General features: G+C 47.5%; 45 protein-coding genes (1 of these 45 running past the window's edge). 20 read left to right on the top strand and 25 right to left on the bottom strand.

The window, feature by feature from the left end; translation table 11 throughout:
* Positions 1–1,586: the 5' portion of a carboxy terminal-processing peptidase gene (locus SFV55_RS19735; protein WP_320031265.1), read on the bottom strand. It extends 535 nt beyond the left edge of the window; only the first 1,586 of its 2,121 coding nucleotides appear in the window; the start codon lies at positions 1,584–1,586; the stop codon falls past the left edge of the window.
* Between the two features lie 333 nt (positions 1,587–1,919).
* Here SFV55_RS19735 and SFV55_RS19730 point away from each other — a divergent pair, with 333 nt between their 5' ends.
* Positions 1,920–4,511 (top strand): beta-mannosidase, encoded by a 2,592-nt coding sequence (locus tag SFV55_RS19730; RefSeq protein ID WP_320031264.1) that lies wholly within the window; start codon positions 1,920–1,922, stop codon positions 4,509–4,511.
* A 125-nt stretch (positions 4,512–4,636) separates the two neighbouring features.
* On the opposite strand, the gene SFV55_RS19725 is transcribed toward SFV55_RS19730, so the two are convergent.
* From SFV55_RS19725 to SFV55_RS19715, 3 genes are all read right to left on the bottom strand, one after another.
* On the bottom strand, positions 4,637–11,365 hold the full coding sequence (locus tag SFV55_RS19725) for a gliding motility-associated C-terminal domain-containing protein (protein ID WP_320031263.1): 6,729 nt from the start codon (positions 11,363–11,365) through the stop codon (positions 4,637–4,639).
* A gap of 437 nt (positions 11,366–11,802) precedes the next feature.
* Entirely contained in the window at positions 11,803–14,625 is a 2,823-nt protein-coding gene (locus SFV55_RS19720) for a PAS domain S-box protein (protein WP_320031262.1), read from the bottom strand.
* A 79-nt stretch (positions 14,626–14,704) separates the two neighbouring features.
* Positions 14,705–16,759 (bottom strand): gliding motility-associated C-terminal domain-containing protein, encoded by a 2,055-nt coding sequence (locus SFV55_RS19715; RefSeq protein ID WP_320031261.1) that lies wholly within the window; start codon positions 16,757–16,759, stop codon positions 14,705–14,707.
* 246 nt (positions 16,760–17,005) lie between these two features.
* Here SFV55_RS19715 and SFV55_RS19710 point away from each other — a divergent pair, with 246 nt between their 5' ends.
* The 6 genes from SFV55_RS19710 to SFV55_RS19685 all read left to right on the top strand — a co-directional run bounded on the left by SFV55_RS19710 (position 17,006) and on the right by SFV55_RS19685 (position 22,446).
* A complete protein-coding gene (locus SFV55_RS19710; RefSeq protein WP_320031260.1) occupies positions 17,006–18,949 on the top strand; it encodes a TlpA disulfide reductase family protein in 1,944 nt (647 codons plus the stop codon).
* 448 nt (positions 18,950–19,397) lie between these two features.
* Entirely contained in the window at positions 19,398–20,453 is a 1,056-nt protein-coding gene (locus SFV55_RS19705; protein ID WP_320031259.1) for a PorP/SprF family type IX secretion system membrane protein, read from the top strand.
* A gap of 322 nt (positions 20,454–20,775) precedes the next feature.
* Positions 20,776–21,234, top strand: a complete 459-nt coding sequence (locus SFV55_RS19700; protein WP_320031258.1) for a polymer-forming cytoskeletal protein — start codon at positions 20,776–20,778, stop codon at positions 21,232–21,234.
* Positions 21,203–21,487 (top strand): AtpZ/AtpI family protein, encoded by a 285-nt coding sequence (locus SFV55_RS19695; RefSeq protein WP_320031257.1) that lies wholly within the window; start codon positions 21,203–21,205, stop codon positions 21,485–21,487. The genes SFV55_RS19700 and SFV55_RS19695 overlap by 32 nt, the downstream gene beginning before the upstream one ends.
* 90 nt (positions 21,488–21,577) lie before the next feature.
* Entirely contained in the window at positions 21,578–21,958 is a 381-nt protein-coding gene (locus SFV55_RS19690; protein ID WP_320031256.1) for a hypothetical protein, read from the top strand.
* A 5-nt stretch (positions 21,959–21,963) separates the two neighbouring features.
* Entirely contained in the window at positions 21,964–22,446 is a 483-nt protein-coding gene (locus tag SFV55_RS19685; protein ID WP_320031255.1) for an acetyl-CoA carboxylase biotin carboxyl carrier protein subunit, read from the top strand.
* Positions 22,447–22,524: 78 nt separating this feature from the next.
* Here the strand turns inward: SFV55_RS19685 and SFV55_RS19680 are convergent, their stop codons facing one another.
* The 5 genes from SFV55_RS19680 to SFV55_RS19660 all read right to left on the bottom strand — a co-directional run bounded on the left by SFV55_RS19680 (position 22,525) and on the right by SFV55_RS19660 (position 28,956).
* On the bottom strand, positions 22,525–25,089 hold the full coding sequence (locus tag SFV55_RS19680) for a protein-disulfide reductase DsbD family protein (RefSeq protein WP_320031254.1): 2,565 nt from the start codon (positions 25,087–25,089) through the stop codon (positions 22,525–22,527).
* Between the two features lie 109 nt (positions 25,090–25,198).
* On the bottom strand, positions 25,199–25,912 hold the full coding sequence (gene purQ / locus SFV55_RS19675) for a phosphoribosylformylglycinamidine synthase subunit PurQ (RefSeq protein WP_320031253.1): 714 nt from the start codon (positions 25,910–25,912) through the stop codon (positions 25,199–25,201).
* 201 nt (positions 25,913–26,113) lie between these two features.
* The gene (locus SFV55_RS19670; RefSeq protein WP_320031252.1) at positions 26,114–27,103 is read right to left on the bottom strand and encodes a hypothetical protein; all 990 of its coding nucleotides are present in this window, start codon (positions 27,101–27,103) and stop codon (positions 26,114–26,116) included.
* A gap of 156 nt (positions 27,104–27,259) precedes the next feature.
* Entirely contained in the window at positions 27,260–28,405 is a 1,146-nt protein-coding gene (locus tag SFV55_RS19665) for a cystathionine gamma-synthase (RefSeq protein WP_320031251.1), read from the bottom strand.
* 35 nt (positions 28,406–28,440) lie between these two features.
* Entirely contained in the window at positions 28,441–28,956 is a 516-nt protein-coding gene (locus SFV55_RS19660) for an exonuclease (protein ID WP_320031250.1), read from the bottom strand.
* 166 nt (positions 28,957–29,122) lie between these two features.
* On the opposite strand from SFV55_RS19660, the gene SFV55_RS19655 reads away from it, so the two are divergent.
* Positions 29,123–29,626: a hypothetical protein gene (locus tag SFV55_RS19655; protein WP_320031249.1), complete on the top strand. Its 504-nt coding sequence runs from the start codon at positions 29,123–29,125 to the stop codon at positions 29,624–29,626.
* A 28-nt stretch (positions 29,627–29,654) separates the two neighbouring features.
* Here SFV55_RS19655 and SFV55_RS19650 read toward each other — a convergent pair whose 3' ends face one another.
* Together SFV55_RS19650 and SFV55_RS19645 are read right to left on the bottom strand one after the other, a co-directional pair.
* Positions 29,655–31,409: a DUF5597 domain-containing protein gene (locus SFV55_RS19650; protein WP_320031248.1), complete on the bottom strand. Its 1,755-nt coding sequence runs from the start codon at positions 31,407–31,409 to the stop codon at positions 29,655–29,657.
* A gap of 98 nt (positions 31,410–31,507) precedes the next feature.
* On the bottom strand, positions 31,508–32,128 hold the full coding sequence (locus SFV55_RS19645; RefSeq protein ID WP_320031247.1) for a hypothetical protein: 621 nt from the start codon (positions 32,126–32,128) through the stop codon (positions 31,508–31,510).
* 258 nt (positions 32,129–32,386) lie between these two features.
* Between SFV55_RS19645 and SFV55_RS19640 the strand changes: the two genes are divergently transcribed.
* Positions 32,387–33,568, top strand: a complete 1,182-nt coding sequence (locus SFV55_RS19640) for a glycoside hydrolase family 172 protein (protein ID WP_320031246.1) — start codon at positions 32,387–32,389, stop codon at positions 33,566–33,568.
* 90 nt (positions 33,569–33,658) lie between these two features.
* Here the strand turns inward: SFV55_RS19640 and SFV55_RS19635 are convergent, their stop codons facing one another.
* The 6 genes from SFV55_RS19635 to SFV55_RS19610 all read right to left on the bottom strand — a co-directional run bounded on the left by SFV55_RS19635 (position 33,659) and on the right by SFV55_RS19610 (position 40,082).
* Positions 33,659–33,892 carry a hypothetical protein gene (locus tag SFV55_RS19635; RefSeq protein ID WP_320031245.1) on the bottom strand — a complete coding sequence of 78 codons (234 nt, stop codon included), beginning with the start codon at positions 33,890–33,892 and terminating at the stop codon, positions 33,659–33,661.
* Positions 33,893–34,066: 174 nt separating this feature from the next.
* Positions 34,067–34,570: a hypothetical protein gene (locus SFV55_RS19630; RefSeq protein WP_320031244.1), complete on the bottom strand. Its 504-nt coding sequence runs from the start codon at positions 34,568–34,570 to the stop codon at positions 34,067–34,069.
* Between the two features lie 71 nt (positions 34,571–34,641).
* On the bottom strand, positions 34,642–35,760 hold the full coding sequence (locus tag SFV55_RS19625; RefSeq protein WP_320031243.1) for a Gfo/Idh/MocA family oxidoreductase: 1,119 nt from the start codon (positions 35,758–35,760) through the stop codon (positions 34,642–34,644).
* Positions 35,761–35,912: 152 nt separating this feature from the next.
* The gene (locus SFV55_RS19620) at positions 35,913–37,100 is read right to left on the bottom strand and encodes a serine hydrolase domain-containing protein (RefSeq protein WP_320031242.1); all 1,188 of its coding nucleotides are present in this window, start codon (positions 37,098–37,100) and stop codon (positions 35,913–35,915) included.
* A 21-nt stretch (positions 37,101–37,121) separates the two neighbouring features.
* Complete coding sequence (gene arr / locus SFV55_RS19615; protein ID WP_320031241.1) at positions 37,122–37,574, bottom strand: NAD(+)--rifampin ADP-ribosyltransferase; 453 nt, start codon at positions 37,572–37,574, stop codon at positions 37,122–37,124.
* 96 nt (positions 37,575–37,670) lie between these two features.
* A complete protein-coding gene (locus SFV55_RS19610; RefSeq protein ID WP_320031240.1) occupies positions 37,671–40,082 on the bottom strand; it encodes an outer membrane beta-barrel protein in 2,412 nt (803 codons plus the stop codon).
* Between the two features lie 167 nt (positions 40,083–40,249).
* On the opposite strand from SFV55_RS19610, the gene SFV55_RS19605 reads away from it, so the two are divergent.
* Positions 40,250–40,822, top strand: a complete 573-nt coding sequence (locus SFV55_RS19605; RefSeq protein ID WP_320031239.1) for a YdcF family protein — start codon at positions 40,250–40,252, stop codon at positions 40,820–40,822.
* Positions 40,823–40,845: 23 nt separating this feature from the next.
* Here SFV55_RS19605 and SFV55_RS19600 read toward each other — a convergent pair whose 3' ends face one another.
* Complete coding sequence (locus SFV55_RS19600; RefSeq protein WP_320031238.1) at positions 40,846–41,196, bottom strand: DUF86 domain-containing protein; 351 nt, start codon at positions 41,194–41,196, stop codon at positions 40,846–40,848.
* Positions 41,186–41,479: a nucleotidyltransferase family protein gene (locus tag SFV55_RS19595; RefSeq protein ID WP_320031237.1), complete on the bottom strand. Its 294-nt coding sequence runs from the start codon at positions 41,477–41,479 to the stop codon at positions 41,186–41,188. The genes SFV55_RS19600 and SFV55_RS19595 overlap by 11 nt, the downstream gene beginning before the upstream one ends.
* Positions 41,480–41,566: 87 nt before the next feature.
* Between SFV55_RS19595 and SFV55_RS19590 the strand changes: the two genes are divergently transcribed.
* The 4 genes from SFV55_RS19590 to SFV55_RS19575 all read left to right on the top strand — a co-directional run bounded on the left by SFV55_RS19590 (position 41,567) and on the right by SFV55_RS19575 (position 45,734).
* Positions 41,567–42,697 carry a P1 family peptidase gene (locus SFV55_RS19590; protein WP_320031236.1) on the top strand — a complete coding sequence of 377 codons (1,131 nt, stop codon included), beginning with the start codon at positions 41,567–41,569 and terminating at the stop codon, positions 42,695–42,697.
* A 123-nt stretch (positions 42,698–42,820) separates the two neighbouring features.
* Positions 42,821–43,126, top strand: a complete 306-nt coding sequence (locus tag SFV55_RS19585) for a DUF1330 domain-containing protein (protein ID WP_320031235.1) — start codon at positions 42,821–42,823, stop codon at positions 43,124–43,126.
* Positions 43,127–43,175: 49 nt separating this feature from the next.
* Positions 43,176–45,233, top strand: coding sequence for a TonB-dependent receptor (locus SFV55_RS19580; RefSeq protein ID WP_320031234.1), 2,058 nt, complete (start codon positions 43,176–43,178; stop codon positions 45,231–45,233).
* Between the two features lie 66 nt (positions 45,234–45,299).
* Positions 45,300–45,734: a hypothetical protein gene (locus SFV55_RS19575; RefSeq protein WP_320031233.1), complete on the top strand. Its 435-nt coding sequence runs from the start codon at positions 45,300–45,302 to the stop codon at positions 45,732–45,734.
* 57 nt (positions 45,735–45,791) lie between these two features.
* Here SFV55_RS19575 and SFV55_RS19570 read toward each other — a convergent pair whose 3' ends face one another.
* The gene (locus tag SFV55_RS19570) at positions 45,792–46,367 is read right to left on the bottom strand and encodes a DUF3109 family protein (protein ID WP_320031232.1); all 576 of its coding nucleotides are present in this window, start codon (positions 46,365–46,367) and stop codon (positions 45,792–45,794) included.
* 389 nt (positions 46,368–46,756) lie between these two features.
* On the opposite strand from SFV55_RS19570, the gene SFV55_RS19565 reads away from it, so the two are divergent.
* The gene (locus tag SFV55_RS19565; RefSeq protein ID WP_320031231.1) at positions 46,757–48,076 is read left to right on the top strand and encodes a citrate (Si)-synthase; all 1,320 of its coding nucleotides are present in this window, start codon (positions 46,757–46,759) and stop codon (positions 48,074–48,076) included.
* A gap of 87 nt (positions 48,077–48,163) precedes the next feature.
* The gene (gcvH, locus tag SFV55_RS19560; protein ID WP_320031230.1) at positions 48,164–48,547 is read left to right on the top strand and encodes a glycine cleavage system protein GcvH; all 384 of its coding nucleotides are present in this window, start codon (positions 48,164–48,166) and stop codon (positions 48,545–48,547) included.
* A gap of 106 nt (positions 48,548–48,653) precedes the next feature.
* On the opposite strand, the gene SFV55_RS19555 is transcribed toward gcvH, so the two are convergent.
* The 5 genes from SFV55_RS19555 to lpxK form a co-directional block, all read right to left on the bottom strand.
* The gene (locus SFV55_RS19555) at positions 48,654–49,511 is read right to left on the bottom strand and encodes a DUF4349 domain-containing protein (RefSeq protein ID WP_320031229.1); all 858 of its coding nucleotides are present in this window, start codon (positions 49,509–49,511) and stop codon (positions 48,654–48,656) included.
* A gap of 227 nt (positions 49,512–49,738) precedes the next feature.
* On the bottom strand, positions 49,739–50,356 hold the full coding sequence (locus SFV55_RS19550; RefSeq protein ID WP_320031228.1) for an RNA polymerase sigma factor: 618 nt from the start codon (positions 50,354–50,356) through the stop codon (positions 49,739–49,741).
* Positions 50,344–51,426 carry a glycosyltransferase gene (locus SFV55_RS19545; RefSeq protein WP_320031227.1) on the bottom strand — a complete coding sequence of 361 codons (1,083 nt, stop codon included), beginning with the start codon at positions 51,424–51,426 and terminating at the stop codon, positions 50,344–50,346. The genes SFV55_RS19550 and SFV55_RS19545 overlap by 13 nt, the downstream gene beginning before the upstream one ends.
* A 45-nt stretch (positions 51,427–51,471) precedes the next feature.
* Positions 51,472–52,791, bottom strand: a complete 1,320-nt coding sequence (locus SFV55_RS19540) for a 1-acyl-sn-glycerol-3-phosphate acyltransferase (RefSeq protein ID WP_320031226.1) — start codon at positions 52,789–52,791, stop codon at positions 51,472–51,474.
* Between the two features lie 29 nt (positions 52,792–52,820).
* Entirely contained in the window at positions 52,821–53,888 is a 1,068-nt protein-coding gene (gene lpxK / locus SFV55_RS19535) for a tetraacyldisaccharide 4'-kinase (RefSeq protein ID WP_320031225.1), read from the bottom strand.
* A gap of 169 nt (positions 53,889–54,057) precedes the next feature.
* Between lpxK and SFV55_RS19530 the strand changes: the two genes are divergently transcribed.
* From SFV55_RS19530 to SFV55_RS19515, 4 genes are read left to right on the top strand one after another with little or no spacing between them, the layout of a single operon-like run.
* Entirely contained in the window at positions 54,058–54,459 is a 402-nt protein-coding gene (locus SFV55_RS19530) for a hypothetical protein (protein WP_320031224.1), read from the top strand.
* Entirely contained in the window at positions 54,452–54,889 is a 438-nt protein-coding gene (locus tag SFV55_RS19525; RefSeq protein WP_320031223.1) for an HNH endonuclease signature motif containing protein, read from the top strand. The genes SFV55_RS19530 and SFV55_RS19525 overlap by 8 nt, the downstream gene beginning before the upstream one ends.
* Positions 54,886–56,547, top strand: a complete 1,662-nt coding sequence (locus SFV55_RS19520) for a M1 family metallopeptidase (RefSeq protein ID WP_320031222.1) — start codon at positions 54,886–54,888, stop codon at positions 56,545–56,547. The genes SFV55_RS19525 and SFV55_RS19520 overlap by 4 nt, the downstream gene beginning before the upstream one ends.
* A 12-nt stretch (positions 56,548–56,559) precedes the next feature.
* Positions 56,560–57,612, top strand: coding sequence for a sugar phosphate isomerase/epimerase (locus SFV55_RS19515; RefSeq protein ID WP_320031221.1), 1,053 nt, complete (start codon positions 56,560–56,562; stop codon positions 57,610–57,612).
* The last annotated feature ends 59 nt before the right edge of the window (positions 57,613–57,671 follow it).

The following is a 57,671-nucleotide window of genomic DNA, read 5'->3' as shown; positions in this document are numbered from 1 at the left end:
ATGCGGTAGTATTTCTGGATGGTCAGGTGGACTGTGCCCAAATCGGTGTTTTCATCTCTGGTCAAACGGCTCAGTGGGATGGGGCGTTGTACCGTTCCTTTGCCGTAGGTGGAAGTGCTACCTACGATGATTCCTCGCTGGTAATCCTGGATGGCTGCAGCAAAAATTTCAGAAGCCGAAGCGCTGAATTCGTTGACCATCACCACGAGTGGGCCACTGTACAACACTTTTCCATTGTCTTCATCCGGCAAGAAAGAAGAGCGACCATCGCCATTTTTCACCTGAACTACAGGGCCGTCAGGGATAAACAAACCCACCATTTGTACTACTTCGTAGAGGCTACCGCCGCCGTTGTCGCGCAGGTCGATGACGATGCCATCCACGTTTTCAGCCTGGAGTTTCAACACTTCTTTGGCCACATCAGCGGCGCAGCTGCGGCCACCTTCGTCACCCATGGGGGTGTAAAACTTGGGCAGGTAGATGTACCCAGTTTTTTGATTGCCGTCTTTGATGGTACAGGACTTGGCAAAGGTTTCTTCCAGTTTGAGTTCTTCCCGCACGATGGGCACCACTTTGATGGTTCCATCTACTTTTTTGAGGGTGAGTTTTACGGTAGTGCCTTTGTCGCCACGGATGAGCTTGACTCCATCCGGAATGTCATACCCGGCTACGTCCACTGGCGCTTTGTCGCCTTCCCCAATCTTGAGGATGAGGTCGCCGTCGTTGACTTCGGTGGTTTTCCAGGCGGGCCCACCCTGAGTAACAGTGGCAATTTGGAGATAGCCATTTTCTTCTCCAATGATGGCTCCAATGCCATAAAATTTACCAGAAAGACGCTCGTCCCAACTTCTTTTTTCCACAGGCATAAAAAAGTCGGTATGCGGATCCATCGTGTTGGTGATGGTGGTGACAAACATACTGAATCGATCGTCGTCGCTGATTTTGTTGATCAGGCGATCGAGGGATTTGTCCAGGGTGGTTTTGGCAAACTCACGAGCCTGGACTTCCAGGGCTGCATCGGTTTCTTTGGGGGTTTCAGCCGTGGCTTTTTCCCTTTGGTCTTGCAGGTCAATGAATTTTTCCAAAGCCATGAACTTCAGCTTTTTCTGCCATTGCTCCTGTTGTGTTTTGGCATTGTTGGCAAAAGTCCTTTTGTCGTAGTCGGTTACGATGCTGTCGACTTCGGTAAAATCAAAGGCTTTTTTGGCCAGATTGGGCAAATTGGTTTTGATTTCGTTGAGCCGCTGCTTGTACCGTTCGTTGACTTTGTAAAAAAACTCAACCGGGGTTTGGCGGATTTCGTCATCAATCAAGGTATTGTACTTGCTGAATTCTTTCAAGTCCGCTTGCTGGAAAATGACTTTTTCAGGGTCCAGTTCCTTCAGGTATTCGTTGTAAATTTTGGCAGAAAATTGGTCATTGAGTGCCTGGGGGCTATAATGCCCTTGTTCCAACAACTGACCAACGGTATGCAAAATCCGATCATAACGATCATCGATGGGTGCCTTGTTTACATCGTTGCTGCACAACAAAAGCACGATCGGGAGAAATAGAGCAGTAAAAAATACACTTTTTGTGGTGTTCATTTGTCGCTTTTTTGGATAGATCCTTGATGAAGGTAAAACTAACGCAACTAAGATAAATAAGAAATCCCCCACTTGGAGGGATTTTAGGGAATTTGCTCGCTTTTGACGATTTTTAAATAAACGTATTTTTTGGGGGAGTGGTTTAGGCGATAGAAAGGTTAAGGTTTTTTAAAAGATTAGGAACTGTTTAACCAACTAACCAAACCTACATCCAAGAGACCTTTGACTGCTAATGCCTCTGGCTGATTCAGCATGGCGAATCCATGCTTGCCATCTATTTCTCCCCAGCTTCCCCACTTTTCTTATATTCGCAGTTCACACAACTAGATTTGGATGCGCTTTTTTTCATTCTTCATCCTGATGGCCTTGCTGAGTGCCCTATTGGGATGCCAAACGCAACCCAACAGCGCTATGATCGAACTCAAGGATAACTGGACTTTTCGACAAGCCAACAAAGGCAACTGGATGCCTGCTACCGTACCCGGCACAGTGCACACCGATTTGATGCAAAATGGTAAAATTCCCGACCCCTATTTCCGCATGCAGGAAGAGGAAGTACAATGGGTGGACAAGGCCGATTGGGAGTACAGCTGTCGCTTTACAATTGAGGAAGATTTTCTGAAATTTGAAGCCATTACCCTGGAATGCCTGGGGCTGGACACTTACGCGGATGTGTACCTCAATGGGCAATTGTTGATTTTGGCGGATAATTTTTTTGTGGCTTATGAAAAAGAGGTCAAACCCTGGCTCAAAGTTGGCGAAAACCAATTGCGCATCTTTTTCCACTCCCCCATCACCGTTGGCTTACAAGCCTTGAGCAAACACAAATATGGCCTACCCGCCACCAATGATCAATCCGAACGGGGGGGGCTGGGCGATAAAAAAGTCAGCGTTTTTTTGCGCAAACCCGGCTACCATTTTGGCTGGGATTGGGGGCCACGCCTGGTCAGTAGCGGAATTTACCGCCCCGTCCGGCTGATGGGCTGGAACAAGGCCCGGCTGATCGATGTGTATTTTCAGCAAGATAGTTTGAGTGACGAAAAAGCGGAACTTACCGCACGCTGTGAGGTAGAATCGCTGGTGGAGCACGAGGGTTTGATCGAAATTTTTCAGGGCGACACCCTCCTGGGCATGCAGGAAGTAGCGCTGCTGAAGGGGAAAAATGAGTTTCACATCCCCCTGGAAATTTACGATCCCATCCGTTGGTGGACACATGATTTGGGCAAACCCCATTTGTACAAGCTTACCGCACGGTTGTCCTATCAACGCAAACCCATCAATGAACTATCCCGAAAAATCGGGCTACGCACCATCAAAATTGTACAGGAACCCGATAAAAAAGGCAGCTCCTTTTATTTCGAACTCAATGGCCGGCCCGTTTTTGCCAAAGGAGCCAACTACATCCCCAACGACCTATTCATCCCCCGGGTGAGCGACGAACGGTACCAAAACCTGATCCAGTCCACCGTGGATGCCAACATGAACATGCTGCGGGTTTGGGGTGGTGGTTTTTATGAAAACGACATTTTTTATGACCTTTGCAACGAGCAGGGGGTGCTGGTTTGGCAAGACTTCATGTTTGCCTGCAGCATGTACCCCGGCGATCCCGAGTTCCTGCGCAACGTAGAGGAGGAGGCGGTATACAACGTGAAACGCCTGCGCAATCACCCTTGTCTGGCCATCTGGTGTGGCAACAATGAAATCGATGTGGCATGGGCACAATACAACGAATTTATGGGTTGGGGTTGGAAACAACTCTACACCATGGCGCAGCGCCGGGAGATTTGGCAGGCCTACGATACCATTTTTCACAAATTACTGCCCACCATTGTCGGTGCCCACCACCCGGGTATGTTTTACTGGCCTTCCTCTCCGTACAACGTACCAGGCAGGCACGCCAACAGCCATACCCCCAACGGCGACATCCACTACTGGGGCGTTTGGCATTCGGAGCATCCCTTCAGTGCGTATTACGACAACATTGGGCGCTTCATGAGTGAATACGGCTTTCAGTCTTTCCCGGAGTTCAAAACGGTCAAAACCTACGCCTTGCCCGAAGACTGGAACATCGAATCTCCGGTCATGGCGGCCCACCAGCGCAGCGGCATCGGCAATTTGCGCATCCGCAGCTACATGCAGCAAAACTACCGGGTGCCCGCCAATTTTGAACACTTTCTGTACGTGGGGCAATTGCTCCAGGCGGAAGGCATCAAGATGGCGATCGAGGCGCATCGGGCCAGTATGCCTTATTGTATGGGCTCCTTGTATTGGCAAATCAACGATGTGTGGCCAGTGGCGTCCTGGTCGGGTATGGATTATTACCAGCGCTGGAAGGCCATGCACTATTTCATCAAAAAAGCTTTTGAACCGACCATCACGGCTGCTTTGGTCAGGGATGGGAAATTCAGGCTCAGTGTAATTTCCGATGAGCTGGGTGAGCGAGCGGGGGAATTGCGGCTGCGCCTGATTGATTTTAATGGAGAAACTTTGTGGAAAAAAGATACCAGCATACAGATGCCCCAAAATACGGCGCTACACGCCCTGGAATTGCCGCTGACGGAAATTTGTGATTCCAATACGGCCAAAAAAGCGGTTCTTTTGGTGGATTTGTACAGCCAGGACCATCACATTTCCCACAGCCCGGTTTACCTCGCCAGTGCCAAAGTGCTGGAATTGCCCGCTGCGCCAGCCATTGAGAAGCAGGTATCGCCCAGTAAGGAGGGCTTTTTGATCCGCTTGCGGGCCAGCCAATTGGCCAAAAATGTTTTCCTGGATTTTGGCGATGAGGTCGATGGTTTTTTTACCGACAATTATTTTGATCTCTTGCCGGGAGAGCTGGTGGAGGTGGTGTATAGGCCGAAGCAGAAGGGCGTGAGTTTGACGGCGGAGGGCTTGAAGGTCTTGAGTTTGGGGGAGGTGCATTAGACCATGGTAACCCACTAAGGTGATTCTTAAGTGCCTTGAGTTTCTTAGGTGGTGAAAAAGAAAAAATATTTTACCACCTAAGAAACTCAAGGCACCGAAGAATCACCTTAGTAGTGACAATCTCATCACCTTACCAAATTCACCTCTCCAGCCTTCGAATAAGTGCTCCCATTTTTCAGCCGCACCACACTCGAAAACACGTACAAGCCAATCGGCGAAGGCTGCCCACGCGAAGTCCCATCCCAGCCCTTGGTCGGATCATTCACCGGGATATTGGTCCCTTCAAATATCAGGTTACCCCAACGGTCAAAAATCCGCAAATATTCCAGGGCTTCGATGTCATCGCCCCCGTAACCGTTGAAATAATCGTTGACCTCATCCCCGTTGGGGCTGAAAGCGTTGGGGAAATAAGCTTCCACCTGGCCGGCCACCAAAATCTGAATTTTATCACTCACTTTACAACCCGCACTGTCACTCAACATCAAGGTGTAAGTGGTTGTAAAGGCAGGTTCAGCCTGGGCATTCAGGCTTTGAGCCGAAGTTAGCCCGCTTAGTGGTGACCAGGAGATTTGGCTCGGGGTAAAATTGAGCTGGGGTTTGAAGGTAACCTTGGCACCACGCCGGAGGGTGGTATCCGGGCCGAGTTCCAGATTCAAACTGCGGGGAGATTGAATCGTGATGGTGGTATCAAAACTACAACCCGAAGCATTGGTGATGTTCAGTGCAAAAGTCCCTGGGTTTAGGCTTCGGACGGTAAGCGGTGGATTGTTGAAACGCTGGACGGTATTGTTCAACGTCAGGGTAAAGGGGCCTTGTCCACCCATTACGTTGCGCAAGTTAAAGACGCCCAAATCGCCCGGGCAAAGTGGATTGATCAGCCCCAGGCTAACACTCAATGCCGAGGGGTCAACAGCCAGTACCAGGCTATCCTTTGCGGTACAACCAATGGCATCAGTCACCGTGACGGTGTAATTACCCGGAATGGCATTGCGCGGGTTGGCCTGGCCATTGAAGCGGATGGCATTCCAGGCATATTGGAATGGCCCCGTTCCGCCTGCAACGGTGGTATTGAGGTGGCTACTGCCACAATCAGCACGGGCGGAAGTTATGCTTACGGCAATATTGCAAGGCGGAGCATTAAGTTCAATCTGTGCAGTATCCCGACAATTGTTCCGATCATTGATGACCACAATATAGTTGCCCTCTTGAAGATTTGGAATGGTAGCGAATCCGGGTCCCCCGCCTGGTATAGGCATTCTTCCTGCAACTGTAATTTGTTGATAATAATAAGCAAGTGTATATCGAGGTGTCCCTCCAGAATAATCTGCACGAATACTCCCGCCTTGTCGATTCGCAGGGGTAGGTTGCGTCAATACACTCAAACTCAGGTTAAGGGCAGGAGGTTCTGAAATTGAAATTTCCACTGAATCTGTACAACCCGCTGCATCCGTTACGGTAACTTGATAAGTTCCGGCAGGCAATGCATTAAGGTTGGTGGCAGGTAGAGGATTGTTCCAAGCATAATTCAGGTTGCCAGTGTTCCCACTTACGGTCAATTGAATGCTGCCATTCGCCTCAGCATTACAACGAGGACTTGTACTTTGTGCATTCACCTGTAGTTTACACATAAAGGGCTCAATGGTAAATCCACAAGTATCCGTGCAACCATTTGCATCGGTAATGATCACTGTATGTCTACCTATAGCAGGGTTATTAAAGTAAAAGGTATCTACTCCACTTGGTTGTATTTGCCCTGGATTGGGGCCATTTACCCGGATGCTGCGTTGGCCGGTACCTCCTCTAATAACTACCCTGGCTCGCCCACCTGTGCCACCAAGGGTGTTGGGCTGGTTGAGGACTGAGCAAATCGTTTCGAGCGGGGCTGGTTCTGTGATACTCACACTTGCGGTATCGCGACAGAATTGTGCATCCGTCACAATCAATTGGAAGTTGCCACTCGGCAAACCAGTCGCCTGAGGGTTGCCATCAAAACGATTGTCGCTCCAATCATAAGTGAATGGCCCAAGGCCACCAGTAATATTGTTTTGGATGCTACCCTGGCTGGCCCCTGCACACAAATTATTGGTTGGGGTTAAAGTCAAAGCTAGGTTACAGATGGGGTCATTGATCTGAAAATCACAGCCTTGCACTGTACAACCATTGGCATCGAACAAGGTCAGACGGTAATCGCCTTTGCTCAAGTTGTTGACCGTAAAGCTATCCACACTCAAATTGAGGAAACTATCGCGTTTTGTGCCACTCAGAAGCAGTTTGTAAGGCCCGGTTCCCCCACTAAACCGAACGGTAATTCGGCCGTTTTGCCCACCCACAGTTGTAGTTGGCACTGGTGTTCCACAAGTTAAACTCAAGGCGCTGGGCTCCGCAAGTACCAGGGTGTCGATCCCTGCACAACCTATCGAATCGATGACCACCACCGAATAGGTACCCGCAGGCAGGTTGCGAGCAATTGCCTGGCCATCGTTTGTATTCTCACTCCAATCGTATTGGAAGGGTGCTTTGCCTCCATTGACTGTAACACTGATTTGGCCATTTGCCGCTCCATTACATAGCGGGTTTACACTTTGCATTTGCAATGTTAAATTACAATTGGGTTCGCTGATGCTAAAGGAGCAGTTCTGTTGACAGCCATTGACATCACTGATGGTCACCGTATAATCTCCCGCAGACCACCCGGTGAAATCCACACTTCCACTGTTGGCTTCGGTACGGATACTGCTTACAGGGCCTTGCACACGTATAAAGTAAGGTGCAACTCCCCCACCAAAGTTCACCCGGGCAATCCCTTCGTTGCCCTTGACGGTGATGACATTGCGGATGATCTGGCAAGAAAAAGTCAAAGCAGCAGGGTCTTGCAAAACGGTATCCAGTGACAGCCGACAATTGATGGCGTCGGTGATGGTGACTTGATAGGTTCCGGCGGCAAGGTTGGAAAGGGTGTCATTGTTCGCTCCCCCATTGCTCCATTGGAAGTTATACGGTGCGACACCCCCAGTAGGTGTCGCAATCACTTGCCCATTGGCTTCACCCTGGCAAGCTGGGGCCTTAGTGAACAAACTGGCTTGCAGGTTACACACTGGCTCTTTGATGGTAAAGCTGCAGGAAGTTCGACAACCATTCACATCGATGAAGTTGGGAGAATAAGTCCCTGGAGGCAAACTCCCCAGGGATATGCTATCCCCACCGCTGGCGGTCACACTGCCGGGCTGTGAGCCACCCCAATCCAGGGCAATCGTTCCGGTGCCGCCCGAGTATTTCAGTTTGGCGCGCCCGTCACTGCCACCCACGGTGCTTACGTCTGAAATAACCTGGCAATCGGCCACCACTGGCAGGGGCTGGCTCAGGTTGATTTGGGTTGTATCGGCACAGCCCAGGTTATCGGTTAGGATCAAGGTATACATTCCTGGTCCTAAATTTTTCAAGGTGTCGCGGGAAATGCTTCCGGCCCCGTTGCTCCACAAGTAGCTGTAGGGTGCCCGCCCGTTGCGTACACTTGCGGTTAACACCCCATTGTTGTCACCATTGCACAAAATCGAATTAACGGTGATGATGTTGGCACTCATGCTACAAACAGGTTCGGTGATGTTCAGCAGACAGGAGTCAACACAATCATTTTGATCCTGCAACACGATGCGGTATTGACCAGCGCTTAGTCCGGTGATGGTGGTGTCCCCGCTGCGGTTCAGGCGCAAACTACCCGAACTCTTTCCCGACCAGGAGATGTGGTAAGGACGAGTACCTCCAGTACTGGTGATTAGGGCGACGCCGTCGTTGCCGCCAACCCGGGTTGCCGCGCTTTGTTGGGCACAGCTCAGCGCAAGGGCGGCAGGTTGCGTAAGATCGATGGTATCACTTACCCGGCAGCCTACATTATCGGTGGCAATAAAAATGTACCTGCCGGGGCCTAAATTCCGAGGATTGAACTGCCCATCCAAGGCGTTTTGATCCCAATCGATGCTCAGGGGCGATTCACCACCAGTGGTACCCACGTCTATTTGCCCATTGTCAGCCCCATTACAAGTCGGGTTGGCGAAATTGGCTCTGGCACTAAGGTTACAGTTGGGTTGGGTGATGGTAAACTGGCAGGAATCCTGGCAACCTAAACTGTCGGTGACCAATACCTGATAAATTCCGGCACTCAATCCCGTCAAGATCACAGTATCCGCACTCAGGCTGTCGCGAAGCTGAACAACCGGACCATTCAAACTCAGTTTGTAGCGAGGGGTTCCACCACTGATGCTGATATTTACTTCTCCATTCACGCCACCTATTTGTGTTACTGCTTTACTTACCGCACAAGTCAAGGCAATTTTAGGGGGTTCAATCAAGGTAGCTGAGGCGATAACATCACAAGCTGCACCATCAGTTACGATGACGGTATAAGTTCCTGGCCCCAGATTTGCTGGGTCTTCCACCCCATTTAAACTGGCCTGATTCCAACGAATAAGGACAGGAGGCAGACTATTGTTTATCCTCAAATCCAACTCTCCATCGTTGCTGCCATTGCAGGAAATGGGTTGTTTAATACCTAGCTCGATCTGCGGCCCCGGGGCGATACTGACGCGGTAAAGCCGCTCGGTGCTACACCCTGTTTTTTGGTCAAACATAAAAAAGTTGCCGCTAAAACTCAAGGTTTGTCCGGGCAGAAAACGGGTGCCAGTCCCATTGGGGCCAGTATAATACGCCACATTGGGGCTAAGGTTTTTGCCCTTAATCAGGGGCAATTGCAGGCTGCCACAGGCCGTTGTATCGGAAAGGCTGTCAATTTGGGGTAAACTAAGCGTATCCAGCAAAAAAGTTCTTTCGCTTGTGCAAGTGGTAATGCGGTCGAAGGCATACAGGCGCAAGTCTCCACTGATGCTTTGCCCCGCCAGGTACTTGGTTCCTCCACCATTGGTTGCGGTATAATAAGCCTGGTTGCTGCTGAGACCAACCCCACTTAGTGCGGGCAGGATAAAACTGGAACAAACCTGTACATTAACAATGGTATCCAAACGCGGTTGATCTACAATATTGACCATGAAAGTATCCTGATCAAAGCAGCCGGTTGCTGTGCTGTCGTAAGCGAATAAAATTTGGGTGGTAGCGATGCTTTGGCCGGGAAGGTAGCGGATGCCGCCACCACGGCTTTTGGTGTAGTAGGCGGCATCGGGGCTCAGGTTTGTGCCTTTGATTGTGGGTAAGGTGTAAATACCACAGATAGTAGTGTCCCGGATGGAGTCGATCTCGGGTGTATTTTGAAAGGTAACTGTAAAAGATTTTTCATCGCTACACCCACCGGAATTGTAATAGGCAAAAAGGGTTTGGGGGCTTGTAATCACTGCACCTTGCGCAAATTTTGTACCTGTACCCGACCGTCCTGTATAATAAGCCTGGGTTCCATCCAAGGTTGTTGTTGCCGTGATAGGAGGGAGTTTGAAACTGCTGCCGCATACCATTTGATTGGGAATGGGAGTAATCGCAGCGGATGTGCCAACGTTCACTGTTATATTCGTCGCTGGAGCAAAACATGGATCGGTGGGGATAAAAGTTAAAGTTTTGACACCAGCGGAACTGATATTCAGTCGATTACTACTCACTCCGGTACCCGACCAATTTCCTGTCTGGCCACCTTGGGTCGTATTTAGAGCCACCGGGGTAGAGCTGGTGCAAAAAGGGCCAGGCGTAGCAACAGATATGGAGGCACGAGGATTGACCGATACATCAAAATTTGTTGCAGTTGCGCATTGCCCTGCGCCTGGTGTGAAGCGCAAGGTGCGAAGCCCAGTCCCACCTGTTCCGGTGTTTAGGTTTACATTGCCTGTCACACCCGTGCCTGTCCAGCCACCTGTAATCCCATTCTCATCTGTTGTTGGCAATCGAACAGTTCCCTGGCCCTGACAAAAAGGCCCCAAATTGGAAAATGCAGCTGAAACCGGGGCTGTTACTTCAGCCCTAGTACTTGCCGGCGTTGCACATTGGCCAGCACCAGGTGTAAAGGTGAGGTTTTTTATCCCTGCTACAGTTGTGCTCAATCTGTTACCACTCACATTTGTTCCTGACCAGTTTCCAGTGATTCCATTTTGATTTGTGGGTAAACTAACCGTAGCAGAATTCAAGCAATAGGGTCCAAAATCATCTAAAACAGCTGGGCCTACTTGATCCACCTGAATCTCCATTGTGGTTGGTGTTGCACATCGGTTGGCGGCAGGAGTAAATCTGATTGTATGCGTGCCTGCTCTAGCAATCATTGGGTTAAAGTTGGTACCAGTAACTCCTGGCCCCGACCAGGTACCCGGAGTACCATTTTGGGTAGACAGCGCAACATTTCCTCTGTTGCTACAAAAGGGGCCAATTTGAGTCAGGGGAACCGGCCCAGCACTACCTCTGATAAAAATATTGCTAGTTGTAACCGACTCATCACTTGCCCAAGTCTGTGCGTTTACTTCAATTTCCACTACATCTCCGGGACTAACCGGAACACCAGTGAGTGATATTGTACCGCTTTTTACATTTTTACCTCCACCAATTAAGTCACCTCCAACTTCAACACCATTGACCAAAAACCTTACCCAGAGAAAATCCCAGCAATTGTTGCAAGATCCCGCAGCAGGATCTAATGGATCACCTGCACAACCACAATCCGAAGCTGAATCCATATTCCCGTTCCCTGGCCAGTCTAAAGAGAAATTAAAAGTTACTGAGAAATCAACGGATGAACAGTTGGTAATTGTGGCTGGCCCATAGGTGTTGGTTCTAACCCCCTTTGTAGTAGAATAGCTGGTTCCTGAATTGGTAACTAAAATAGAGGTTTGCCCAAAAGAAAAAACATTGGGCAAAATTACTCCCAGTAACATCAAGGTGAGTATAGTTGCCTGACCCAACCTAAAACGGTTGTTAAATTTTTTAATCGGGTTTTGAAATAAAAACGCTATCCAATTATTGGGATTGAAAAATTCAAAAGATCCAATGCATGAGTGATCCAAAAACTTCATCTTGACATTTTTGTGCGTAACAAAAAAAAGCTGGTAGGAGAACGTACGTAGCAAATGCCTGAAAAGGACTTAATGAGATGTGAGTTTGAGTTTTTAAAGTAATACCAAAGTACATCAATCATCTTGAAGGCACTTGTTTCAACGGATTACAAGATAATTGTTGTATTTGAGCAACACATCTCCAAACTCACTTCTATATCCCTGCAAAAATTGTAAAAAAAACACGGGGGGGGTAGTTAGAGTGCGTTATTTTATTGTAAACTGCTCATTTATCGTCAAAAAAATGATATTTTGAAGCATTAAGACATGCTGGCCAATTCCGCCAATACAAGCTTGATACCCTGCAAAACTTCTGCTTCAAAACCATCAAAATCGAGGATCAAGTCCTGCGGATCAAATTCTCGTTTTGCGCGTTCCAATTGTTCGGCACGGGCACTTAAATGCCCTAGGCCTACCATTTGAAAGGAAGGTTTGATTTTATGGGCTTTAGCAGCAAAGGATTTCCAGTTTTCGGCTTCCAACAATTGCCGCATTTGGGCCAGCTCGCTAGGGACAGTCTGCGCAAAAATGTCAAAAATTTCCCGCATGTACCCCTTGTCTCCCTCATACAACTCGGCCAGCTCGGTTCGGTTCAGGGAGAAAGTGCGAATATTTGGGGCTTGAGGTGAAAACCCGGGAAACAATTCCCGAAAAACTTCCAGCAATTGGTCGGGAGTAAAGGGTTTGGACAAGTGTTGGTTCATCCCAGCTTGTAGCGCTTTTACTTTTTCGTCAAGTAGAGCCGAAGCTGTGAGGGCAATAATGGGCACCTGCTGATTGGCGTTTTGGGGAGCGTTGCGCAGGCGCAGGGTAGTTTCGTAACCATCCAGGTTGGGCATGCGAATGTCCATGAGGATCAAATCAAAAACTTCTTTTTCGGTAGCCTGTAGGGCCACCAGTCCATCATCAGCAGTAGTATAGGTCAGCCCCCATTTTTGTAAGAGGTTTTCCAGGTAGCGACTGTTCATGACATTGTCCTCCACGATAAGCACGTGAAATGGCGCTCCCCCTTTGCGCTGGTAAGCAGGAGGCAATTCTACTTTGTGCAGCACTGGGTTTTTGACGGTTTCAAAAGGAAGTAGAACAGTAAAACTAGTCCCTCCGCCCATAATGCTTTGAACGTGAATGCGCCCACCCAATAGTTCAACCAGTTGTTTGGTAATGGGGAGTCCCAAGCCTGCCCCTTCGCGGGTTCTTTTCGCTTTTCCAGCCTGATCAAAACGTTCAAAAATAAAAGGCAGGCGATCCTCGGGGATACCAATCCCGGTATCCGTCACGTTGAATTCAATCCAGTTTTTTCCATCAAATGTTTTGGTCGAGGCAGTGCAACGAACAAAGCCCTGTTCGGTAAATTTGAAGGAATTGTTGATCAGATTGAGCAAAATTTGGTTCAGAAAGGTGGGGTCAGTACGCAAATACTCTGGCACTTCGGGTGCAATCTCACACTGAAATTCAATGGGCCGCTGTGAGAGCCTGAATTCAAAAGTTTTGCACATGGCCTTTGCCATACCAAAGAAATCGAAGTCTTCCAGGTGAGGCTCCATTTTCCCCTGTTCAATCTTTGAAATATCCAATACGTCGCTGACCAAAGCCTGCAACAACTCCGCTGAGTATTGGAGGGTATGAACGTATTCTGCCTGCTCCGGGCTCAATTGGGTATCATATAGCAAGTTGGTCATCCCCACTATGGAATTGATGGGATTACGGATTTCGTGGCTCATGTTGGCCAAAAAGGCCTTTTCTGCATCGCGGGCTTGTTCAGCTTCCTCGCGGGCTCGTTCCAAATCGGCCTGCAATAATTTTTGCTCCGTAATGTCCAGATGGATGCCCAGTGTACCCGTTAAATTTCCCAACTCGTCGTAGATCGGAGTATTGTTGATCAAGGTCCAGATGATGCTGCCGTTTTTTTTGCGCAAAGGAGCTTCCCATATGACTGATTTCCCATGCAAAAATTTGGCTTCTTCATGAAGGGCATTGTTTATGAATTGGGGGGGGGAGAATAAACGTTTGGGGTCATGTCCAATTAATTCTGACTCATTATACCCTACCATTTCACAAAAACGGGGATAAGCCCGCACAATTTTGGCCTCGGAACTGACCTCTAAAAGGCCCAGTTCCATATGTTCCATAATTCCCCGGTATTTTTCTTCACTTTTACGGATGCGCTCACTGGCCATGCGTTGTGCACTTACATCCCGGTAATGCCACATGTGCCCCAGGTATTCGCCACCTGAAAAAACCGGGATATAATGCCGTTCCAGGATTTTTCCATTCCGCATCTGCAAGTCTTCGTTCAGGGTTAGTTCTCTTTTTTGCAGCAATTCATCTACCCCTTTTACAAACCCTTCGGAGTCGCAGAAGAGCTCTTTGCTTTGCTCCGCAGCTTCGGCACAGTCGGCACCAATCAAAAATTCGGGAGCAACCGGGATTAAAAACAGATCGCAAAACTGTTGATTAATCAGTACAATTTTCCGGTTTTCATCTTCTACCAATACCCCGGCATGTAAGTTTTGCACCAATCCTTTTAAACGTGAATAGGTTGTAACCAACTCTTTGCGAGCTTGTACTTCTTCAGTGATGTCGCGGGAAATAGAATGTGCCTCAAAAAATTTGCCATCCCGATAAATGAAAGTTACCCTTTGTCCCAACCAGATTTCACGTTGCCAGGCATTTTTAACCGGAAACTCCACGTAACTAGAGGTAAGGCCGTGGCGAATTTGATCCAGGTATTGAAGGCGAATGGGCTCGGCGTAATCGTCGCGAATGAGTTCAGCATAATGAGTGCCGAGCATATCTTCCTTGGGGAAACCCAGTAATTTTTCCGCAGCAGGATTGATGAAACGAAAAAGCCCTCGATCGTCTGAAATGAAGATGATGTCTTGTACACTATTGACAATTTCATTGACATAGTGTAGTTCCTTCTTTAAATCATCCGTGGAACTAAGTTTTGATTGAAGGGCTTCATTCTCCCGGAGCAATTGGGCAATGTATTGTTCTTTTTCCAAAAGTAAAGCTTCTGCGCTCACCCGAGCGGCCTTTTCTTCCAACAATTGCTCGTTATCAGTGTCCAATTTGGTCTCCATTCTGGTTTCCTCAATTTCCTCAAAATTAAGGAACTGGTGATAAAAAACTGGCCTTTATGCTCAAAAAAATTACTACTTTTCACTTGAGCAATAAAAATGACCCACTGCGACTGGCACTTTCTCCATCAATAAATTCTACATCGGCCCTCCAGACATAAATGCCCTGTGCAGCAGGTTGACCGCGGGTAATGCCATCCCAACGTGTTTCAGTGGCATTAGGGCGGGCGTTTTGGATGCGGAACACCTCATTTCCCCAACGATCAAAAATGCTCAAGTGGGCAATCCGCGCCACTCCCCGATCACAAAAAAGGGTAAAAAAGTCGTTCTCACCATCATCATTGGGTGAAAATGCATTGGGGGCGTAGGTATTGTGGCGAGGAATGACCTCAAAAACAAAGCTGGTAGAATCTATGCAGCCCAAAGTATTGCTGCCAATTAAGGTATAAGTGCCACTTTTCAAAGGTTGGGCAAAAGGTGCGGCGCAATCACTGCAACTCAAACCGTCTGCTGGCGACCAGCGATAAGTGCCAATAGGCTGATTGGCCCGGGGGCTCAATTGAATACTATCGAATTGTTTGAGGCTGATTTTGTCCGCGTCCTCCAGTTGAAAAGCTACCGGGTCCCTCAGGGTTACTACGCTGCTGAGTTTGCAGGCGGGGCTGGCCTGCACCGTGGCCTGGTAAGTACCCGCAGCCAGGCCTTTAAAGGTATTTTCTGGCTGAAAATCTTTACCATTGAGGGTATACACCAAGGGGCGGTTCACGCCACTCACATTGGTGATGCTAATGCTGCCATCCTTGCCTTGGGTACAATTAGGATCGGTTCCGGTCATGGTTCCTTGCAGTTCCCGGGCTCGCACAAGTAGGCTGTGGCTAGCGGGGCAGCCGTGTATTGAGGTGACCGAAACGCTAAAAGTACCCGGTGTTTCAATGCTGATGGTGTCTGTTGTAGCCCCGGTTGACCATTGGTATTTTGCAAAATTGCCCGCATCCAGAATCGAAATATTTTCGGGGCAAATGATGCTGTCCCCCTTGATTCGGAAACGGCTCAAGTCTTCGATGATGATGTGGTGTACCACAATGCTGTCGCAGCCACTAAGTGTTTTGAGCACCACATCGTAGTAGCCAGAGTCACGGTAAACTTGCCCAGCCAGATTGACCGAGCCCCCTGGGCAAATGACAATTTCTTTAGGTTTGGGGGCTTTTTTTCGTTCCAATACCGTTGAGTAGGAAAAATAATTGCAGGATGGGTTGTTCAGTTGGGTTGCACTCGCTGCAGCGGCCAAGCGAAAGGTTTGTCCTTCGCGTGGTTTTTGAATGTCGATGCTCAAATTATTGGCACCAAGGATCGGCGTCCAGGTATTGCCTGCGTCTGTACTCCGCTGCCATTGGTAAGCCAGGGATTTGGGATCGTTTATCTCTATGATCGGTGTTAGTTTGAACACATCACTAACGCAGATGTAACTTGTATCGGGCATTTTGATGACTGGGCCGCAAGGAAAAAAGGAGATATTGTCTAGGCCTATGTCGTTACCCAGCCCGCCAGGTGCGTTGTTGCGCAAGGCCAGCACAATCTGTTTCGCATCCGGGGGTGTAGTAAAACTAAAACCATAGGTGTGCCAGAAAGCATCCTGAGGTACATCACCACTGCTGTACACTTCTTTGCCATCAACCAGAAAAGACAAATTGGGTTTGATGTATCCGACAAAACTGGGTAACATCAGGTTGATGATGTCAGCTGAAAACTGGTAGGTCGTGTTGCCACATACGGCAACAGTGTCCTGATAAAACAAGCCGGGTTGAAAACTGGCATTGACCACCATAAAATAGCCGTTGGGGTCAGCACTACGGTCTTTGGTTTTGACCCAGGATGATGCGGAAAAGGAGCCCCATGAGGCATTGCCATTGGTGATGACATACAAGCCATCGTTGGGAGGTGTTGAGGCACTGTAGCGGTAACCAGGGGCGATACCGGGGTCGATGCCGAGGACGTTGGCACTACCACTGCCAAAATCACCGCGCTTAAAAATATTTTCCCCTAAGGCACCTTTACAGAGGCCTTGCTGTGCCCTGATGGGTTGAATACAAAGGCTAAAAAACGCCAGGATGATGGCGATCTGAAGTTTGGCGTTCATCGTGTTTTTGTTGTGACAAGTAAGCTCCGCCTAAGGTAATTGAATGTGCGGAAATTTAAAAAAAGGGAAAATGGCAATTAAGGACGGAACGGGCAAATTGCCCCTTACCTGTACAAAAATTCCTCATTTTGTTCCTTTTCCGACAATATTTACCACTGCACCTACAATAAATCAAAAACTTTCTATTTTTACACATACATGACAATTCTAAATCACAATCACTATTTCCTAACCTATTGTCAAAACATGAAATCATTAATCCTGACTTTTGCAGTAGCCCTCGTTGCTACTTTGGGTCTTAAGGCTCAAGCACTACAATGTTCCCCTGAAAAGCCAATTCCTGGCGAAACCGTTACCCTTTCCTACGACCAAAACCAAACGATACTTGCCAACGAAAATGACCTAAAGGCCACTGTACTTTTCCTGAACAATAATCCGACCGGAGATCGTTTCCATATCGAAGACGTTAATTTTGTGCAAGAAAGAGGCATGTTCAAAGCAAAACTGAACATTCCGGCCAAAGCCAACCTTTTTTACATTGCCTTAGCCAATGAAGTAAATGGCGAAAAAGACAACAATGGGGGCAAAGGTTATGGGTTCAGTTTGTATAAGGCAGATCGCAAGGCCCTATTGCCAGGGGTAAAAGGCAATCTTGGCCTAGTCAAAGGCCGCTACGGTTATTACGCCAATGCCGATCGCGATGTGCCCGCTGGACTTGCACTGGTAAAAGAAGAATTTGCCAGCAATCCCGCTGCCCGTAAAGATGCAAACCTGCTTTCCTTTTTCACCGCAGAAAGCAAAAGAGCCAAAGATGAAGCTGCCCTGGCCGAAGCCAAAAAAATAGCCGAAGGCCTTACCAACGACAAAAAAGCCACCGAGCAAGACTTGTTCAATGCTTACTCAGTGTACAAAATTCTGGATGACAAGGCCATGCTGGAAACACTGGGAAACAACATCCGGAAAAAGTACCCAAAAGGAATGCTGGTGCGCAGTGAAAAGATTGAAGCAGTTGGCATGGAGAAGGATTTTGCCAAAAAGGTGGCTTTGTACGAATCTCTTGCCGGGCTTCCCTTTACAGCAACTGAGAAAAGTGCATACAACAGCCTTACTTCAGTGATTGCCAGTGGGTATTTGGGTAAAAAAGATTGGGCTAATTTTGAAAAATACCTCAATCAAACCACCGACAAAAACCGCAAAGCCAACCTGTTGAATAGTGCAGCATGGCAATTGTGTGGCGAAGGCATCGTCAAAGAGGTGAGCAGAGAGGACGCCGAGCGTTCGGCTAAATATTCCAAACAGTCTATCGACCTGATCAAGTCCTTGCAAAGTTCGACCGATAAAGCAGATGTACCGGCTTATTCAAGCCCGAAACAAATGAAAGACAACCTGCAAGGTGCACTCGGCATGTTCTCCGACACCTACGCAGTTTGCCTTTACCGCACTGGTAAATACGCCGAAGCATTGGAGTACCAACAGATTTACAATGAAACCCAGAAATTCAGTGATCCAGAAACCAACGAGCGCTATTGCATCTACCTGGAAAAAGCCAAGGGAGGCAAAGAAGCTGAAGCGATGCTGGAAAAGCTGATCACCAACGGTACAGCTTCCGAAGCGATGAAAACCCAGTTCCTACGTTTGTTCCAGGCCAATAATAGCCCCGAAGCCGCCGCCCAACGTTACCTGGCCAACCTGGAAGCGGACGCCAAAGCCCACAAACGGGAAGAGCTGCGCAAAAAGATGATTGATAAGGAAGCCCCTGATTTCAAACTGCGCAACCTCAAAGGAGAAGAAGTAGCCCTGAGTAGCCTGAAAGGCAAAGTGGTGATCCTCGATTTTTGGGCAACCTGGTGCGGCCCCTGCAAGGCCTCTTTCCCCGGCATGCAAAAATCGCTGGAAGCCACCCAAAACCGCAGCGATGTGGTATTCCTCTTCATCGATACCTGGGAAAATGGCGACAACAAAGAAAAAGCCGCAGCTGAATTCATCGAAAAAAACAAGTACAGTTTCAATGTGCTGATGGACAATGACAATAAGGTCGTCGGTAGTTATAAAGTTGAGGGAATCCCGACCAAGTTCATCGTCGGAAAAGATGGCCGCATCAAATTCATGAGTGTAGGCTTCAATGGCACAGAAACGCTGATTGAAGAAGTCGCCGCGATGATTGACCTGGCAGGTGAGATAAAACCGTGATGTGATTTCGGATTTGTGATTTCGGATTTCGGCTGGACTTCGTTCCCGGCATTTTTAGGCATTTCAAGTTTGAAAAACTTAGTTTGTGCAGTAGAAAACCATTGTCCGGCCTAATGCCCCAACCGAAATCCGAAATCCCAAATCCGAAATCCCTCTGGGGCAATACAAGTATTTATTCCAACGTTTTGCTTGTGCAGTTGTGAAACCAGTGAAAAAATACTATCTTAACTGCTGAAAAAGGTATCAAAGTTCACAGTAATGTTAAACTTTGGTTTTACTTGAATTTTTCAGAGCTTTGAGCATTAAAGTTATTCGGAGAGTTGTGTATACTTGCAGCACAATTTCAAAAAATTCATATTTGTTTTCAAGCTTGGTTGAATTGCTTGGGTAAAAGCAGAAATTCGACCAGGTACGTACTCAAAACCGATTATTAACCCTCGCTATCTATATGAAAAACTGGAAATCAATACTTGCGTTGGGCCTGCTGATCTGGGGGGCAACCGTTTTGCAGGGGCAAGACATTCACTTTTCGCAGTTCTATATGTCGCCACTCAACCTCAATCCGGCGATGACTGGGGTGATGAATTGCAACTCCCGCGTTGCGGTGAACTATCGAAACCAATGGGGCAGCGTACTGCGCACCAACTCTTTCCGAACCTACTCTGTCTCCTACGACCAGCGCATTCCAGTTGGCCGTTATGACTATTTTGGGGTGGGAGGTACTTTCTGGGGCGATAAGGCTGGTGAGGCCAATTTCGCTACCCTGACCGGAAAAATCTCCGGCTCTTTCTCCAAACAAATCAGTGGTGGCCGCAAAAAAGCTGGTTATTTAGTGGCTGGTGCCGAAGCTGGTTTGGCTCAACGCAGCATCGACTTTCTGAACCTGCGTTGGGGTACCCAGCACGACGGAGAAGGTGGCTTTGACCCAACTTTGCCTTCACAAGAGGATCGTTTCAACCGCGACAACTTCCTTTTTGCCGACATGGCTGCCGGTCTGTTGTACTTCCACCGCAATGGCAATAAAAACGTCTACATTGGAGGTGCCTTTCACCACTTGAACCGGGCCAACCAATCCTTTGATACTGAAGGAGAGGAAGATCCCATCTTTACCCGTTGGACGGTACATGCAGGAGGCGAGTTTCCTACTTCCAGCGGAAAAATGGGGCTTTTGCCAGGTTTCATCGTAATGCGGCAGGGGCCTTCTTTCCAGGTGAATGCTGGCGCAAGTTTGCGCTTTATGCTGGACCAATCTAAGGACAGCTACCAGGCATTTCAGCTGGGTTTGTGGGGCCGGGTGGCCAATAAACTGGAGCAAGGTTATTTGACCGATGCCATCATTGCCTCTACGCGTTTTGACTTCAATGACCTAAGCCTTGGCTTTAGCTACGACATCAACGTTTCTCAACTCAAACCTGCTTCCAATTCACAAGGGGCGTTTGAATTCAGTTTGATTTATAAAATTTGTGGTTTGGAGCGCCGTGGGGTTTATTGTCCAAACTTCTAAAACCTACGATTTTAGCCCACAACTAAAGTCATGGGCTGGATTGTGGACACGCTTTACCCACACCCCACGAGTCATGGGTTAGGGTTGCGCTCCGCAGTTTTGTCACATAAAAAAGGCCTTCCGTCACAAAAATAGTTGCGGGAGGCCTTTTTTATTGGGCTTGCAGAGAGTTCAAGGTTCCTCAAGGATGCAATTGCCATTTTCTTTGTATCTTGCCACTTTGATTTTTATGACCGATTATACCAACAACGCTTTCAAACACTGAATTTCGGTTTGGAGCGTTATAACAGTCATAATTATTCGTAAACCAAAATTGAACGCAATGTTTAGCAGTAAAGATTCCAACAACAAGCCACGCAATGGATCTGTTGCTCCGGTGAATCCCAACGCTTTCAACAGCCTTGTACAAGGCACCGTGGTTGAAGGTACGGTACGTTCCGAAAGTGACATCCGGGTAGATGGCTTAATCAAAGGAAAGCTCTTCTGCGACGCCAAAGTGGTGATTGGCCCAACTGGCCAAATTGAGGGGGAAATCCGCTGTGCCAACGCAGTGATTGAAGGTAAATTTGAAGGCACCATTGTAGTGGCCGAATTGCTCAACATCCGCGAAAATGCCGTGGTGAGCGGGGAAGTAACTACCGGAAAATTGCTGGTTCAAACCGGAGCCGTCTTTAACGTGACTTGTAACATGGGTGGGCAGCCGCCAGTGGCCAAATCAGCTGCAGCTCCACAAGTCGCCAAAAAAGAAGATGAAAAAGGAGTCAAAGCACCCAATAACTGATCCAGAGGATCCATCTAATTCTTCCAAAGGGAAAGCCACATCCAATGTTTACCTCAAATATTCGGGTATGGCTTTCCAAATGGGCATCATTATTCTGATCGGGGCCTTGTTGGGGCAAAAACTGGATGCCTATTTTCAGAGTCCTAAACCCTGGTTCACCGTAGCCCTTTCTTTATTGGCCATTTTTGCCGCCTTGTATACCACCCTCAAGGATTTGTTGGTTCCCAACAAGAAGAATCAGCCGCCGCGCTGACATTTGCCTTTCCTTCAAATTTACTTATTGCCTAATTATGCCTTCGGGTTTGTACTTTTGCGGTTGAATTCATTTTTCAACTGCATAGTCATGAATCAATCCCGCTTTTTGCTGTATTTGGGTATAGTGTCAGCGTGCACAGCACTTGGGTTGTTTTTGCTCAATTTGCTGCCCGGTTTTCAGGTACACGCAGCATTTGCGTGGGGTACTTTTGCCTTTTTTTCCCTGTTTACCCTGCTCGCATTTTGGTATGGAAGTATAGCGGCCCGCAGTACCAACAAGCATCAATTTACCAATGCTTTCATGGGTTTAACCATGATTAAGATGTTGTTTTCTTTGATGATCATAGTTGGATATTTCTTTTTGGCAAAACCCAGCGACAAATTGTTCATCGTGCCATTTTTTGGCATTTATTTGATTTATACCGTTTTTGAAACTGCCCTTTTGATGAAATTGGGCCGAACCAGCTAATTCCTATGGAAACACCAAATTATCAGGTATCCGTCAATGGTCAGGTGGTACTGGAAAATGCGACCAAAACCGGCCTGGATTTCATCCGCCTGGATGATGGGCATTTTCATGTGCTACTCGGCGAAAAATCCTATTTGGCCACCCTGGAAAAAGTAGACTACCTGGCCAAGGCTTTTGTCTTTCGGATCAATGGGGAGGTCTATGAAGTGAAAATAGCTGACCATTTTGACCAGACGGTTGAACGCCTGGGCTTACACAGCCAGGCCACAGCCAAGTTTAAAGACTTGAAGGCGCCCATGCCAGGTTTAGTGATAGATGTAATGGTGGAGGCTGGCCAAAAAGTACAGAAGGGAGACTCTTTGTTGATCCTCGAAGCCATGAAAATGGAAAATGTACTGAAATCCCCCGGTGATGGGATAGTGAAAAAAGTAAAGGTGGAGAAAGGTGCAGCGGTGAATAAAAATCAGGTGCTGCTGGAGATGGAATGACAATAATTTTCTGCGGCGCAACGCACTGTAGAGACGCACAACCATGCGTCTCTACAATCCGCAATTCCTGATATTTTCTTATTTCATCGACAAACGAGTAAACGCGTCTTTGCCGCATTGCAAAAACCCAGCGTAGGTTTCTTGCTCAGGAGTGTAGCCCCGTGGTTGGGTCAACAACTGCCCATCAGGCGAAAGCAATACGTAGTAAGGCTGAGTATTGGTCTGAAAGTATTCGGTTTGAAAATAAGACCACTTGTTGCCAACCGTTCTCAGTTTTCGGGTACCACCTAAGGCGTTCTTCACTTCTACTTGCTGTTCAGCAGGTAGTTCTTGCCGATCGTCAACATACAAAGAAATTAATACGTAGTCTTTTTCCAGAAGTGGATACACTGGCTTGGTTGGCCATACATGTTCCTCCATTTTACGGCAATTCACACAAGCATAGCCTGTAAAGTCTAACATAACGGGCTTATTGACCTTGCGGGCATAAGCAAGGCCTTGTTCCAAATCCTTGAAGCAAGTCAAGTCTTGGGGGCAATCACAGGATTTGAACCAACTGTAACACACTGGTGGTGCCATTCCACTCAATAAGGTCAAAGGCCGATAGGAGTTTGTTGCCTGATTGACCATGAAGCCAGAGCCCAGGTACACTACAAAGGCAAAGGAAACTAAGCCCAGCCCAATCTTCACTCCATTTGAGCGCTCTTTACCATAATGTGGGAAATGGATCAGCCCGAATAGGTAGAGTGCTAAACCTAGGAAAATCAACAGCCAAATGGCCAGGAATGGCTCGATGGTCAATAACTCCCAGTGTTTCACGAGATCCGCATTTGACAAAAACTTGAGTGCCAAAGCCAATTCCAGAAAACCCAAAATCACTTTGATGGTATTCATCCAGCTACCCGATTTTGGCAATGCTTGCATAATGCTGGGGAATGCTGCAAAAACGGCAAAAGGAAGGGCAAGTCCAAGTCCAAAACCGCCCATGCCTGCGGTTAGTTGCCATGCTCCACCATCAGAGCTTAAGGTACCAGCCAATAGTGACCCCAAAATAGGTCCGGTACAGGAAAAAGAAACCAAGGCCAGGGTAAGTGCCGCGAAAAAGATTCCAATCATCCCTCCTAAACTTTCAGCCTGGCTGGAGCGATTCACCCAAGAACTGGGTAGTGCAATTTCGTAATAGCCAAAAAAGGAGAAAGCAAAAAAGACAAATACAGCAAAAAAGATGATGTTGAGCCACACGTTGGTGGAAATATCGTTGAGAATATCTGGATTCAGGTTGTCAATCAAATGGAAAGGAATGCTGAGTAGCAAATATACCAGGGTTATAAAAATAGCATACAGAGAAGCGTTCCAAATGAGTTTGCCCTTTTTATTCTGGCTCATTTTGGTAAAAAAGCTCACCGTAAAAGGAATCATCGGAAACACACAAGGGGTCAACAAAGCCAAAAGCCCGCCCAAAAAGCCAAGGAAAAAGATTTTGAAATAGCCGGTTTTTGCATCTATTTTTTCTACCTCATCCCCGCATAGCCCCAGGGGAGCATCCAATTGTGGTTTGGGTAAGTCGGTGATGGTGGGCGGCCCTGGTACATTTCCTGGGTTCCCGCCATTAATCGCTTTATCTGCCTCCACCCCAATTAATGCACTCAGCTCTGCTGGTACAAAATAAAAATTCACATCAGTTGGGGGAAGGCACTCATTTAAGTCACAAGCCATGAAACTCAAATAGCCGGAAATAGGTTTGCCAGGGTCCGTCACCTTAACTTTTTGGGTAAACACCACAGGTCCTTTAGCGTATTTTTTTACCACAACACCCCCAAACAGTGGATCCTTTACTTCTTTAATGTCCCCAGCCTCTACAGTCTCACCCCCCAATGCGTAATTGCTGCTTTCAGTAAAGGTAAAGGAGGTAGGAACTGGGCCATTTTCGTCAGTATGTTGAGAATAAATGCTCCAATTTTTGTCCAAATTGGCCGTCATAGTCAGCAGGTAGGTATCTGCATCCAGTTTTTTAATGGCGGCTTGCCATTTGACGGGTTCTTTTATACCATTCGTTACTGTTCCCGATTCATCTGGAGTTCTAAAATCAGCATTGGCCACTTCTTCCGTAGCTAATGAAGGTGCTGCATTCTTATTTTGAGTATCCTTTGCCTTATCTCCCTCAATGCTACCTACCTTTTTTTTTTCAGCCCCAGCATCGTTCAACATGAATTTGAACGCAAACTCGGTCGGCGGCAAACACTTCTCGTCGTTGCAGCACATGTACTCTACATAGCCCGTGATGGGTTTGGAGGGGTCAGTTACCTTTACTTTTTGGCGGAAGGTTGCAGTATGCAGCAATTTGATGACGTTCATGTCAAATAGCTTGTCATGGCCTTCCTTGCGGTCACCCTCTTCGATGTTTTTGCCTACCAATTGGAAACTGCCCTTGTCGTAGTGGAAGGAGGTACGTACGGGGCCATCGTCGCTTTCCAGGTATTGAGAATAGGTGTTCCAGCCATCCTGAATGTTGGCCACAAAGATTAGTTCATATTCAGTTGCACTCAACTTCTTCAAACTGGTCGACCACTTAACCGGGTCTTCAATTTGAGCGGAAACACTAAATGTGCAAAACAAGAGAAAGAAAAAAGCAACTATTCTCATGGGAAAGTCTTTTTAAACTTAAACAGGCTTCTACAAAACAGCTTCGGTTGGTCAATGGTTGTAACCCAAAAACAATTTCAAGAATATAAACGCCAGGCTGTCCGCGCCACTACATTGAGGCCGACATGTGGGTCATTTTCACTAGAGAATCGAACAAACGGTGGCCGTCAGAGTTTCCAAGGATGTCTTCTGCAGCCCGCTCAGGGTGGGGCATCATGCCAAAAACATTGCGTTGTTTGTTGCAAATACCCGCAATGTTTTCCAGGGCTCCATTGGGGTTGGCACCTGGGGTGATTTCACCGTTTGGTTCGCAGTATTTGAATAAAATTTGATCGTTCGCTTCCAACTCGGCCAGCGTTTCTGGGTCGGCGTAAAAGCGACCATCTCCATGGGCAATGGGAATTTTTAGGACCTGGCCAGAATGAATCCCGGCGGTTAATGGGCTATTGTTGGAGATGGTTTTGAGGTATACATTTTTACAGATGTACTGCTGATTGGAATTGCGCAAAAGCACTCCAGGCAGCAACCCAGCTTCACACAAAATCTGGAAACCATTACAAATGCCATAGACCAGCCCGCCATTGTTGGCAAAATCAACCACTGCCTCCATGATGGGGGAAAAGCGGGCAATGGCCCCAGAGCGCAAATAATCACCAAAAGAAAAGCCACCGGGCAACACGATACAATCTCCTGCGGAAAAGCCGTCCAATTGGGTTTCTTTGTGCCAAATCTTTACCGTTTCTTGTTGCATGACGTTGCCGAGCACGTGCATCATGTCATCATCACAATTAGAGCCGGGAAAAACAACTATGCCGAATTTCATGGTTTGAGCGTTTGGTCATCCGCGAATAGCGAATGGCATATCCTTAATAGTGGGGCAAAAATAAGTTTTCATTTTCTTTGAGTCAAAGGATTAGATAAGAAACTTAAAATGAACCGTTTACTTATCTAATCCTTTGGCAAAATGAAAACTTATTTTTTTTCGCCCCTTAGAAAGCGCAAAGGTAAGGAACTGAAATGAATATTATCCTGGAAAAATAAAGGCCTGATACTTTAAAATCATCACCAGTGCAAACCAGACCAGGTGCAAAAACTCCGCCCAGTTGCGCGACATTGAACTGAACAACATCCCACTGAGCAGTCCGGCCGCAGGTGCCAGAATCATCAATTGTTGCAATTGTACATTTGCTTGAATGGGCACACTCAGAATCGCGATGAACAAGGTCCAATACAACAAGTTGATGCGCTTTTGAGATTGGATAACCCTTTTGCCCGTCAAACTGCCTTGTTGAAAGATCACCGCGAGCAAAAGGATCACAAATACAGCAACCACCAGCAATACCGTAACCGTGAATGGTGTATTTACCAAATCCAGCCAGCCAAAAGCCTGGGTAATTTGCAATTTCCAGAACAGGTCGAAATGGTTGAACCAAAAGGTGGTAACCCCCAGCAATACATAGGGTACAATCAAGCCGCAAAGTGCTATCATCCTTTCCTGGAAAGAAAAGCCCCGCATCACGTTTAAGCCCGTAAAGATGAGCAGTAAAAAAACCAGATAGGAAGGATAAAAAAAGCTGGCAATGGCCAAAAAGAAGCCCGCGTTGAATACCCGATCAGCAACTGACTGTTTCTTAAAAGTATCCATCAGCTCGTGGAGGCTAAGCAGCAAAAAGAAATTGGCAGCGTGCAAAGGGGAAAAAATGCCCAATTGGGGTGCCGTACAACTCACTAAAACGTAAAACAAACCCGGCATCATGTTGATGTCTTTGGACAAACGAAAGTTGAGGTCGATGTAATTCACCGTAAAGGCCCCAAAAAACAAAAAGCCCAATGCAAAGAACAATGCAGAGGTATTATTCCCACGAATCAGCCCTTGCAGGTAATGGAAAAAAATCCCGTACTCACCGGGCTGATCTACAACCTGCAACAATACCGGGGCTGCCAACATCAAGCCGGCAAAAAACAGGACAAAAATGGTCGACAAAATCTGATTGGTGCGGAATAACGAGAGCACTAGTTGTGGTTTTGCATAGGTAATGAGGCAAATGTAGGTAAAAAGTTGAAATGTTGAAGAGCTGAAGAGCTGCTACCACAGCGACTTGGACAGAATCTTGTCAAAAACGCTGCGGCAGCAACTCTTTAACTCTTCAACATTTCTACTCTTCAACTTTTACAGTCTATCCAGCGCTTGCGCCAAATCTTCGATCAAATCTTCCACGTCTTCAATACCCACACTCAAGCGGATCAGTGAATTGGTCAAGCCCACTTTGTAGCGCTCTTCCTGCGGAATACTGGCGTGGGTCATTGTAGCCGGATGACCAATCAGTGATTCTACACCGCCCAGAGATTCGGCCAGGGTGAACAGTTGGGTATTGGACAATACGTTTGTAGCGTATTCCAGGGTGTCGGTATGCAGGTCAAAAGAAACCATGGCGCCAAAATGCCGCATTTGTTTTTTGGCAATGGAATGCCCGGGGTGGTCGCTAAAACCAGGGTAGTAAGTCTTGCGGACCTTGGGGTGGTTGCGCAAAAACAGGGCAATTTTCTCCGCGTTTTGACAAGCCCGCTCCACCCGCAAATGCAGGGTTTTGATGCCCCTTAAAATCAAGAAACAATCCTGTGGACCAGGCACCGCTCCAATGGCATTTTGCAAAAAACGCAATTGCTGTGCGATTGAGTCATTGTTGGTGATCACTGCGCCATGAATCACATCGGAGTGGCCGCCAATGTATTTGGTGGCAGAATGCATCACAATATCAGCACCCAAATCCAGCGGGTTTTGTAGATAAGGTGAGGCAAATGTATTGTCTACACAAGTGAGGATGCCTTGCTCCCGGGCCAGCGTACACACCGCCTTGATGTCCACCAAACTGAGCATGGGGTTCGTGGGGGTTTCAATCCACAACATCCGGGTTTTGGCGTTGATTTTGGCCGCAATACTCCCCAAATCCTGCATGGGAACAAAATGAGAGACCAGCCCGTAACGCCCATGTACCCTTACCAACTGGCGATAAGAACCGCCATACAAGTCATTGCTGGAAATGAGCTCGTCGCCCGGGTTCAGCAAACGAATAATCGCGTCCATTGCCGCTAACCCACTGCTGAAGCACACCGCATGCTGGCCATTTTCCAGGGCAGCGAGGTTTTTTTCCAAAACTGAACGGGTGGGGTTTTGGGTACGAGCGTATTCATAACCCTGGTGTACGCCAGGTGCTTCCTGTGCATACGTCGAGGTCTGGTATATCGGGGTCATTACCGCGCCAGTGGATGGATCTGGCTCAATGCCCGCGTGGATGGCTTTGGTTCCGAATTTCATGGTTGTTGATTGGTTAGGGGCATAAAGGTAGTAAATTACAACTTCAGCTTCAGCCCCATTTTTTTCATTTCCAACAATGCTTCAGCATTTCCCCTCGCATCATCCACCGGATGGTGGGTATGGGGGCTAATGCGCAGGTGTTTGAAGTTCTCAAAGCTGTCTTTGACCAGGCCCTTGTACAAGCTACCCAGGTTCTGTGAGCTGTAGCCAAAGGGGTTTTCGCCCAAAAAATGATGAAAATACCAGCACACGAACATCCAGTCGAAACCATTGTTGTCGCTGATAAAAATGGGGCGATCGGGGCAGACCTCGTTTACCCAATCTTTAAAACGTTGCATTTCTCCCACGGGCTTTGGGAAACCCTGGGTTTGCTCCCGGGAATAGCCCGAAACGGCCAAAGCTTGGGGCACAAATTGTTCTGAAATGGGTTGAAATTGTGCAAAAAAGGTCTGGTTCAGTTCTGGTTTTACCAGTACCGCACCGAGGGAAATCATCGAATAATCACCGGGGATTGGGCCGTCTGTTTCGACGTCCACCATAATGTAAGCCATTGCTTTGTTTTTTATAGCAAAATAAAATGCCTTTGTTATGCTTTTTATAAAGATAGCGGATAAGCTTTTAAACTGAAACCAATAACGGATAATATAAGTTTCAAGTTCGTTTTACCCTCCTGCCGCTTTGATTTAACAAGTAGGCTTAAAACAAAAATTCAGCCACATGACCACAACCGTTACCCTCAAAACCATCTACCACTGCTCCCTGGAGCGCGCCTTTAAAGCGCCCATGCTTTGTGACGTATCCAAAGTGCATACTGGCTACGGCATCATGCCAAAAGTTACCCATTGCACCGAAGACGAAGACTGGGGCCAGCCCGGTAGCAGCAAAAGGGTATTTGTAGCGCCCTCCTTTAGCCAGCCTGGTGGCGAAGCCTCCATGGATCGGGTCATCGAACGCATCGAAAATCAATATTGGAATATAGAGGTGAGCGAGTTCAAAGCCTGGATGCTGGGCTTTTCCAAATTTGTAGGGGAATGGCGGACGACGGAATTGGAACCAGGCAAGATTTTGATCGAATACACCTATACCTTACACGCCGAAGTGGTCTGGTTGTACCCTTTAAACTGGTTGTTCACCAAGACGTTTTGGCGGGTGTATATGAAGAGGGTTTTGGAGAATGTAAGGAAGATGGCGGAAGAGGATGAGGCGTTTATGTATGCGTAATCGCCTTATCCTCCTCCAAACCATATATTCAAATCCGATACAACCTTACCTTCAACACCGACAACTGCTGCCCCGACAAACTCACCTTTTGCTCATCCCCATTCCAACGTTTGGTGGCGATGAATTGATCTTGCTTGAAATAGCCCTCGTCAATGGAAAGAAAGCCCAGGTGATTGAAGCTGATACCTTCTTTTAGCGCAAAATTGAGTTTGACCCCGTAGCCGACGATGTAAAACTCATCCGCTGCATTTTGGATGATCAAGGCTGCTCCCATGTCTTTGGGCAAACCACCAAAGGGCGAGGCAGGCGGAGCAGGTTTGTCCACTGGCGGCGTATTGGGCCCAGGAGCAGGATCGTCCTGACCAGACAATGCAGCAAAGGAAATGACTTGTTTGCCCACTTGTTCCAGGGATTTGCCAAAATCGATGCTGAAGCGGAAATCAGCCGAAGAGCCAATGCTTAGTTTGTAATCACCCAGCTCGATCTCCTTGTTGCGGGCGGGGGGAGCGAAGTAGGCGCCGCGCATTTGTGACGAATTGAATTTGGAGCTGATCAAGCCTTGCATCTGTTGGAGGGTTCCGTTGATCTCAGTGAGCAATTTCAGGTTGGTTTTGACTTGTTCGTCGTTGCGGTTCCAGCCATCGATTCCGAATGGGGCAAAACCAATGGCATCGTATTCGGCAATGGCGTACAGCACCCCAGCGGGCGAGAGCAAACTTTCCGGGATGAACAGGATATTGCCCCCCGTTTTGTATTTGCTGAACAAATCGTCGTAATCGATGGTATACACATTGGGGGAGTAAAAATCCAGCGCAGTGCCGCCCGCCCGATACAGGTCCAGCACGTGGGGGTTGATGGTGCCGTGGGGGTAAGTTCCCCGTTTGTTGTACAACCAACCATTGCAAAAGGTCGGCAAGTCCAATATCTTCCGGCCCTGCGCAGCAACATGGTTGATGTAAGTGGAATAATGATAGGCCATAAACAACTCTTCGCTGTAGTAGGGGTACTCACCTTCGGCGCTGCTTTTGCCAAATAACTCTTCCCAGGTTCCTTGGATTTTGTATCCATTGTTTGCCCAGGCCTTTTCCAGGGCTGGAAACAGTTTCCCTTTGTTGGCATTGAGGTAAGTGGTGACCGGGGCAGGCACGGCGGCATTCCAGGCTTGGAGCGCGGCGGGGGAATAATCCCGGTAGCCCTGGAAACAACCCGGTTCGTTTTCGGTTTGCAGCAGGATGACCGTATGCTCTTTGTCAACTGCGACGAGGTGTTGCATCAGCGCTGCATAGGCTTTGGCGTCGGCATCGCGATTGGCGGCGCTAAACGGGGAGAGAATTTCCAGGGTTTTGCCATCGGCCAGGGTATGGCGGGGAAAGCGTTGGGGATTGGTTTTTACCCAGGCGGGGGCATAGGAGGAAGTGGTGCTTTTCCAACTTCCAAACCAAACGAGGGCTATTTTTAGTTTTTCTTTCCGTGCGCTCTGCAAGAGTTGATCCAGCAGCCAAAAGTTGAACTTGCCTTCTTCAGGCTCAATGAACTCCCAGTAGGCGTAGGCCAGGATGGTGTTCATGTTCAAGGCCTTGGCTTGCTTGAGCACTTTTTTCAATCCGGCCGTATCCGAACCCGTCGAATTGTGGATTTCAGCGCCAAGCATGATGAAGGGTTTGTTTTGCACCATCATTTTGGCTGCCCCTCCACTTTTATCCAGAAAAGGACGCTGGGCAAAACTGAGTAAAGGGATCAAAAGGATACCCAGGGTGGTGACTATTTTGGGAAGATTGGCCATGCTGTTGTTTTTTGCGAATTTGATGAGGGTAAAATTAGCACCAGCAAGGCGAGTGGGGTATGCAATAGGGTTCTTTGATTGTGCAGTTTCAATCCCGATCACCCACCGCTCAAAATAGAATAGATCGTTGTCAGAGCCAGCACCAAAAACAAGGCACTCAGGATGTAATTGATATTCCGGGCAATGAATTGAACCCGCTGCTGGATGAGCCGGGCAAAGGAAACATAGAGCATAAAGAGCATAAACGCCCCAGCCATGGCCCCAAGGGCAAACAACCAATTGTGCGGCGCCTGGGTTTCCAATACCCCCTTCGCTTCCAGAATGGTAGAATAGCCCAGAAAAAAGGGAATCGCCAGCATGTTCATCCAGGCCATGCTGAAACCGGCCCAGTAGCTTTGCGTGCCACTTCCCTTCAATTTAAGCTGGATTTTCCGGCGGGCCTGTCGGTAAAAGAAATAGGCCAAAAGCAGGAATACACCAATCGCGGCATAGCTGAGGTAATGGATCAGGGCCGGGTTGTTGGCCAAAAACTTGGCAAAGGTCACCGCGATCAAAGCTTGAACGAAGATGACGCTGGAGGCACCCAATACAAAGCGCAAGGCCTGCTGCCCGGGGTGTTCCAGACTGATCTTCAAAGCGGTCATGTTGAGCATACCGGGAGGGCTAAAACCCAAAAAGGCGACTAAAATGGCGAGGAATATAGTTTGGAGGAGGTCCATGTGGAATTTTTGTCAAAAATAAGCGGAACTGTGGTTGGCGAAAGTGAAGAAGGTCACAGAGGGGGCTGTCATGCTTAATGGAATGTTTTACGTGTTCTGTTGGTCAGAAACTGGGAATGGGAATGTCAAAAATAATTTTGCAGCTACAAACGAAGTTGGTAATCTGATTTATACTTTTTTTGCAATTTGTAGCTCAATTTTATAGTTGCAACAAGTTCACAAAGATACCTACAAAACCTACAACCAACCTTACAACCCATGCGTCACTATTTTGTCCTTATCAGTCTGGCTTTCACTTTTTTCCTCCAGGGCCAAAGCCTCCACCAAATACCAAAGAATGTCAAACGCAGCAGCATCAGCAGCTTCGAGAACTTCAATGGGGTAATCAACAATGGTGGCAAAATCAATAAAGGTGCCAAAGGTCACGCCTTTGAAGAATTTAAAGCAGGCGAAACCAAAACCCTGTTAGACCTCAAAGGACCGGGCATCATCCAGCGCATGTGGTTCACGGTGCGGGACCGCTCGCCCGAAATGCTGCGCGCTATGCGGCTGCGCATGTATTGGGATGGGCAAAGCAAACCCGCAGTAGATGTGCCTTTTGGCGATTTTTTCGGCTTTGGATTGGCCAAAGTGGTCCGCATGGAAACTGCGCTTTTTGCAAATCCTGAAGGACGGTCTTTCAACTGTTTCATCAGCATGCCCTTTAAAACGGGGGCCAAAATCACCATTACCAATGAAAGTGAACTGGCCAACGAGATGATCTTTTACGACATTGACTTCGTGGAGTTGAAAAAACCTGAGCCGGATGCCCTGTATTTTCATGCCTTTTGGACCCGGCAAAAAAGCTCGGAACTGGGCAAGGATTTTGAATTTTTGCCCCGCATCGAAGGCAAAGGGCGTTACCTGGGGCTAAATATGGGCATCAAAACAGATGCTTGTTATGAAAATACGGGTTGGTGTGAAGGCGAGGTCAAGTTGTACATGGATGGCGACGCGCAATACCCTTCTTACGTTGGCACAGGTACTGAAGATTACATTGGCACTGCCTGGGGCCTGGGGGTGTACACCAACCTGTATCAGGGCTGTACCGTGGCCAACGACAGTACCCGGGAATACGCATTTTACCGCTTTCACGTACCCGATCAGGTGTTCTTTTTCCAGCATTTTAGCGGCGCTATCCAACAAATGGGTGGTGAAATGCGCGACTACATTCGTCGACTGCTTACAAACAATGCGCCCCTAAAGCCAATTATGGTGCTGGCCGGAGACAAAACGATCCGTTTGTTGGATCAACCCAAAGATATTTTTGATGCGGGTTTTCCGGATGGCTGGGTGAATTTTTATCGACGGGATGATTATTCTTCGACGGCTTATTTTTACATGGATCGGCCAACAACAAGCTTGCCGGCCTTGCCGGGAGTGAAGGAAAGGATCAATTGATGCTATTTTATTTTTTGAGTACGTGAGTTAAGAATACATGATTTTAGACTTTAGCAGTGGGCTGTCGCAGCGACTTAGAACAGAGCTGTGTCAAAATCGCTGCGGCAGCCCACTTCTAAAATCTAAAATCATGTACTCATGTATTCTTAACTCAAAAAAAGTACTTATCAAGCTTACTTTAAATTTAAGCCTGATAAGTTTTCTTCCAGCGATTTCTTGTTGGTCCAGGGTAAGGGAGAAGACTTGCTGGTAAAAAGCAACGGCGCGTTCCATGTTGCTTACCGAAATCTCAAACCAGTTGATTGCATTGACAGCATTGTCCATTTGATGAATTGATTTAAAGGTGATTGTAATTTGGGGGTTTACCCATTGTTTAAAAAATAGCATCATCACGCTGACGAATGAAGTGTGAAGATTCGGACAAGGCGCTTAAATTTTTTTTGTGTTTTTTTTTATTCGGGGTGCCAGGAACTGGTAAAGGGTTGATTTTTGGGGATTTTACTCCTCAATTATTTCTGCCTCAAACAGGCTTTGCAGATCCGCTTTAGATAGTTTGCTTTCATATTTAAAGGCAAGCATGACCACAACGTAAAACACCACTAACATCCCAAGAGGGATCAAGGTCATTGGGTCAAAATCAGTACTACCAAAGGCTTGGGATAGAAAGAGTATTCCAACGACTCCCATGATTCCTCCCCAGAGGCATAAAAAAGCAATGATCACAACATGTAGCCTCATTTTCACCCTGATCAAACTCCCACTAAAGGTATTTTCAATGCTTCCGCTGATTCTTGGCAAAAATGAGTTTCGGTAGCCGATGATTCTTGAGATGTTGAAGGAGTGTCCAACTATTTTACCTTGATAGGGTTTTGTCTCGCTTTGCTTAAACGGCCCAAAACGAAAAATTCTTACCGGTTCAATGCTGTCTTCGAGCCGTTGAAGGAGTTCGGCTTCTTTTAATTTTGATTGAAAGGTGATGTTTTCTGCTGGCAAATATTTCATAAAGGATGGTATTAAAATGGATATTAAGTACTCGGTCATTTGTCATGCCCGAGTACTTGACATTTAATTATTTACAACTTCAGCGGCACCTTTTTCCCCGTCTTGACCGCCAAAAAGATCGCATCAATGATTTTCAAGTCTTTTAAACCTTCTTCCCCGTCTACTGGTACAATCGGTTTTTTGCCCTCTAAAATGATCCCCGCCATTTCATCCATTTGTACGGTTTGATGCGTAACGTGAGGGTAGTCCAATTCCCCTTTGTTGGTGCGGGCCTTGATGGGGCCATAACCTGTAGAGGGCAACATTTCCGCAAAACCTTTATCCCCATTCAGGAAAAAACGATCCAGGTTGTTCAATGAATAGGTGGACAGGCAGGAAGCCACTGCACCACTTGGGAAACCCAATTGAAACTGGATGGTCTCATCCACACCCGGTTTGAATTTTTCGGGATTGGTTTTGGTTTCCTGGGCGGTCACCCAGATAGGTTCTTCGCCGATCATGTAGCGGGCGCCGTTGATTGCATAGATGCCAATGTCCATCATTGCGCCGCCGCCTGCCAGTTCTTTTTTCAGGCGCCATTGGGTAGGATCGCCAATGATGAAGCCGCAAAGACCCTGGAAAAACAACACTTTACCCAGTTCCCCTTCCTTTCTCCTTCGGATGATTTCGAGGGTTTTGGGCTCAAAGTGCATTCGGTAGCCGACCAGCAACTTGACGTTGTTTTTTTTGCAGGCATCGATCATGGCCTGGCCATCTTTGGCATTGATCGACATGGGTTTTTCACAAATCACGTGTTTGCCCGCATTGGCCACCCGAATCGCCTGGTCTTTGTGCAAGGCATTAGGGGTGATGATGTACACGGCATCAATATCGGGGTTGTCTTTGAGGGCATCAAAATTCTCGTAGTTGTAACAGTTTTTTTCCGGGATGCCGTATTTGCTCTGCCAGTCTCTGAGTTTGGAAGGCGTACCACTGATTGCGCCTACCAATTTGGCTTTTTGGGAGCTTTGCATGGCTCCAGCAACGCGGTTTCCATAACTCCCCAAACCCATGATGGCTACCCGCAAAACGGGGCCTTCGTAGGGTTCTTGCGGGCTTGCGTCCTCAGGGGCACCCAAAACGAAGTCGGGAATTTGCAAGGCGATGGCTGATGCAGTAATTTTTTGTAAAAAGTTACGACGTGAGCTCATAAAACAGAGTTGTGTTGTGATTAAGCTTCTTGATAAATGAATTGAATGAATGCGAACGGATCAACAAACATGGTAGCTGTAATATCCTGAATTATATTGAGATGGCAAAAAATCAGGGAACAAAACTCAGTTGTCTCTCTTTCTGCGATGCTTTAACTGTGTTTCTTGCAAAAATTTGAAAAGATGTCAATGGCCTCATACAATTCAAATCCAATGCCTTGGGCAATTTGTTGGGGTTCGGTCATGCTATGCGTCAAAAACAGGGAAACCGTTTTTTTCACAGGGTCTGCGGACCACCAGCCACCATATGAACCTGGCCAACCCACCGAGCCAAGCGAGCCCGAGCATGGAATTGAGCCATACTTACTTTCTTTCATAACCACCGCCAGCCCCATACCAAAGCCATAATGTTCGCTAAAAATCGGATTATCCATCAAGGTTGATTCAGCCCTCTGCGTAGCGGTCAATTGATTGGTGCACATGGTATCAATGCTTTCCGGTTTTAGGAGTTGAACGCCATTTGAACTACCGTTTTGGGCAAAAAGGGTAGCAAATTTTAAATAGTCACCGATCGTGGACCACAATCCTTGACCGCCTGATTCATAGGTTAAACCTGGGGGGCGTTCTTTGAATGCCATGTTTAAGGGAACGGTTTCAAGGTTGACCAGATTACCGGATTCGTCGTACCCAAAATTGGAGGCACATCTGCTTTTTTTGTGGTCTGGGACCTCAAAAAAGGTATCACTCATGCCTAAGGGCGCGAATATTTTTTCCTCCATCACCTTACTCAGTGGTTTCCCTTCAATGGTCGCAAGGAGTATGCCCAACAAATCACTTGATCGGCCATAGTTGAACAGTTCACCTGGCTGGTTGACCAATGGTAAACTGGCCAGGCCATTGATCCAATGTTCATTGGTCAACTCCGAATCAATGTCGCCACCTAAAACCCTGAGGTAATCCGCTCTAAGTTTTCCTTTTTGAAACTCGCTGTACGTAAATCCTGCCCGGTGGGTCAATAAATCAAGAACAGTAATTTGTCGCTTGGCATCTTCGTATTCCCCCTGTTGGTTTTTTAGGACTTGCATGTGCCTAAACTGCGGAAACCATTGGGTGATCGGGTCGGACAAATCCAATTTCTGCTCTTCCCATAACATCATTGTGAGGACTGCAGTAATGGGTTTGGTCATGGAGGCAATCCTGAAAAGGGTATCGATGTTCATCGGTTCCTGGGTCTCCAAATTTTTGTATCCGGAACTTTCCAGGTATACAATTTGGCCATTTTTCCAAAACAGGCAGTTGAGGCCGCCCAGTTTGTGGTTGTCTAGGAGTTTTTTAAACATTTTTCGGGTGTTATTCAGTAGTCAGTCATTGAGCGAATCAATACCCTGTTCCTTCAGCTTTTCCAATGCGTCTTTCATGGCTTTGACTTGTTTTGCTGGGTGCCCTATCCAGGAGGCAACTTCCCCTACAACTCTAAAGGGATCGGTCGAGCGATAGGATTTTGTAGGATTGCCCGGGAATTTTTTGTCGGTCAGGTCAGGGTCATCTTCAATTGCTCCGGTCGGTTCTACCAAATAGATCCTTTCTCGTCCTGAGCCAAAAGCGAGTTCTGCGCCCCAAATCGCCGCGTCTAAGGTTGCAGACAAAAAAATGTATCTGGCATTTTTTCTCTTTCCGTAGTTTGAGTTGAACCCTGGTTCGATCAGGTCGCCAATTTTTAAGTCAGCCTTGGTCCCGTGGAAATAGGTTTGGGCAAAAGGTGTTGAACCTTGTAAACTTGCCGGCCGCTCGTCTTTGGTTTCTTCCAGTGCCATTTTATTGCGTTTGGATGGTTGAACGTGGAAATATGCTCACTTATTACCAAGGCATTCGGGGTCATGGCCTTTAATTTTATCACATCAACCTTCTGATCAAAACTTCCAACTGTACCCCACCCGAAAAGCCTGCGTTTCGTAATAATCAGTAGTCGTGTAGGAGAATCCACTTCCCGTGATCGTTTTTTGAATCCGCAACGTATTCAATACATCACTTCCATTCAAAAACAATTCACCCTTTCCATCCTGGATCGTTTTTTTCAAGCCCAAATTCACCGAAAAGCGGGCCGCGATTTTGCCCTGCGGGATAATGTCTGGTGCCAGGTAAATGCTGGTCACTTGCAGGTCGAGTTGTTTGGGGAATTTGAACGTGAGGTTCAATTTGGCATTGCCGGCCGTGTAAGTCGTCTTTGCCGCCGAAAACACTGAGGGCAGCGGGTATCTGTTTTCCACCGTAAATGCATCGATGACGTTGCGGTACACATTCAGATTGGCGTTGAAGGAGAACCATTTGTTTACCGATTGTTGCACAATCCACTCCAGGCCAGTATTGTAACTCAATCCGGCGTTTTGGTAAATGTTGTAGATGATGTTGCTGCCGGGCACGATGGTTCCAATACGGATTTTGGTGCCATCGACGATGCGATGGTACAAGGCCGAGTACCAGTAACCTTTGGCCCAGGAAGTTCGATAGCCCAACTCGATGGTATTGGTGAACTGCGGTTTTAGGGCCGGGTTGCCCACTTTCAAAATCTCGGGCTCATCGTATTTGGGGAAAATGCGGATGTCGCCTTCGTCTGGTCGGTCCACCCGACGATTGTAAAACAAAGAAAGTTTATGGTTGGCTTTCAGGTTGTAACTCAGGCGCACACTGGGAAAGGGTTGGGTGTAGTTGTAGCCGTCGCTTTTGTAAGTGTTGTGCTCGGGGTTTACCGTATATTTTAGTTGGACGTACTCCACCCGCAGCCCTGCCTCTACTTCAAAATTGTGGCGCTCATAAATGTAATTGCCGTATAGGGCTGGAATGGTTTCGCCGTAATTGGCCCAGCCAGCGGCATTAGTATCCAACGGCGAATTGATCCCTGGAAAAAAGCGCATATCAGTGGGAATGTAGCGGCGGCGGAATTTAAACCCGGCTTCTACCCTACCGTGTTTCAAGGGTTTGATGTAATCCAGATTCAGGTCGGATACGTTTTCGTCGGCAATTAATTTAAAGGTGTCCCGGCCCGTAAAAGTTGGGTTAATGTTGGTCAAAAAATATTTTTCATCTTCCCGGTGAAAGGTGTAATTGAAACTCAGGTTGAGCAAATGCCCCGCCTGTTTGAACTTGTGCTGATACACTGCCGAGCCCGTAAAAGCGGTATTGTATTCATCTTCGTGGAACTGCCACAAGCGGCGGCGTTCGGACAAGTCCTGGTTGAAATAGGGAATGTCGCCATCGTCCAGAACATGCTCATTGCTGTACAGGCCGGAAAACGTGAGGGCATCATTGGCACTGATTGCGTAATCGACACCTGCTTTGGCGGCTATGTTGGTGGTAGTGCGGTTGCGCTGTACCTGTTGCCGAACTACGTCCCCATCTTCATAAAAACGGGTTGTGAATTCGTTGCGGTTCAAGGTTTTGTCCAAGAGCCAATCGCTTTGTAAAAAGGTATTGAGCTTTTTGCGGCGGTGATTGAGGGCTACCGAGGGGTTGAATTTGGGAGTAGCCTGGTATTGCGTTCGGATTCCCGGGAGGCTCTCCGCTTTAGGCCACAAGGCACCCAAGCCTGTCATCACCCCAATTTTTCCATTCCAACCCTCCTCCTGATTTTTTTTATAAATGATATTGATGATGCCTGCGTTGCCGTTGGCGTCGTATTTGGAGGAAGGATTGTTGATGATTTCAATTTTTTCAATGGCGGAGGCGGGGATATTGTCCAGGCCTTTTTGGTTACCAAAACCCGTCAGGGCGGTTTGTTTGCCATCGATCAGGATCGTGACTTTGTCGCTGCCGCGCAGTTGTACTTTGCCGTCATTGTCGGTGGTAATGCCCGGCAGGTTTTTCATGGCTTGCAGCACCGAACCACCACTTTGGCTGAGGTTGTCACTCAGCGAAAAGGTCTTTTTGTCCATCCGGCTGTTCACTTCGTCCTGTTGACCACTCACGACTATTTCGCCAAGCTGGATGGCATCTTCCTGAAGTTCAAGAATACCCAAATCCAAAAAAGCGCTCAACTTGCCCACTTCCACCTTTTGAATGCTACGGCGGTACCCAATCAACGACAACTCCAGCACATAAGTGCCGCTACTGAGCTCAGCTACGCTAAATCGCCCTTCTTCATTGCTGATGGTGCCTGCGACCAGACTGCTGTCTTGCGGCGATTTAAAAACGACGTTGACAAAGGAGAGTGGAGCTTTGGTTCCAGCATCTTTCAGGAGGCCTGAAATGGTGATTTTGGGGTTTTGGGCAAAAAGAAACATGGGGAGAAAAAAGAACACCCCTAACTGTGGTTTTGACCCGAACATAGCTGGATGATTTGTACTGAATGATCGAGGCAAGTTAAAAGAAAAAAATGGACACTTGAGGGGGCATTTTGCCGGTTATAGGATTTGAGCACCTTTTTGTTCCCTTGCGAATTCAGCGATACGGATTAAATTTGAAAACACTTTCTTTACCACCTTTACCAAAACAAATGAGCAAACCCATCCTCCGCTTCACCAGGTACAGCCTTTTTCTTTTAATGCTCTGGATCTTCCTCCACCTCAGCATCACCATCATCGACGGCTTGTGGGATCGTCAGCAATCTTCCGACCTTGCCGTCATCATGGGCAATAAAGTCAACGAAGATGGTAGCCTTTCCCCTCGCCTGGCCAAACGGGTTGAGTGTGGCTTGCAATTGTACCAACAAGGGCGGGTAAAGCGACTCCTCGTCAGTGGCGGCCTGGGCAAAGAAGGCCATTACGAGGGAGAGAAAATGCGGGACTATTTGCTCAAAAATGGGGTACCCGATAGCCTCATCATCGTGGACAACCAGGGGAACAATACCACCTTGTCGGTTGTCAATACCCTCCGCTTACAGGATTCCTTGCAGTTTAAAAGTGTTATGGTGGTTTCGCAGTATTTCCATTTGACGAGGAGCAAGATGTTGTTCCGGAAAAAGGGATTTAAGGCGGTGAGTGGAGTGAGTCCCTGGTATTTTGAGTGGCGGGATGTATATGCCTTGGGACGGGAGATGGTGGGGTATTATCGGCAGGTGGTGAATTGAATTTAAGCATATAATTCTATGTTTTAGGAGCCGAATTCAGAAAGTAAATGCTCTAAATTTCCTTTTAAAACCGGTAGGTTTACCGTAATAATGTCCCAAATGCTTTTATCGTCAACTCCAAAATATTCATGAATCAGGACATTCCGCAAACCAATTATTTGTCGCCAGGGTACTTGAGATGAAGTCTGCTTTAGTTCTTCAGAAACCCGATTGGCCGCCTCTCCGATAATTCCTAACTGCCTAATACAAGCATCAAGGCGCATGTTGTCTTGCTGAAATTGTTCAAATGTGATTTTTTGAATGTAGGATTCAATGGTCTTGATGGCTTTTAGTATGTGTTCTATCCGCCCTTTATCCCCAAATCTATCTGGCATAAAGCAACTCTTTTTCTTGATGAATTTGCGGTCCTATAAATTCTGAAAGCCCCCGAGCTGAAACCAAGTCCACTTCCCTACCCAGTAAATCCTCAAGGTCCAATCTCATGCTTACGAACTCCAGCCCGACTGGTTGAGTATAATCCAGTTCCACCAAAATATCTACATCGCTTTTTTCCTCGGCCTCACCACGCACATATGAGCCAAATAAGTAAGCTTTCAAAACTGGTTTGTTTTTAAAATAGTCCCGGATTGTCTGTACTTGTTGGTCGTTGAGGTACATATTTTGCATTTGGATTGGATAAAATTATGTTTTTTTGAGGTAATGAACAAGCCTTTCAGTTTTACAAGTCCGAAAGAAAAAAAATCCATGCGCCTTTTCTCCATTTTTATCATCTGCTTATTCTTCCTCACCATGTCCCAAGCCCAAACTCGCGCCCGCGCCCTTGGCCTCCGCGTCGGCGTACTGCCCACTGGCCGCCACAACGCCATTACTGACGTAGGCAATGTCCAGGTCGGTCACCATACCCTGCGTGAAGGTCAAAATATCCGTACCGGAGTCACGGTCATTGTACCGGATACCGGCAATTTGTTCCAAAATAAAATCCCCGCCGCCATCTTCGTAGCCAATGGGTTTGGCAAACTGGCGGGCAGCACCCAAGTGCAGGAGTTAGGCAATCTCGAAACCCCCATCGCCCTCACCAATACCCTCAACGTATCCACCGCCATGGATGCCCTCATCGAATACACTTTGAACCAGCCCGGCAATGAAAAAGCTCAGTCGGTCAATGCGCTGGTGGGCGAAACCAACGACGGTTACCTCAACGACATCCGGGGGCGACACCTGCGCAAGGAGCACGTATGGGAAGCCTTGAAAAATGCCAAATCCGGACCGGTCGCCGAAGGTTGCGTGGGCGCAGGGACAGGTACAGTATGCTTCAATTTTAAAGGAGGAATTGGCACGGCCTCGCGGAAATTCCCAGCCGAATTGGGTGGATATACCCTGGGCGTGCTGGTGCAAACCAATTTCGGTGGCGTCCTGGAAATCAATGGTGCTCCCGTAGGCAAAGAACTGAAACAATACTACCTCAGCGAATACTTCAAGGACAAAGCCGACGGCTCCTGCATGATTGTCGTTGCCACGGATGCCCCCTTGGATAGCCGCAATCTGGAGCGCCTGGCCAAACGTGCATTTTTAGGTCTGGGCAAAACGGGCGGCATTGCCTCCAACGGCAGCGGCGACTACGTCATTGCTTTCAGTACGGCCCCTGAAACGAGAGTCAAACACGAATCCAAGGACCTCACTCAAACACAGACCGTATTGCGCAACGACGCCATGTCTGGCCTGTTCATGGCCGCCATCGAAGCCACCGAAGAAGCCATCCTCAATTCGCTGTTTATGGCCAGCACTACCGAGGGTAAAGATGGCCATAAAATTGAGGCGATTCCGCTGGATAAGGTCCTTCCTATCCTAAAAAAATACAACGTTTTAAAAAGATGAAAGATGAGAGATGAAAGATAGGCTGCCCCAGCAACATTGACCAACAACACCGAAAATTCGCTATTGCAACCTAAATCTTTCATCTCTCATCCCTCATCTTTCATCTCTCATCTTTCATTTACCATGCTCTACATCACCCAACTCATCTACCTCAAACCCGGACAGGAGGCCATTTTTGACGACTTTGAAGCCATTGCACTTCCCGGTATTCCTCGTTACAACGGACGTTTGTTGTTTCGCTTACGGCCTGGAAATACAGCGGATTACATCGAATTACACCTCGAACAACCTTATGAAATTCATTTGGTGGAATTCCCTTCCGAACTTGACTTTCAAGGGTACATGCAGGATGAAACCCGCAAGCAGTTTTTGCATCTGAAAGAGCAGTCTATTCAATCGGCGGTATTGATTAAGGGTGAAAAGTTGTAAACAAGTCTGCTATATTTGTTGCTGCTCAATCACCCACAATTCAAAAACCATGCGCTGCTACCTCCTGCTACTACTTGTAAGCCTGCATTTTTGCCTTTTTGCTCAAGACCAAACACCCCAAGACACCTTACGCACCCTCGATATTGCGCCCATCACCGTGAGCGCTTCCCGCTTTGAGGCACAATACAACCGCTTGCCTTTTGCCATCAGTGTGCTGAACAAAAGTCAGATCCAACGGGCTCAGGCACAATTGTCGCTCAATGAATCACTCGTGGCCGTGCCGGGTGTATTCACCCTCAATCCGGATAATTTTTCACAGGATTTGCGCATTTCCATTCGTGGTTTTGGCGCACGCGCAGCCTTTGGCATTCGGGGGATTCGCCTGTTTGTGGATGGCTTGCCCGAATCTACGCCCGATGGGCAGGCCGATGTAGACAACGTGGATGCAGGAGCCTTGCAACGAATGGAACTGTTGCGCGGCGCTTCGGCTGGTTTGTATGGCAATGCCTCGGGTGGAGTACTCAATTTCTTCACCGAAGAACCCAGCAAACGGGCTTTTGCCGAAAGCCAGGCCATTCTGGGCAGTTTTGGATTCCAGCGGTATCAGCTTAAAACGGGCTTTATGGCTGGCAAACTGGGCGTATTCGCCAGTGCCTCACAAAACCGCATGGAAGGCTACCGCGCCCAAAGTGCCGTGCAACAAACGACCTTGAACCTCAAGCTGCGCTACCACTTGAGCGATGATACCCGGCTATCTCTGCTGGTCAATTACGGCAACAGCCCTTATGCCCAGGATGCCGGTGGGCTCACCAGCGAACAAGTCACTGCCGATCGCCGTCAGGCTCGCGCGGCCAATGTACAATTCAATGCCGGAGAAGAGGTCACTCAAGGGCGGGTAGGACTCGTTTTTGAAAAACAATTTTCTGCCAAACATAGCCTCACTGCCCGGACTTTCCTTACCAATCGGGATTTTGCCAATCGTTTGGCCTTCCAGGGTGGTGGCTGGGTCGAATTTCAGAGGAGTTTTGGTGGCGTTGGCATTACCTATGCCTATACCAGTGGCCCCTACCGCTCACAATTGGGTGTGGAGTGGAACGATCAACGCGATGACCGCCAACGCTACAACAACGACAATGGCAAAAGAGGCAATCAAACTTTTGATCAAATTGAAAAATTCCGCAGCACCGGGGCTTTTTGGCTGAATGAATTGGCGCTGGGAAAAAAACTGACGCTTACTGCCGCGACTCGTTATGATGCTCTGCGCCTCAGTTCCGCTGATGCATTTTTGACCGATGGCAATCAAAGTGGGGAACAAAATTTTGACCGCTTTAATCCTAGTGTGGGTGCCGTTTTTGTAGCCAGTAAATGGGCGAATATTTATGCCAATGTGGCCAGCAATTTTGAAACCCCTACCCTCACTGAGTTGTCAGCTAACCCTAGCAACTTGGGTGGTTTCAACCCCGATTTGAACCCACAACGCTCCTTGAATTACGAATTGGGCACCAAACTCCTGGTCAACGACCGATTGGGGCTCGATCTCGCCCTTTTCCAAATCAACTTACAAGACGAATTGGTGCCTTATCAACTGGCTGCTGCTCCCGGGCGTACTTTTTTCCGCAATGCTGGAAAATCGCTCCGCAAAGGAATCGAGGCTGCCCTCAATTTGCGTCTGGAGGAAGGCCTGTACCTGACCCTCAATTACACTTATTCCGACTTCAATTACGAAGAGTACACCGCCAATGGCAACAGTTTTGCTGGCAACGCCCAACCAGCGGTGCCAAAACACCATTTGTTCAGCATTTTGCAGTGGGCGCATCGGTCGGGTTTTTTCATTGCAGCACAGGCGCGTAGCATCAGCAAAGTGTTTGTAAACGATGCCAATAGTGCCACTGCGGCAGGATCTACCTTGGCGTCGATGCGGGTAGGGCATGCTTTCAACTTGGGCAAACAGTGGCGGATTGAACCCTTTGCGGGCATCAACAATATTTTTGGAACGGAGTACACCGGCAATATTTTGCTCAATGCCGTAGGGAATCGTTTTTATGAGCCAGGCGTGGCTCAAGCGACCTATTATGGCGGGTTAAAATTGAGCTGGAAGAAAAGCTAAAAAGCTGGCTGCAACAAGTGACTACAAAAACGGAATAACTCACATTTAACCATCAATTCATTGATCATGTCAAGCAGATTTACCCTTTTCGCCTTTTTCCTTTTCCTATTCCTGAGCGCTTGCAATGGCCAAAAACCAGATGGCACTCCAACTGTAGGTGGAGACAAGGATAAGCACGGTTGTATTGGATCAGCAGGCTACCAATGGTCTGAACTGCGTGGCGAATGCATCCGGCTTTTTGAAGCAGGTATTCGCCTCGATCCTCAGGCCAAGGAGTTGAACCAGACCACTTCAGCCTTCATTGTTTTTAAATCGATGGATGAGGATGCTAAGGTCGAGCTTTTTTTACCCGGCGAAAAAGCCATGATTCTACCCAAGGTAGGCCAGCAAGATGCAGGCACCTGGAAAAATAAAAAATACACCGTGAAGCAGTGGCGGGGAATGTATTCGGTGGAAAACAGTAAGAAAAAATTGTTGTACCAAGGTGCGGCTAAAAAGTAAAGTAAATTCCATCATCAGTGAGGCTAAAACGTACAATTGCCTCACTGATGGCTCATTTTACTCCTCCAAAACCTTGGCCGCTTCACACAACTCCTCGTAAAAATCTTCTCCGTACTTCCGAATCAAGGCATCCTTCAGGAAGACATAAACGGGTACTTTTTCTTTTTTGCCCAGGGTACAGGCACCAGAACAGATGTGCCAGCGCTCATAGTTCAAACCTTCAAATCCGGCCACTTCCGACTTTGCTCGAATCGGATACAAATGACAGGAAATGGGTTTTAAAAAAGGGCTTGCCCCGGCCTGGTGTGCCAATTCAATACCACACTTTGCAATGCCATTAATATCGTAGGTAAGATAGGCACAGGCAGCGCCATTGACAAGTGGCGTCCCATAGCCACCCATCTCTTCAAAGTAGGTGTATTTGCCCTGCGCTTCAATCGCAGCCCGACCATCGCTGGTCAAAAAGTCCTTAATGGAATCATAAATTTCATCCAGAATGGGCAATTCTGCCTTTTCCAAGGGCGCACCAAAGTCTCCTTCCCAGCAACAGGCCCCCTTACAAGCATCCAAATCACAAATGAAATGCTCTTGTACTATTTCATCACTAATCAATACATCGTTTACAACCAACATGCTAGTAGCTTAAATGAGCAACAAAACTAAAAAAGAAGCGCTAAGGAGACACAGATCATCTAAAAAAACCAATTTATTATTGCATTTTTACGGAAACAGCTACCTTAAGCCAACCCTGGGACGTTTAAGGCGTTTTAATTTCGATTTCGGGTCAGGTAGAGCCGCACGCCATACGTCTGTATTTGGAAAATAAATTGCGGCAGCGTCAGAAATCCTTGCCAAATTGTTTTCATTTGGCGGAATGAATGTAATATTTTTGCGGCCTGAAATACTGTCGCAGAATATCTGTCAGGGGTGAAAAAAATGAACATTTATTTTTGCCCCGCTACCAAAGGTGATTGCCCCAACTAAGCAAGCGAATAACATTACTAACCATAACACTTACTTGAATGGATACCCTCAAGAAAAAATTCTACGAGAAATCCAGCGCACTCAAAGTCGAAATCAAATCCTTGCTCAAGGAGCACAGCGAATTGATGGTGGATGACGTAAACCTCGGACAGATTTATGGCGGTGCCCGCGACATCAAAATGATGGTTTGGGAAACCTCCGAATTGGACGCAATGGAAGGTATCCGCTTTCGGAATATGTCGATTCCGGAATTGAAAGCACAACTCCCCAAAGGTAAAGACGGCAAAGAACCACTGCCCGAAGCATTGTTTTGGTTGATGTTGGTTGGTGAAGTGCCTACACAGGCTGAGGCAGATGGGCTGACCGAAGAATGGCGCAAACGTGCTACGGTACCTGCCCATGTGTTTACTACCCTGGATGCGCTACCTGCGAACACTCACGCCATGACTCAGTTCTCGATTGCCATCAACGCCATGCAAACCGAGAGCATCTTTGCGGCCCGTTACGATGAAGGAATGCCCAAAGATGAGTATTGGGATGCGACTTATGAGGACACGATGAACCTCATTGCCCGTTTGCCTCAGGTTGCCGCATACATTTACCGCCGCACTTATGCCGGTGGAAACCATATTGCCCCCAGCGCTACTGAAGACTGGTCAGGCAACTACGCGCACATGCTGGGTTTTGAAAACGAAGAGTTCAAAGCCCTGATGCGTTTGTACCTGACTATCCACGCTGACCACGAAGGAGGTAACGCCTCTGCACACACCACCCACCTGGTTGGTTCTACCCTCAGCGACCCTTACCTGACTTTTGCAGCAGGCATGAACGCATTGGCTGGCCCACTCCACGGTTTGGCCAATCAGGAAGTGATCAAGTGGATCTTCGATATGTTGGATGAGTTGGGCACTACTACACCAAGCAAAGAGCAAATCGCCGATTACGTACACGCTACCTTGGCAAAAGGGCAGGTCGTTCCGGGGTATGGGCATGCGGTATTGCGTCGCCCGGATCCACGATTTATGGCTCAAATGGAATTTGCCAAAGAATACATCCGCCACGATGATGTGGTAGAAGTAGTTTGGAAGGTATTCGATGTAGTTCCCGGAATTTTGAGCAGCCTCGGCAAGGTCAAAAATCCCTGGCCAAACGTGGATGCACACTCTGGTGCCCTGCTGGTGCACTATGGCCTGAAAGAATACGGGTATTACACGGTTTTGTTCGGCGTTTCCCGAGCCTTGGGTGTATTGGCCGCTTTGTGCTGGTCGCGCGCTTTGGGTTTCCCGCTGGAGCGGCCAAAATCGGTAACTACCGAATGGGTGAAACAATTCCTGGCCGAGCATAAGGCCAAAGCATAAGTTGAGTAATCGGCGCTTCGACTCCGCTCAGCGACCGATTACTCAACCGACCAAAGAAACCAATTTTAAACTCTCAACGATTCAGACATGAATTTTCCTCAAGACTTGCGTTACACCTCTGAGCACGAATGGGTACGCGTAACGGAAGGCAATATTGCCACCATCGGCATCACTGATTTTGCTCAGGGCGAATTGGGCGATATCGTTTATGTAGACATTGACAGCATAGGCAATCAGCTGAACGCCAACGAAGTATTCGGCTCCGTTGAAGCGGTAAAAACCGTTTCTGACCTGTTCATGCCCGTTGATGGCAAGGTATTGGAAGTGAATGCGGCCCTGGACGGCTCACCTGATTTGGTCAATACGGATCCTTACGGTGAAGGCTGGATCATCAAAATAGAAATGAGTGATCCTTCGCAATTGGAAGGATTGATGGATGCTGCTGCTTATGAAAGTAGTGTAGCGGGATAAATGCCTATTCTGGCGTTGCGTCGAACTCCCCGAAAGTTCTAAACTTTCGGGGAGTCGAGTTGAAGATTTTAGAATTGGATCCAGAATGATCCGAAGCTCTGCCCTCTTAGTCCTGTGTCCTATTTTTCAATTTTCTCCGAATATACCGCTGTAAAAAATACCCGCTTACAACTAGAATCAGAATGGTTGACCAATTGGCGACCAAGCCAAACAATAGGGAAACAAAATTATCCCAGCCTTGTAAAAAAGCCCTTCCAAAGTTCCGATCATTGCTTGCCAGAGAAGGCATTTTTTTATAAAACTGTACATCTAAAGTTGAATAATCCACGCGGTTGTTGAGGTAGCGCAATCGGCCTTCAACTGCTTCAATTTCCGCCCTTAACGCTCCTATTTGTTCTTCGATTTCCAAAATTTCTGAAACCTTATTTGCCCGCTTGAGGAGTTCCTGATACCGCTGTTCAAGTTGTTTTTTAGTTTTTAATCGTGCTTCCGCATCCACAAATTCCTCGGTCACATCGGTAGCTTCGATGGTTTTTGTATCAAAACGTTTGACTCCTTCACTAACAGCTTTTATCAGATTGTCAAAATTACGGGAAGGCACCCGAATGGTCAGGTGTTGGACGATCCGGTCGTACTGGTTGGAGCTTGATTCATTACTCAGGAATGCCTGGTTGCTTTGTGCTGCCTGGCGAACCCGTTGATAGGTAGCCTCAAGGTTGGATGTCTCAAATTCCAGCGTGCCCGTTTTGATGAGTTTAGGTTCAATTGGTGTGCTGACTTCATTTTCGCCCGGAGGAGGTGGTGGCGGTGGTGGTGGTTCCTGAAATTTTACATTGTACTCCTCAGTCTGAGGAGCCGCGGAATCTTCTGCATCAACATTTTCAAAATTGCCTGAACTACTCTGGCAAGTACTGAATAAAATGCTGCATAGCAATAAGCCACACCATAGGGATAAGGTACGCATAATCAGGGATTTTTAGTTACCATAACAGATGCTAAGGTAATCCAAAATGGTGTGCCCTGAGTGGTAGAATTTCGGATTTCGGGATTTCGAATTTCGGTGTGGTGCTGCTTCTACCCTATTGAAGTGTGTAAAACCGTGGCATTCCTAATTTGAAATACTAAGTTTTACACGCAACAATAATAAAAGCAGCGCACCTCCGAAATCCGAAATCACGATATCCGAAATCCTCAATACGCTGCTGCTTCCGGTGTACACAACATGTCGTGAAGGATTTCCCGGGCCCGGTGCAATTGTGCTTTTACGGTCCCCAGTGGGATTTGTAACTCATCGGCGATTTCAGCGTAGGTCAGGTTTTCGTAATAGCGCAGTTCCAACATCATTTGGTAACGCTCGCTGAGCTGAGCGATCAAATTGCGGAGGAGGTGTCTTTTTTGCAAACTGATGAGGCTTTCCTCGGGGTTCAAAGTTTTGGAGCGAACGTTTTCTGAAAATCGCCCTTCAAATTCTTCACACATCCGGGCGTCGATGGAAAGGGTTTGTAAACGACGCTTACGCTGGTGGTCAATACAGTGATTGATGGCGATCCGTTGTAGCCAGGTGCCAAAAGCGAAATGAGGACGATAAGTGCCCAGATTACTAAAAGCTTTGCCAAAGGACTCCATTGCCAGGTCTTCTGCATCGACCCGATTGGGTACGATTTTTTGGATGGCGCGCATCAAGCTGCCTTGATGCCGTTCTACCAAAATGCTGTATGCACGTTGATTGCCATTTACAGCGAGTTCAACCAGGCTGTGGTCGTCTTTGCCCCGGCGACGGGCTTTGTTGTTTTGTGCTAGTGTTTCCATGATGTTCGTGGGTTGCCGATTATCAAAACCGGCGCGAACACGAAGTAGTAGAAAAGGTACATCAAATCTAGGAGAAGCATCCAAGGCCAGAGAGAAAGCGCTTTCAGGCGGCTAAAGATGGGTCTGCTTACCATTGCTACTACCGTGGCTCGCGCCAGGTAAAAAATCAAAACAATGCCCCAATGACCCGAGTATAAGCCCCAAGCCAAAGCTCCGACGTAGTGGAAGAAATGGCTGGCTGACAACATGCCCAACACCACCTGATGCAGTGGTTTGTAGCGGGTGCCAGTGGTCAAATGGCGCGTTTTTTGATGGTAGTAGCCTCCCCAAGTCATTTTGGGGATGGTAAAAACAAAACTTTCTGAAGCCAATTGCACTGCCGTGTTTTTCCTCGTTGCTACGGCATTGACAAATAAATCATCGTCACCGGAAGCGAGGTCCAAATGTGTAGAAAAACCTTGTTGTTGTTGATAGAGTGATTTGTGGTAAATCAAATTCCTACCAACGCCCATATAAGGCATACCCACGATGGAAAAGGAAAAATACTGAATAGCAGTGTAAATGGCCTCAAAGCAGATGAAACGATTGAGCAAACCGTTTCGGTATTCATACGGACTATAGCCTAGTCCAATTAAAACCTCATCTTTAATCAAAGACTGCATGTGCCGGATCCAATGGGGGGAGGATGGGTAGCAGTCTGCGTCACTTAACAAAAGCAAATCATATTTTGCGGCTGCAATCCCCACCTGTAAAGCGAACTTTTTTCCAGGTGGATGTTGCTCTGTTATCGTAACGGGATGTAAGATCGAATATTTTTTTTGAAACGCCAACAAAATTTTTTCAGTTTCATCAACAGAATTATCGTTTACGACCACAACTTCAAAGAAAGGGTAGTCTTGGGCGAGAAAACGGTCCAGATATTTGCTCAAATTGTCCGCTTCGTTACATCCACAAATGACAATGGAAATGGGAGGAAGCACTTCATTTGGAAGATTTAGCGCACACGAAGCATTTTTAGCAGAATAATGGCCCAAGCGCGCAAAAACCAGCAGCCAAAACAACAACTGCACTATCGTCGCTCCGACAAACACAATTGCAAGGATGCTGGACATCATTTAGTATTGAATTGATTGTAAAAACGTCTCCAATTGCAGTGCCAACGCTTTTCTTTCTTTTGCCAATTTATGCTTGATTGGCCCCATCTTGTTCAGCTTTACAAAGGAAAAACCATTTTCCATGTAACGCCGATTCAGGCTGGTGATTCTACCAGTTACAGCAATAGCGAGCAAATAGACCCAGCTCCAGCTTGTGCTCGTAAGCGCTTCAAGCAATAAAGATTGCAACAGGTAAAAAATGGGCAAAGCCAGCAAGCCAACACTGAGTTCCACCGCTGATTTATAGCCAATGTGCAAATCTAGTTTGCGTACAGCAAAGCGACACAAGGCAATTAAAGGCCAATGATTCAACCAGGCAAAAGCCCAGACTGGTGCCAATAGCCAAAATTTCAATTGTTTGCGCAGGCGCGCTGAACGCCCGATTTGCTGCAAAAATACCGCCCCCGAGCGCACCTGCGTAGATTTAAGTGCCAGGGCATAATTTTTCACCTGCAAAACAAAACCATCATATACCTCCGGATGCTCAATGGCATAATTGCGCAAATGGAGCAATAGGGCTTTACTGCGCTGAAAAAAGGCAGGCAGCGCCAGAGGTGCCTCATCGCGCAGTATTTCTTCCAACACATGCAAAAGTTGATCTTCCTCTTCGTCCTTTACATTGAGGAGTAAATCCTGCATGCGTTTTTCCAAAAGTGCCGTCAAATTGCGCACAGCACCTTGGTGGTCCTGAGCATTGGCCTCGGCAAAATCATGGAGTGTAATGGGTTCCCCAGCCTGAATCAACATTTCACTCCCAAACTGTTCCTTATCACCATAATAAGTGTAGCCTAATGGAAGAATGTGCAAGCCCAGTTGAAAATTCCGTTGTTCCTCGGCACTCAGGCTGATGCGGGCAGTGCCCGTTTTTAAGGGCAACAAATTGCGTTCCAACTCATTTCCACCATCCGGGGCGATGAATAAGTTTCTCCCGGCCAATAGGTGATCGATGGCTTGGCGAAAAGAATCGTCATTATTGACAGGGCCTCCATTGTTGTCCTTGCGTCGTTCGAGGGGAATACAAAACAAAAAGCGCAGGATTTTACCCAGCCAATCGGGTTTAAACAAACGGGCCATGGCCAAAAAATACACAGGTTCGTTAACCCAAACGGCGCCATTTAGGGCATCCATCAAAGTGTTAGGGTGATTGCCTGTAACAATGGTTGGGCCACTGATTTTCAATTTCCTTTTCCCAGAAAATGCAATTCGTGGATAATACACATGGGCCACCAACTTGACCAGTGTTTTTAAAAGGGCATACACAATACGTTGTAAAGGACTCACGATGTAGGGATTTGGGTAAAAATAAGTGCTTAAACCTTAAAATTGAGCAAATAATTTTGAATCATTTGATCAAACAGAGGCCCTTCATTGAATAAAAACTCCACCTGAATGGGCAGCACAAAGATGGGCATGTCCTCCTTGAGGATGTATTCCCGGTGAGCTTCCAGCCGCATGGCATCTTTTTCGGTGGTCAGAATCAATTTGTTGGGGGACTTGATGCGCAGGAATTGTGCACGAATTTCCAATAAATCTTCATCTGAAAAATTGTGGTGATCGGCATATTCCTGACTGGTTACTGTAGCCACCAGAGAGTTGAGATAGGACATCAAATAATCCGTACCAGCAATGGCACTCAACAATTGTAAGTCGGTATCCTTATCGAGGATTTTTTTGTAGCCTGGATTGAAAATATAATAAGGATCACCATAAGTGTACTGGGTAAAAAAGACTTTTTGATGGGCCAGAGGTTTCAGTTTTTCTAGCATTTGATGTTTTTGCTCGATGTTCAGATCGGGAGGGCATTTGCTGACAATCAATACATCGGCCCGCTGGTAGGCAGAGCGCCATTCCCGTAACCGACCGGAGGGCATTAAAAAATCTTCAAAAAATGGCCGGGTATACTCGGTCAACATGATGTTCAGCCCGGGGATTACAGCGCGGTGTTGGAATGCATCGTCGAGCAAAATGGCTTGTAATGCCGGATGGCGTCCGACCATCTGGGGAATACCATAAGCCCGGTTTTCACAAACCGAAACGGCCACATCCGGGAATTTTCGCCGAAATTGCAAAGGTTCATCACCCACTTCCGTAGCGCTGTGATCGGCCTCCACATCCAGATAGCCAGAGGTATTGCGCTTGTAGCCCCTACTCAGGGTACCCACTTCGATGTAATCGTGTAGCAATCGCAAGAGGTATTCTATATGTGGCGTTTTGCCGGCTCCACCGACCGATAGGTTGCCGACCGAAATAACAGGCAGATTAAATTTGACCGAGCGAATCAGTCCAGAGTTGTAAAAACTGTTGCGAACACTGATGCCAATGCCGTACAAAAGGGACAATGGTGCGAGCAAGAGTTTGACGATGATGTTGTCGAGCATGAGCTATTTTCCAAATACTTGATGTGCAGGGATTTGAAAGTCGGCCAGAACGGGGGCTGCCGAGCAGATATCGCTGTCGCTGCAAGTGGTTGCTGAACAAAAATACTTCTTTCACTTAAAAAACGTATTTTTGTATAGAACAGTTTCGATCACCACGAAATTTTAGGCTATGGCTAGTGTACAAGCTTCACCTCCAAAATTGAGTCCAGAACAAATCCTGGAACAAATGGGGCAACTTGCCTTGAGTGACCTTGAGCAAGTAATGAACAAAGGGTATTATCTGCTTGCTGAAAAAAAAGCGCCACATTTGTCGAAGCGGGAAACGGAGTTGTTTATGGAAATCAACAAGGGTTTTGAGCAAGAATTTCAAGACCGATACGATTTATTAAAAGAAAAACTAGAAAATGAAACAATGAATCTATTGGAAAATGAAGAGTTCATTGGCATGACCGAGATTGTGGAAGCCAGAAACGTTACCAGGCTTCAATGCATCGTGGAATTGGCACAATTACGTAAAGTTACTGTTCCTGAATTGATGAACCAATTGGGTCTCATTAAGCACAATGGCTAGAATTTATATTACCCAAACGCTTCGCAAAAAAATAATCGCACTCGCTCATAATCGGTGTGAGTATTGCCAAAGTATGGCCGATTATTCTAATCAACCTTTTGTCATCGAACACATCATTCCGGTTGTTAAAGGTGGCCAAACAATCGAAGAAAATTTAGCTTTTGCTTGCGACGGGTGCAATGGCCACAAATATGATAAAATCTCAGGTATTGATCCTTTCGATAAAATCGAAGTTCCTCTGTTTCATCCACGAACAGATCATTGGAATGATCATTTTGAATGGAATGAGGACTATACACAAATTTTAGGAAAAACGTCCACGGGAAGAGCTACCATTGTAACCCTAAAGCTAAATCGTTCTGGACTAATCAATAGCAGAAGTGTTTTCGTTTTAGTGGGCTTACACCCTCCATCTAATCAAATATCATGATGAAAAGAATCATTTTTTTGCTCCAGTGTTTCCTTTTACTTGGAAGCTATCCCATTTTCGCCCAAATCCCCATCCTCGACTCCGGCGGCCCTCTCAGCCCTGAACAGGCCGCCTACGACGTCACTTTTTACGACCTTAGTGTGGGCATCAAGCCTGAGACCCGGGAAATTGACGGGCAGGTCATTGTGCGTGCCAGGGTGGTTCATCCGATGAATCAATTGGTGCTGGATTTGGATACCTTGCTGAGTGTTCGGGAAATCTGGGATTTATCCAATCCACAAAAACCCATTGTAGCTCCCTTTGTACGCAAAGTTGGCCAAATATGGATCGACCTCGGCTTTACCCGCCAGGCGGGAGAACAGGTTCAAGTACGCATCCTCTACGGGGGCAAACCCCGTGTGGCGGCCCGCGCGCCCTGGGATGGTGGCTTTACCTGGGCGACGACCAAATCCGGCGCACCCTGGATCACCACCACTTGTCAGGGCGAGGGAGCCGACCTCTGGTGGCCCTGCAAAGACCACGTATCTGACGAACCGGACTCCATGGCCTTCAATGTGCGGGTGCCCGAGCCCCTGGTGGCTGCCTGCAATGGCCGTTTACGCAGCACCAGCAAACACAAGGACGGTACCCAGACCTTCCACTGGTATATTTCTACCCCTATCAACATATACAACGTAGCCCTCAACCTTGCGCCTTACCGCAGCATCGAAGGTCCCTACAAAAGTATAACCGGAGAAACTTTCCCAGTGGTGTTTTATGTATTGCCCGATGATTATGAGAAAGGGAAAAAACTCTTTACCGAGATTTTTGAGCACATCCAATTTTACGAAAAAATGCTGGGCCCCTACCCTTTTCGCATCGACAAATACGGCGTCGCTCAAACCCCACACCTGGGTATGGAGCACCAAAGCATCATTGCCTACGGTGCCAACTTCAACAATGGCAGCATGACCGGGGGCAAAGATTGGGGCTTCGACGCCCTGCACCACCACGAATTTGGGCATGAATGGTGGGGCAACCTGGTGACCAATTACGATTGGAAAGACATGTGGATCCACGAAGGTTTTTGTACCTACATGCAAGCCTTGTACATGGAGGAGTTGAAAGGAATCAAGGGTTACCACGATTACATGAATGCTTCGCGGCGTTTTCCCAATAATTTGGCCGTTGCACCATTGGCTTCGCAAAGTTCCAAACAGATTTACCGCGCACCGATTTATACCAAAGGGGCCTGGATTTTGCATGCCCTGCGCGCAGTCATTGGCAAGGAAGCACTGCTCAAATCCATGCGCCGCTTGTGCTATGATACGCCGGAAGCGGAAAAAATCAAGGACGGTCGTCAGTGTCACTTTGTAACCACTGCCGATTTTCAATTGATTTGTGAGCAGGAAAGTGGCAAAGCACTGGGTTGGTTTTTTGATGTTTACCTCCGCCAGCCACAGCTGCCCAAACTGGTTACCAAGGTAGAAGGCCAGCAGATCAGCTTACATTGGGAAACGCCTCAGAATTTACCCTTCTCTTTCCCTGTGGAGATAAAAATTAATGGAAAAATTCAGCGCCTTGATTTGGGTAAAGAAACCATTACCTTATCTTTCAACCCGGGAGACAAACCCGAAGTTGACCCAGACCGTTGGGGACTTTATGACATTGCAAAATAACCTATAGCAGACATGAAAACGATACAAGGACCCGCCATTTTTCTGGCGCAGTTCATGGGCGATGAAGCCCCATTCAATAGCCTGGACAGCGTATGCCAGTGGGCTGCAGGCCTGGGCTACGAAGGCATTCAAATTCCAACCTGGGATAGTCGTTTGATCGACCTCAAAAAAGCCGCCGAAAGCAAAAGCTATTGCGATGAGTTGGTGGGCAAAATTGACGATTATGGCCTGTCCATCACCGAATTGTCCACGCACTTGCAAGGGCAACTGGTAGCTGTACACCCCGCTTACGATGCCATGTTTGATGGTTTTGCCCCCGCCGAAGTGCATGGCAATCCCAAGGCACGCACCGAATGGGCGGTACAGCAATTGAAATGGGGCGCACAGGCAAGCAAAAACTTGGGTTTGACCTCACACGTCACTTTCTCTGGTGCTTTGCTGTGGCCATTTTTGTACCCTTGGCCCCAACGGCCAGCAGGATTGGTAGAAACCGGTTTCAAAGAACTGGCCGCCCGTTGGAAACCAATTCTGGATGTATTTGAAGACAACGGGGTGGATGCTTGTTACGAGTTGCACCCAGGTGAAGACCTACACGATGGGGTAACCTTCGAGATGTTTGTAGACTATCTCGGTGGCCACCCACGTGCCAACATCAACTACGACCCCAGCCACTTTGTGCTACAATGTCTGGATTATGTAGCTTTCATCGACCTTTATCACGACCGCATCAAGGCATTCCACGTAAAGGATGCCGAGTTTAACCCCAGTGGCTCTCAAGGGGTATACAGTGGCTTCCAGGGCTGGGTGAACCGCGCTGGACGCTTCCGCTCCCTGGGAGATGGTCAGGTAGACTTTAGTGCCATCTTCAGCAAATTGTCGCAGTACGATTACGATGGCTGGGCGGTATTGGAATGGGAATGTTGCATCAAGAGCCCGGAACAAGGCGCTGAGGAAGGTGCACAGTTCATTGCCGACCACATTATTCAGGTGACGGAGAAGGCATTTGATGATTTTGCAGGTGCAGGATCGGATGAGGCCTTTAACCGGAAGGTGTTGGGGATTTAAGGAAAGTGAGTCTCAAAAACTCAAGGATCAGCTCTTGATTTTGACAAATTATACGCGGT

Origin of the sequence: Haliscomenobacter sp. (assembly GCF_033763495.1) — a bacterium.
Taxonomy (GTDB): domain Bacteria; phylum Bacteroidota; class Bacteroidia; order Chitinophagales; family Saprospiraceae; genus Haliscomenobacter.
This window is presented reverse-complemented; position numbering and strand designations above follow the sequence as displayed.

Excerpts from the sequence above, each read along its gene's own strand:
- SFV55_RS19730 (WP_320031264.1), top strand. The coding sequence starts at position 1,920 with ATGCGCTTTTTTTCATTCTTCATCCTGATGGCCTTGCTGAGTGCCCTA.
- SFV55_RS19725 (WP_320031263.1), bottom strand. The coding sequence starts at position 11,365 with ATGTTACTGGGAGTAATTTTGCCCAATGTTTTTTCTTTTGGGCAAACC.
- SFV55_RS19720 (WP_320031262.1), bottom strand. The coding sequence starts at position 14,625 with ATGGAGACCAAATTGGACACTGATAACGAGCAATTGTTGGAAGAAAAG.
- SFV55_RS19715 (WP_320031261.1), bottom strand. The coding sequence starts at position 16,759 with ATGAACGCCAAACTTCAGATCGCCATCATCCTGGCGTTTTTTAGCCTT.
- SFV55_RS19710 (WP_320031260.1), top strand. The coding sequence starts at position 17,006 with ATGAAATCATTAATCCTGACTTTTGCAGTAGCCCTCGTTGCTACTTTG.
- SFV55_RS19705 (WP_320031259.1), top strand. The coding sequence starts at position 19,398 with ATGAAAAACTGGAAATCAATACTTGCGTTGGGCCTGCTGATCTGGGGG.
- SFV55_RS19700 (WP_320031258.1), top strand. The coding sequence starts at position 20,776 with ATGTTTAGCAGTAAAGATTCCAACAACAAGCCACGCAATGGATCTGTT.
- SFV55_RS19695 (WP_320031257.1), top strand. The coding sequence starts at position 21,203 with ATGAAAAAGGAGTCAAAGCACCCAATAACTGATCCAGAGGATCCATCT.
- SFV55_RS19690 (WP_320031256.1), top strand. The coding sequence starts at position 21,578 with ATGAATCAATCCCGCTTTTTGCTGTATTTGGGTATAGTGTCAGCGTGC.
- SFV55_RS19685 (WP_320031255.1), top strand. The coding sequence starts at position 21,964 with ATGGAAACACCAAATTATCAGGTATCCGTCAATGGTCAGGTGGTACTG.
- SFV55_RS19680 (WP_320031254.1), bottom strand. The coding sequence starts at position 25,089 with ATGAGAATAGTTGCTTTTTTCTTTCTCTTGTTTTGCACATTTAGTGTT.
- purQ (WP_320031253.1), bottom strand. The coding sequence starts at position 25,912 with ATGAAATTCGGCATAGTTGTTTTTCCCGGCTCTAATTGTGATGATGAC.
- SFV55_RS19665 (WP_320031251.1), bottom strand. The coding sequence starts at position 28,405 with ATGAAATTCGGAACCAAAGCCATCCACGCGGGCATTGAGCCAGATCCA.
- SFV55_RS19660 (WP_320031250.1), bottom strand. The coding sequence starts at position 28,956 with ATGGCTTACATTATGGTGGACGTCGAAACAGACGGCCCAATCCCCGGT.
- SFV55_RS19655 (WP_320031249.1), top strand. The coding sequence starts at position 29,123 with ATGACCACAACCGTTACCCTCAAAACCATCTACCACTGCTCCCTGGAG.
- SFV55_RS19650 (WP_320031248.1), bottom strand. The coding sequence starts at position 31,409 with ATGGCCAATCTTCCCAAAATAGTCACCACCCTGGGTATCCTTTTGATC.
- SFV55_RS19645 (WP_320031247.1), bottom strand. The coding sequence starts at position 32,128 with ATGGACCTCCTCCAAACTATATTCCTCGCCATTTTAGTCGCCTTTTTG.
- SFV55_RS19640 (WP_320031246.1), top strand. The coding sequence starts at position 32,387 with ATGCGTCACTATTTTGTCCTTATCAGTCTGGCTTTCACTTTTTTCCTC.
- SFV55_RS19635 (WP_320031245.1), bottom strand. The coding sequence starts at position 33,892 with ATGGACAATGCTGTCAATGCAATCAACTGGTTTGAGATTTCGGTAAGC.
- SFV55_RS19630 (WP_320031244.1), bottom strand. The coding sequence starts at position 34,570 with ATGAAATATTTGCCAGCAGAAAACATCACCTTTCAATCAAAATTAAAA.
- SFV55_RS19625 (WP_320031243.1), bottom strand. The coding sequence starts at position 35,760 with ATGAGCTCACGTCGTAACTTTTTACAAAAAATTACTGCATCAGCCATC.
- SFV55_RS19620 (WP_320031242.1), bottom strand. The coding sequence starts at position 37,100 with ATGTTTAAAAAACTCCTAGACAACCACAAACTGGGCGGCCTCAACTGC.
- arr (WP_320031241.1), bottom strand. The coding sequence starts at position 37,574 with ATGGCACTGGAAGAAACCAAAGACGAGCGGCCGGCAAGTTTACAAGGT.
- SFV55_RS19610 (WP_320031240.1), bottom strand. The coding sequence starts at position 40,082 with ATGTTCGGGTCAAAACCACAGTTAGGGGTGTTCTTTTTTCTCCCCATG.
- SFV55_RS19605 (WP_320031239.1), top strand. The coding sequence starts at position 40,250 with ATGAGCAAACCCATCCTCCGCTTCACCAGGTACAGCCTTTTTCTTTTA.
- SFV55_RS19600 (WP_320031238.1), bottom strand. The coding sequence starts at position 41,196 with ATGCCAGATAGATTTGGGGATAAAGGGCGGATAGAACACATACTAAAA.
- SFV55_RS19595 (WP_320031237.1), bottom strand. The coding sequence starts at position 41,479 with ATGTACCTCAACGACCAACAAGTACAGACAATCCGGGACTATTTTAAA.
- SFV55_RS19590 (WP_320031236.1), top strand. The coding sequence starts at position 41,567 with ATGCGCCTTTTCTCCATTTTTATCATCTGCTTATTCTTCCTCACCATG.
- SFV55_RS19585 (WP_320031235.1), top strand. The coding sequence starts at position 42,821 with ATGCTCTACATCACCCAACTCATCTACCTCAAACCCGGACAGGAGGCC.
- SFV55_RS19580 (WP_320031234.1), top strand. The coding sequence starts at position 43,176 with ATGCGCTGCTACCTCCTGCTACTACTTGTAAGCCTGCATTTTTGCCTT.
- SFV55_RS19575 (WP_320031233.1), top strand. The coding sequence starts at position 45,300 with ATGTCAAGCAGATTTACCCTTTTCGCCTTTTTCCTTTTCCTATTCCTG.
- SFV55_RS19570 (WP_320031232.1), bottom strand. The coding sequence starts at position 46,367 with ATGTTGGTTGTAAACGATGTATTGATTAGTGATGAAATAGTACAAGAG.
- SFV55_RS19565 (WP_320031231.1), top strand. The coding sequence starts at position 46,757 with ATGGATACCCTCAAGAAAAAATTCTACGAGAAATCCAGCGCACTCAAA.
- gcvH (WP_320031230.1), top strand. The coding sequence starts at position 48,164 with ATGAATTTTCCTCAAGACTTGCGTTACACCTCTGAGCACGAATGGGTA.
- SFV55_RS19555 (WP_320031229.1), bottom strand. The coding sequence starts at position 49,511 with ATGCGTACCTTATCCCTATGGTGTGGCTTATTGCTATGCAGCATTTTA.
- SFV55_RS19550 (WP_320031228.1), bottom strand. The coding sequence starts at position 50,356 with ATGGAAACACTAGCACAAAACAACAAAGCCCGTCGCCGGGGCAAAGAC.
- lpxK (WP_320031225.1), bottom strand. The coding sequence starts at position 53,888 with ATGCTCGACAACATCATCGTCAAACTCTTGCTCGCACCATTGTCCCTT.
- SFV55_RS19530 (WP_320031224.1), top strand. The coding sequence starts at position 54,058 with ATGGCTAGTGTACAAGCTTCACCTCCAAAATTGAGTCCAGAACAAATC.
- SFV55_RS19525 (WP_320031223.1), top strand. The coding sequence starts at position 54,452 with ATGGCTAGAATTTATATTACCCAAACGCTTCGCAAAAAAATAATCGCA.
- SFV55_RS19520 (WP_320031222.1), top strand. The coding sequence starts at position 54,886 with ATGATGAAAAGAATCATTTTTTTGCTCCAGTGTTTCCTTTTACTTGGA.
- SFV55_RS19515 (WP_320031221.1), top strand. The coding sequence starts at position 56,560 with ATGAAAACGATACAAGGACCCGCCATTTTTCTGGCGCAGTTCATGGGC.